We start from the raw sequence: 56,658 nt of genomic DNA on the forward strand, positions 1-56,658 counted from the left end.
CATACCTAACCCAAACCATAAAAAAACGGCGCTCACGGGGCGCCGTTTTCTCCACATCCGCAACGAACACCCTCAGTAGTAGGCGTTTTCTTTCTGCGTATGGTCAGTCACATCCCGCACACCCTTGAGCTCCGGAACCCGCTCAAGCAGCGTACGCTCAATACCCTCACGCAAGGTCACGTCCGCCTGGCCACAGCCCTGGCAACCGCCACCAAACTTCAACACAGCAATACCATCATCCACCACGTCAATCAGGCTCACCTGACCACCATGGCTGGCCAGCCCGGGATTGATCTCGGTCTGCAGGTAATAGTTGATGCGCTCGTTAATCGGGCTATCCGCATTAACGTTCGGCACCTTGGCGTTCGGCGCCTTGATGGTCAGCTGGCCCCCCATACGATCAGTGGCGTAATCAACCACTGCATCGTCAAGGAACGCTTCACTGAACGCATCAATATACGCCGTGAAGCTTTTCAGCCCCAGCGCCGTATCTTCAGGTTTTTCTTCTCCCGGCTTGCAGTAGGCAATGCACGTCTCTGCGTACTGGGTGCCGGGCTGGGTGATAAAGACGCGGATCCCGATGCCCGGGGTGTTCTGCTTCGACAGCAGATCAGCCAGGTAATCGTGGGCGGCGTCGGTAATGGTAATAGCGGTCATGGAAACTCCTCGCAGGCTTGCCGGCAGTTTACGCCAAATTATTACCGAGGTACAAAGTCCTAGTATTTTTGTCGGGAAAGAACAAACCGTTCGTCGCCATCGAACCAGCCTTTAAGCCGACGATAGCTACCCTTTTCCAGCCAGTGATAGCTGGCCAGCGACCCCAGGGCGATCAGCACCAAGCACACGCCGAGCATCACGTAGGCATTCACCCCATAACGCTGGGCGACAAAACCGCCGGCTGACAGCACCAGCACGTGCATCAGATAGACCGAATAGGAACAGTCCCCCATCACCTTGAGCAGGCGGCTGCGCTCGAAATAGCGTTCCATCGAGATACAGGCCACCACCAGCACCGCACTCGGCAAGCCCCAGGTCAGGGCCCGCGGCGATGCCGGCCAGTGATAGATCGCCAGCAGCGCACCGGCAATACCCACCAGCGGCAGCCACAGGCCGGGGCGAATCCAGCCCTTGCGGTACAGCATGCCGATGCCAATCCCCAGCAAGAACTCATACACGATGTCGGAACGATAGAAATCGCTGATCCAACCAAACGACGTCCACGCCTGGCACACCGCGAACAGTAACGCGCCCACCACCAGCACCCGCCACTGCCGGCGAAACAGCAGCGCCCAGGCAAACAGCACGTAGAAGAGCATTTCGTAGTTCAGGGTCCAGCCGACATTCAGGGTCGGGTACACCCCATAACCACCGGGATTTTCGGAAGGTATAAACAGCAAGGACATCAACACATGGGCCGCATCGACGCTCTGGTCCGGCAACACCGGCCGGGCAAACACCACCAGCAGCGCCATCAACACCGTGTAGAACCAGTACGCCGGGACGATCCGCAGCAGGCGATACACCAGGAATCGCCAGGGCGGCAGCTGTTTGTTCTCGGTGGAAAGGAAGATCACCAGACCACTGATGACGAAAAACACATCCACGCCCGCCGCGCCCTTGTCGACAAACAGGTGGCCCAGCGCCGAATCAGCCTGGAAACCAAAGAAAATCTGCATGAAGTGATGACCCACCACGGTCCAGGCCGCCAGGGCGCGCAGTGCCTGTACTGAAATCAACATCGTCGACCCGCTCTCCCAACCCTCAACACCGGTTATTCCGGCGCCTATGGCTTGGGACAGCCGTCGACGGTCAAAGGTCGATCAAAGATTCTCGTAGCGGTTCATGTCCAGCACGCCCTCTTCCACCGGCGTGGTTTCGCGGATGTACTGCGACAGGTCGTGGAAGTACTGCCAGAACTGCGGATGGCTGCGGCGGATGCCCCAGCGGTCGACAATTTTCTCGAAGCGATTGGCGTCCTTGGCGTTCTCCATCGCGGCGACAAACTCCGGTACTTGCTCCGCCGGAATGTTGAACATGAAGTTCGGGTAGCTGCTCAGCACCCCCGGGTAGATGGTCACGGTGTCCAGGCCAGGCTGATAGCGATAAGCCTCACCGAGCATGAAGGCCACGTTGCTATGGGCGCGGTTGCGCAACAGGCTGTACATCTCACGTTTGCCGCTGCGGGTTTCGATGCGCAGCATGGTCGCTTCCGGCAACAGGTCGATCACCTTGAGCCCCGCCGCCGGGCGATTGGTCAGGCGGCTCAGGGCCTGTTCGGCATCCTGCAACGCAGGGTCAATGCCCGGACGCGAGCAATAGGCGCTGACGCAACGGTTGATCGGGTCCGGGCTGGCGTTCAGGTCGCCGTAACGGGCCAGCAACTGGTTGGCGAAGTCGCGCTTGGGGTCCTTTTCATCGAGCTTGAGGCCCGTGGGTTTGTCATCGTCGATGGCTTCATAGTCCAGCCACAGCTTGACCTTGCCGCTGTTCTGGTACCAGTCGTCGAGGAAATCATCCCGCGAGTCCGCCGGCATCAGGCGCAGGAAGTTCTGCTCGGCACCGTTGCGGATCAGGTCAAAATACAGGCGCGTCTGGGCCTGATGGGAAACGTTGCCGAACACATCGAAATTCACCGCCAACTGGTAGTAGGTGCGCTCCAGCAACGGATAGTCGAACAGCCACAGGGTTTGCGGCACTTCGCCAATCAAGCCCTTGGTCACCGAGGCGCTGTCGAAGTGACGGAAGATGCTCAACAAGGCGTTGTCGTTGCCCGCCCACAGACTCGACCAGCTCGGCGGCGGCAGGTTGGCATAGCTGTCCCGGCGCAACGCTTCGTACTCGTTGCGCTTGTCGCGGTATTTGAGCCAGAGGCTGAGTACGCTGCCCACATCATCAATCTGCCCGGGCATCGCCAGCAACGGCGTGGCCTGGCCGCGGTAGCGGGCATCGGTGATGTACAGGTCGTGGTCGGGGTCCTGGAACAGGGTCCAGAAGTTGTCGCGGATTACGTCCGTGGCGATTTGCCCACGGCATACCGGCCCGCGAATAAAGGTACGCACGAAGTATTCGGCGTTATCCAGCATGAACTGGTAGCGCGCCTTGGCCGGAATCGCCTCGAAGGTCTCGAACGGGTTGGCCCGCCGGCCCGGCCCGTAGCCCGGCAAGGCGTTCACCTGCCAGTCATGGGTGTAGAACAGCGACTTGATCCGGGCCATTTTCTCGGCGCTGAACGGATAGGTGATGTGGGTCTTGTGCACGATCACCCCCTGCACCGGCCACAAGCGGTAGTACACCTGGGTGCCCGGGTCGTCGTTGGGGCGGCGGGTGTTGATCAGGTCGATCGGCTGCCCGCTCGGGGTGCGCGAGCGTACCCACTGGAAGAAATGCCCCGGCTCGCCGCCTTCAAAGTAGATGTGGGCGAGGAACAGGTGCTCGAACAACCAGCGCGCCACCAGGCTTTCCCGGGCGCCGGGCTGGTTGAACAGGTTTTCCCATTGCTGCACTTGCAAGGCTTCCTGGGCACTGGGGGCCAGGCCTTGTTCGTCGATCGGTGCACCGGAGGCCAGCCAGCGTTGCAGGGTCTGGTACTGCTGGTCGGTCAGGCCGGTGACGGCCAGCGGCATGCCTTCCTTCGGGTGGTTACCTGCGTAGGCGTTGAATTCCCCCGGCATCGGGCAGGTATTTTCGCGGTTCAGGCCCAGCACGATGTCGTCGGGCAGTTTGGCGTTAGGCGCGAGCGGCGCGTTATGCCCCAGCTCCAGCATGCGCGCCATCAGTGCAGCCTGGCTGCCCTGGGCGTCGAGTACCGAGTAGAAATCCTTTTGCTGCCAGGCGGCCTTGCCGAAGGCGTCATAGAACAAACGGGTGGGCTGGCTGGCCTGGCTGCGTTCGCCGTCATACACCGGTACTTTGGTCGCGCCACGTGCGGCACCTTCGGCACTGCCCAGGTTGAGCTGGCAGGCCGAGTCATAGCAGGCGTGGCAGGCCACGCATTTCTCGGTGAAGATCGGCTGGATATCACGGGTATAAGAGATCGCCGGGGCGGGACCTTCTGCCTGTGCGGTGAGGGCGAACAGCGCAAACGCGGCGCTGACGATGAGGCGAAGTGACATGTTCCCGGTCCCGATTCAATGCGTGCAGTGAAAAAGCAGTCGATTCTACCGATGTAACACCCTCGCCAACATGAGCGATATTCATGTAAACCCGGCACATGCTCTAAAAGCGCACAGGTTTGTTATGATCTTCGCCCTCCGTAATACCTGACCAGAGTAGTCCCATGCCCGATCGTAGCGCTCGTCTGCAAGCCCTCCACCAAGCCCTCAAGGAACGCATCCTGATCCTCGACGGCGGCATGGGCACGATGATCCAGAGCTACAAGCTGGAAGAGCAAGACTACCGTGGCAAACGCTTCGCCGACTGGCCGAGCGACGTCAAGGGCAATAACGACCTGCTGGTGATCACCCGTCCGGACGTGATCGGCGGCATCGAAAAAGCCTACCTGGATGCCGGCGCCGACATCCTGGAAACCAATACCTTCAACGCCACGCGCATTTCCATGGCCGATTACGGCATGGAAGACCTGGCCTACGAATTAAACGTAGAAGGCGCGCGCCTGGCGCGCAAGATCGCCGACGCCAAGACCCTGGAAAACCCGGCCAAGCCGCGCTTCGTCGCCGGCGTGCTCGGCCCGACCAGCCGTACCTGCTCGCTGTCGCCCGATGTGAACAACCCCGGCTACCGCAACGTGACCTTCGATGAGCTGGTGGAAAACTACACCGAAGCCACCAAAGGCCTGATCGAGGGCGGCGCCGACCTGATCCTGATCGAGACCATTTTCGACACCCTCAACGCCAAGGCTGCGATCTTCGCCGTACAGGGCGTGTTCGAGGAACTGAACGTCGAACTGCCGATCATGATCTCCGGCACCATCACCGATGCCTCGGGCCGCACCCTGTCGGGCCAGACCACCGAAGCGTTCTGGAACTCGGTCAGCCACGCCAAGCCGCTGTCTGTGGGCCTGAACTGCGCACTGGGCGCGAGCGAGCTGCGTCCGTACCTGGAAGAGCTGTCGAACAAGGCCAACACCCACGTGTCGGCGCACCCGAACGCCGGCCTGCCCAACGAATTCGGCGAGTACGACGAACTGCCGTCGCAAACCGCGAAGGTCATCGAAGAATTCGCCCAGAGCGGCTTCCTGAACATCGTCGGCGGTTGCTGCGGCACCACGCCGGGCCACATCGAAGCCATCGCCAAGGCCGTGGCCGGTTACGCACCGCGCCCGATCCCGGACATTCCGAAGGCCTGCCGCCTGTCGGGCCTGGAACCGTTCACCATTGATCGCAGTTCGTTGTTCGTCAACGTCGGCGAGCGCACCAACATCACCGGTTCCGCCCGCTTCGCCCGTTTGATCCGTGAAGACAACTACACCGAAGCCCTGGAAGTCGCCCTGCAGCAGGTGGAAGCCGGTGCCCAGGTGATCGACATCAACATGGACGAAGGCATGCTGGATTCGAAGAAGGCCATGGTGACCTTCCTCAACCTGATTGCCGGCGAGCCGGACATCTCCCGCGTACCGATCATGATCGACTCCTCCAAGTGGGAAGTGATCGAGGCCGGCCTGAAATGCATCCAGGGCAAGGGCATCGTCAACTCCATCAGCATGAAGGAAGGCGTGGAGCAGTTCATTCACCACGCCAAGCTGTGCAAGCGCTACGGCGCGGCAGTGGTGGTGATGGCGTTCGACGAAGCCGGCCAGGCCGACACCGAAGCGCGCAAGAAAGAAATCTGCAAACGCTCCTACGACATCCTGGTAAATGAAGTCGGCTTCCCGCCGGAAGACATCATCTTCGACCCGAACATCTTCGCGGTCGCCACCGGTATCGAAGAGCACAACAACTACGCCGTCGACTTTATCAACGCCTGTGCCTATATCCGCGACGAGCTGCCGTACGCACTGACTTCCGGCGGCGTGTCCAACGTATCGTTCTCGTTCCGTGGCAACAACCCGGTGCGTGAAGCGATCCACTCGGTGTTCCTGCTGTACGCGATCCGCAACGGCCTGAGCATGGGTATCGTCAACGCCGGCCAGCTGGAGATCTACGACCAGATCCCGGCCGAGCTGCGTGACGCGGTGGAAGACGTAGTACTCAACCGCACCCCGGAAGGCACCGACGCCCTCCTCGCCATTGCCGACAAGTACAAGGGCGACGGCAGCGTCAAGGAAGCCGAGACTGAAGAGTGGCGCGGCTGGCCGGTGAACAAGCGCCTGGAACACGCGCTGGTCAAGGGCATCACCACCCACATCGTCGAAGACACCGAGGAATCCCGGCAGTCGTTCGCGCGCCCGATCGAGGTGATCGAAGGGCCGCTGATGTCCGGCATGAACATCGTCGGCGACCTGTTCGGCGCCGGCAAAATGTTCCTGCCCCAGGTGGTGAAATCCGCCCGGGTGATGAAGCAGGCCGTGGCCCACTTGATCCCGTTCATCGAGCTGGAAAAAGGCGACAAGCCGGAAGCCAAGGGCAAGATCCTGATGGCCACGGTGAAGGGCGACGTGCACGACATCGGCAAGAACATCGTTGGCGTGGTGCTGGGTTGCAACGGCTATGACATTGTCGACCTGGGCGTGATGGTCCCGGCCGAGAAAATCCTGCAAGTGGCCAAGGAACAGAAGTGCGACATCATCGGCCTGTCGGGGCTGATTACGCCGTCCCTGGACGAGATGGTGCACGTCGCCCGCGAGATGCAGCGCCAGGATTTCCACCTGCCGCTGATGATCGGTGGCGCCACCACCTCCAAGGCTCACACGGCGGTGAAGATCGAGCCCAAGTACAGCAATGACGCGGTGATCTACGTCACCGACGCCTCCCGCGCCGTGGGCGTGGCGACGCAATTGCTGTCCAAGGAATTGAAGCCGGCGTTCGTTGAAAAAACCCGCCTGGAATACATCGACGTGCGCGAGCGCACCTCCAACCGCAGCGCCCGCACGGAGCGCCTGAGCTACCCGGCCGCCATCGCCAAGAAGCCGCAGTTCGACTGGAGCAGCTACACGCCGGTCAAGCCGACATTTACCGGCTCGAAGGTGCTGGACAATATCGACCTCAACGTCCTGGCCGAGTACATCGACTGGACGCCGTTCTTCATCTCCTGGGACCTGGCCGGCAAGTTCCCGCGCATCCTCACCGATGAAGTGGTGGGTGAAGCGGCGACGGCGCTGTACGCCGACGCACAGGAAATGCTCAAGAAGCTGATCGATGAAAAACTCATCAGCGCCCGCGCGGTATTCGGTTTCTGGCCGACCAACCAGGTGCAGGACGATGACCTGGAAGTCTACGGCGACGATGGCCAGCCGATTGCCAAGCTGCACCATTTGCGCCAGCAGATCATCAAGACCGACGGCAAGCCGAACTTCTCCCTGGCCGACTTCGTCGCGCCCAAAGACAGCGGCGTGACCGACTACATCGGTGGCTTCATTACCACCGCCGGCATCGGTGCCGAGGAAGTCGCCAAGGCCTACCAGGACGCTGGCGACGACTACAACTCGATCATGGTTAAAGCGTTGGCCGACCGCCTGGCCGAAGCCTGCGCCGAGTGGCTGCACCAGCAAGTGCGTAAAGAACACTGGGGCTACGCCAAGGACGAAGTGCTGGATAACGACGCGCTGATCAAGGAGCAGTACAGCGGCATCCGCCCTGCCCCGGGCTACCCGGCGTGCCCGGATCACACCGAGAAGGCCCAGTTGTTCCAACTGCTGGACCCTGAAGCCCGCGAAATGCACGCCGGCCGCAGCGGTGTGTTCCTGACCGAGCACTACGCGATGTTCCCGGCCGCGGCCGTCAGCGGCTGGTACTTCGCTCACCCGCAGGCGCAGTACTTTGCCGTGGGTAAAGTCGACAAGGATCAGGTCACGAGCTACACCGCTCGCAAAGGCCAGGACCTGGCCGTGACCGAGCGGTGGCTGGCGCCGAACCTGGGTTACGACAACTGAGCCAGCCGCGTGCGTTCGCGCGCGGATAGCTCAATGGCCAGGGTCTGCTGCTCGTTGCGGTTTTGCGTATCCAGTGCCGCGATTTCCTTGAGGTACTGCGGGTTGATATCCGGATACTGGGTCTCCAGGGCGTCGACCTTGACCTGGTGCCGGGCGGTCAGCGCGGCGAACTCGTCCGGGTATTGGCGCTTGAGGTGGTCGACCCAGTATTTGCGATCCACCAGTTGCTCGTTGAACCCCGGCGTGGCCTCTTTTTCCAGAATTTGCGTATAGGCGGCGTCGATGTCAGCTTTAGTCACCTGAGCCAAATTGCGGTAGAGCATGGTCGATGGCTGGCGCGGCAGTTCCAGGCGCCGGGCCAGGCCAATCCGATAGGCCAGGCGAATCTCCGCCGGGTCGATATCCGGCCGGCGCGCAATCGCCGTGTTGGCCACGCCCTCCACGGCCTCGAGACGGATCATGCCGGTCGCCAGCTTCAACAAGCCGGCACCCTGCTGCTCCGGTGCCACCGCCTTGAGCGCCTTGAACTCATACACACTGACTTCCAGGTCGCTGAACAACAGGATCCAGCCGTCCCCGCACGTCACTCGCACCCGCATGGCCTGGGCCTTGCTGAACAACTCATCCTGCAGTGCCGGGTATTCGTGAGCGGCGTCCAGCACCTCCCAGACCCTGCGTGTCAACTCGGCCTTGTCGGAGCTGAAATCCTTGGCGTTGCGCAGTTGGGTGAGGATGTAGAAAAAGTCGTCACTGCCGTCCATTGCCTTGAGCGCATCCCATAGCACATGCCGCGTCGAGTCGGCGGGCACGCCGGTGAACCATTGGGCTTTCTGTTCGGCGGGGGTCAACAGCTCGGGATGCACATCGACCGGGTCGTCCTCGTCCGAACGTTCCTGGCCGTCGAGCCATTCATCCACATCGTCGGGGGAAAACCCCAAGTCGATGCCGGTGTCTGCGGTGTATTCGCGCAAGTTCCTGAGGGTCGTTTCCACCAACAGGTTGTCCGCCAGGTGGGTGCCGCGCATCAACGGCTGATACTGATCGGCAAACGCTTGTTCGGGAATGGATTCAATCTGGTTGTTGCTGAGGTCGAGGGCACGCAGATTCGGCGCCTCCAGCACGCCCACCGGCCAGCCCTCAAGGATATTGCCATGAAGGTTAAGGCTTTGCAGGTCGGGCATGGACTGGATACTCAGCATTTCAAGGGTGTTTTCGCTCAGGTCCAGCGATTCCAGTTGCACCAGTTGGTCCAGTTGCGCCTGCAGCGCCGGGCTGGTGCGCAAATCGTTGTGCGCCACCTCCAGATGCTTGAGGGCCGTCAGTTCACTTAATGCATGAGGCAGGCTGATAAGCCGGTTGTGATTGAGGTTCAGGCGGTGGGTCTGGGTGAAACCTCTCAGGAAGTCGTTGGAACCTTGCTCGGTGAGCTTAACGCCATTGAGGTTCAACTCCGTGACGTGCCGGAATTGCCCGGGCGGCATGGGCGGCAGGTCTCCCAGGCCCAACTCTCTGAAATCGAGGCGCTCGCGCCCATCGACAGCCGGCAGCAGCGGATCTGCGGTCAGGTTGTGCCGCCAGCTGTCGAGGATCCGATCCGCTGCACGACGCCGGTCAACGGCACTGATCCAACCACCGCCTTCGCGATAGGCGCGCACGTCAATCCATTCATTGAGGCGGGTTACCAGTTCATTGAATTGTTGGGTGCGCGCCCGCAGCCACGCCTCGACGTGCAACGCCAGGCCCTGACCTGCCAAGTGTTCGATGCGCCTGACCGCGTCCAGCTCGCTCAACGCCGGGTCCAGCCGGCGCAACCTGGCCGCCGGAGTCAGCCTCAACTCTGCGCCCAGTGGGTCCAGCGGCAAGGGCACCAACAGGTTCGGGGCCTGCGCCACTTCCAGCGGGAAATATTCCGGGTCACCGCCGGTGGTACCGTGGGCGAGGTGTTCACTCGGGATACCCAGGGGTTTTTCGGTGTAGGCGCTAAGGGCGCTCTGGGGTTGCGAATCCAGCAGGTAATGCAACGGGTTGTCGCGGTACAGACGCTGACTGAATACCAGCACATCGGCACACGCTTGGGCAGTCAGTGGGCAACCACGCAGGTTGGTGCGCAGCATCAGCAAGTCATGCCCGCCCAGTGCTTCGAGCGGCACCTGGGTCAGCGCGCTGTGGCTCAAATTCAACTCGCCGAGCAGGGGCAGTCGCAACACCCCGGCAGGCCATTCCTGCAAGGCGCTATGGCTCAAATCCAGGTGACGTAACTGGGTGAGCGCGCTGACATCCAGCCTGCCGATACGGTTGAAACGCATGCTCAGGCGTTCCAGCCGGGACAAGCTGCTCAGTTGCGCTTGAAGTGTGGCGTTGACGCTCAGCATGTTGTGCGACAGGTCCAGATATTGCAGGGCCGCCAGATCCTTCAGGCTCGCCGGCAGTTGCAGCATATTGTTGCCGCTGAGGTTCAGGCGGCGCACGTTGGGGCACGTGCTCAACAACGCGTCCAGTACCGGCAAGGCCAGCCGGGTACCGCTCAGGTTCAGGTGCCGCACATGGCCGAAGCCCTGCGCAGGCAGCGGCGGCAGATCACCCAGTACACCGCCCGACAGGTCCAGCGCCGTGCCGGCCGCGCCGGGACGTGTGGACGGCCCCGCCACTTCGCCGTCGGTGGCATAGCGCCCGTCCAGCCCCGCACGCCAGCATTGCAGGATATGTGCAGCGGCGCGCTCGCGGTAGAAAGGGTCCACCAACGTTCGATCCACCCACGACTCCCGTGCCTGCCAGCTGCCCAGCCCCTCGTTCAGCGCGCGAAATTCTTCGCGTAGCAGGTTGACCCGCTCCACCCTCTCCCGCCGGGACAACCCCTGGCGCTTGAATTCGGCCATGGTGTTGTGGACGAACGCGGAGTCTCCCACCTTGACTGCGCTCAAGCTGCCCTCGCAGTACCCGCGCACCAGTTGCTCCTCATCCACCAGGTGCGCGGTACTGCTCTGCACATGATCCAGCACCGCCATAAACGCCTGCGGTTCAAACAACGACCATTTCAGGTGCAGGCCGCGCCAGAGCCGTTCATGCCCCACCATGAGTGGCGACGCCAGGTAATTGATCTGCGTGCCGGACAGGCTCAATGCCTCCAGATGCTCAAGGCCAAACACCCCGACCGGCCACTGCGCCAGGCTGCCCGAGACAGTCAGTGTGCGCAGCCGGGCCAGGGCGCTGACGTCCAGGCTGTCCATTGCCCCCGTGAGGGTCAGGCGCTCAAGGCGCTGCAACCCATTGATGCGTTGCAACAGCGAAGCGGAATAGCTCAATTGGGGACCGTCAATGGCCAGTTCGGTGACGTCAGAGAGCGGTTCAAGGCTGTCGACGACATCACCCAACTGCACTTGCTCTATCTGCAGGTCCAGGCGTTTGACCTTGGGAAACTGGCGTAACAACGCCACGCCAGGCTCACCAACCAACGCTGCGCCACGTAATCTGAGGCTGCGCACATGGGAGAAATCGGCATTGAGCATCGGCAGGTCGGTGACGCTCGCCAGATCCAGGTAGGCATGGGGTTCTGCGCCCCGGTACAAGCCCTGTCGCCAGGTACTCACCAGCGCCGCGGCAACCTGCGGACTGTGCCCACCGCCTGCCACCCAGTGATTGAGCGTGGTTTGCAGCCCCTCAAGCTCACGCTGGCGATTGGCAATCATATGCCATATCTGTTGCGGTGTTTCACCGCTGAGCTGACGATCCTGTATGAAAATTGCCGCCTCGTTGTCGCTGATATTCGGGTAGATCGCACGCACCCGGGCAATCAGCGAGGCCTGTGGGCCAAGGCCTTCGCCACGACCGCTCAAGAGGTATCCCACACGCCCGGAGGCCAGGCGCAAGGAAGGCCTGGAGCGCGGCACACGTAATTTGAGAAACCCGAACAGCGCCTGGCGATGGGTGCTGGCATAGCCGGTCACGGCACGCTGCAACTCGGCGAACTGGCTCACCTGCGGCAGGCCCAGCGCCTGGCGGGCATGATCGGGCAAGGCATGCATGATGGATTCGAAGAAATTGCGCCCATGGGGCAAGGTGCTGTTGAGTGCTTCGCCCTGCTCGTCAAAGGCCTGGTACGTGTCGCCGGTCTTGACCAGGCATTTGCGCTCGGTGGCGTCCTGCGGGCCCAGGCTGTCGAGCAACCGCCCGGTGACACTGTCGCTGCGCACTTCCAGGCGCAACGCTTTGGGCCAGCCAGGCAGATGTTCCAGGCTGCGCAGGCCCAGGCGGTCGCTGTCGAACGAAGCCAGGGTCTGGCGATGCAAACCTGTGATGGCGCGGTTCAGGCGCTGCTGCTGGGCACGGGTGCGCGCCAGGTTATCCAGGCGCACCGCTACCCCTTTGCCGCCGGCGAGTTGGTCACGCTCGGCGGGGCTGGCCTGCTCCAGCACCTCGCGGATGGCGCTGCGGGACAAGGTTGGAAAACGCTTCTCAAGTGCCGTGGATACCGGCTGCCTGGGCTCGCCCGAGCGAAAGAGACTCTCTGCCAGGGCCGGTTTGCGCTTGAGCGCAAAGTCCGCCAGACGGCTACGCAGCAGTTGTTCGGTATCGACCCCGGCGGCCACTGCCTGGCTGCCGAGCAGCGTACCGCGCTCCCGCTCGCTCAACTCAGCGAGCAGCATCCGGGGCAGCTTGCCGAGCAATAATTCGCGCCGGGTGATCTTGATGGTCGCGGCCTGTGCCGACGTTGCCGGATCGCCGCCATAACGTTGCGACGTGCCCCACGGCTCCGGCCCTTCGAACAACTCCAGCACGCGGCCGACAGGCCAGCCTGGCATTTGCACCACCAGTGGCAAGGCGTATTCATAACGGCCGTCCAGGCCCACACCGCTGCGCAATTGCTCGATCACCTCACCGGCTTCGCGCTCGGCGCGAAAGTGCCGCAGGGTGTCGGACAACGCTGCCGGCACCGGCTGGCTGTCCATATGCACCCGGCGCAGCACGTCGTCCGGGACGTTGCTGATATCGCCAACCGTGACCAGGGTGGCATCGGAGAACCCCTCTGTTTCGTGACCCAAGCGACGCAAAAGGGTCAGGCGGTTCCATTCCAAGGGGTTTTCATGGGTATGGCGCCAGGCGCCAGTGTTGTTGTGCTCCAACAATGGCTGGTAGGCCTCGGAATTGAGCGGATGGGTAATGCGCCACTTGCCGGCACGCGTATCGAAGTACTGCTCGTACAGCTCCGAGCCGAGGCGTACATAGGTTTTGCCGGCGGTTTGGTATTGCCCCTGGGCATTCGGCCTGAGGGCCGGGTCGAGCACGACGTTGCTGCGGTAAGGCGTCAGGTCCGGCGCCCATAACCGCGCCTCGCCATTGGGCAGCTTGACCGGCACCATGCCGTCGACCCAGCGCGATACCTGAATCGCTGGCGCCCTGCCCGCCGCAACCCCGGTGCCGGCCAGCGTCGCCATAAAGGCCAGGTTAAGCGCCACCGACTCCAGGTGGCCCCAGGCGGCATCCGTGTCGCCCTGCTTCCAGGCCTCAATGCCGTGATAAACCTCCAGGCCCAACTGGATAGCCGCCACCACCAGCATCACCTCGCCCAGCCCCGGCACCACAAACGCGGCCACGTTCAGCAGGTTCAAGCCGATACTCAACCAGTGTTCGTGGCGTTCCTGGGCGGCCTTGCGGTCTGCCTCGGCGGTCGGCACCGCCAGGGCGCGGGCGTTGTCCTTCAGACGTTGCAGGTGCCGCTCATACAGGACGTCGAATAACGCCCCGTTGATCAATACCTCGCGGCGGTCGAGGTTGATCTGGTCGTCGTACACCTGCTGCATGAACCCCTGCGGGTTCCACTTGAAGGTAAACAACCTGGACTTGAGCCGTCTGAGAAAAGCCGGCGCCTGATCATGGGCAACGAAACCGGCAAACAACTGCTGATAGACGCCAGAGCGCAGGTTGACGGCCAGGTCGGCCTCGAAGGCGGCCAGCGACGCGTACTCCTTGAGCGGGTACAGCGGCGCTCCGGGCACCCAGGCAATCAGCCGCGCATCCGCAGCGCTCGACTGGATCAGCAGCACCTCGCCGAGTATGCAACCGAGGATCGATAACTGGCTGTAGCGTACCGAGCGGCCATCCAGTTCGGGACGCTCGGTGCCGGCAACCAGCGCCTTGATCAGGGTATGGGCCGAGGCGCTGATTTCACCTTTGATCGCAGCGATGTGCGCACTCAACTCCAGTTGATCCCGTTGCGCCGCGATCATCTGATCACGCACCTGTGCCTTTGTGGTCGGCGACTCAAACACCTCGCGCAGATGAGCCTGGTACTGCTCGCCCAGGTCCAGGGTACGGCACAGCGCGGCGAAGTCTGCCGGGGCAATGTTCAAGGTCTCGCTGTAGCGATAGGCGGCCCTGGGCATTGCAGCCATGGGCTCGGCGTAATCGGTGAGCAACGCACCTTTGGGCGCCAGGGCACTGGTCTGCCCGAGGGACAGATCGGTGAAGTCTTCATTGCCTTCAAAGTTGAGCAACGCCGCCTGCAACAGTGTGTGTTCCTGCACAGGCTGACGGTAGCGCAGGTAATACAGCACGTGGGCGTCCACATCCGGGGCGTGGCCGAAACGTTTGTTCAACGCCTGGACCAGCAACGGCCTGGCGAACTCGGTGATGCTCTTGAGCCCTTTGAGGGTACCGGCCAACGCCTGATGCGACGTGCGGCTGCGACGCTGCGTGTCGCCCAATGCCTGGCGCAAGGCGGGTGTCGCCGCCGCCAGCCAGGCCGGCGCCGGGCCATCCGTGGGCTGCAAGGCAAGCAAAGCCGGGCGCAGGCGACGGATGTCGGCGGGTGCGCTGTGGGCAACCCAGCCCGGCAGACGTTGCCTGATCAATGAGGTATGCAGACCCGAATCTGCCGACAAGGTTGAAACTGACATGCGAACTCCTGAGGACGTTTTTTAAGAAGCCTCAGTACAACGAGCGCAGCGCTTCAACGGGGGCTACATAGATGCCACGGGGGCTTTCCCGCGAACTTGACTATCCTTAAGGCTGATCCCCTGACCGGAGGCACCATGGACGAGTCCAACAACAAACCACCGACGTTCTGGCAAATGCTCCACAGCGTCATGGCTGCGGCGTTTGGCGTGCAGAGTGGCAAAAACCGCGCTCGGGACTTCACCCACGGCAAGCCCAGCCACTTTGTGGCGCTGGGCATTCTGTTCACGGTGATTTTTGCCTTGACCCTGTTTGGCATCGTCAAGCTGGTGTTGCTCCTGGCCGGGGTGTGAACCGGCTCAGTGCATCAGCAGTTGCAGGCTGAATGGGTAGCGATAGGAAACCGGCTTGCCCTGGGCCGACAAGGCGCGAAAGTCGACGCGGTAGTCCTGGCTCGCGTTGATCTGCAACAGGCGGGCAGCCGCCGCCGGGTCGATCAACTGGAACAGCACTTCCCTGCGCTCTCGCCCGCCATACCGGGTGATGTCCAGCCCCAGGGCATCGTCATGCAGCAACACCATCGCCCACCCGCCGACGGTAAAGTGCCCGGCCACCAGGGCACTGACGCGACCATCGAGCCGTGCCTGGAGGATTTCGGGCGAACTGTTGACCGCGCTGAACAGCACGTCCTTGCCCGGCGTGCGCCCGTCGTCTTGCAGCGCGTCCATCGCGCCCAGCGCCATCTCATCATTGGCTGACCACACCAGTGCCGTCTGCGGGTAGCGCTTGAACAGCTGTGTGGCCTGTTCGAACGCCCGCTGGCGGCTCCACTCGCCATACACCAACTGGCGCAGGCGCACCTGCGGGTAGTCGTTCAGTGCGCGGCGCAAGCCCTGTTCACGCAGCTGTGCCGCCGGGGTGGTCTTGACGCCGGAGAACGCCAGCAGGTCAAGGGTATGCCCCGGAGAAACCGGGCCGTGCAGGCGCACCAGTTCCTTGAGCATCAGATAGCCGGCCTCCTCGTCATTGGCCACCAGGCTGCCGATCCAGTTGGGGTATTTGCCCGCGTCCAACAGTTGAGTCTGGTCCGCGGTCAGCGCGTTGTTGACGATCAGCAGCTTGACCCCGCTGCCTTGGGACAGGCGCAGGATCTGCGGGGCGATGTACTGTTCGTTGACCAGCACCAGGTAGTCCGGACGCGCGCTGCCTTGCAGGGCTTCACGGGCCTGCAACAGCGTGGTCTCGGGGTTGCGCTCGGAATAGCGCACACGCAAATCCAGGCCGAGGTCCCTGGCGGCGGCCTGCATGAATTGCGCGTAGCTGACCCAGAAGGTCTCGGTCGAATTGCCAGGGTTGAGAAACACCACCGACGTCGCTTGGGCAACCGCCCAGAACGGCATGCTCAGCACCAGCAAGCACTTGCAGAGAACCTTCAACATCGTTGCCTGAGCCCTTCGGAATGACCGCCCATGATAATGACATCGGGCCGGTCAATCTCGGTTAATTGCCGATTGTCGGACAATTCAGCTCGGGTAACACCCTTTATTGATGGCTGACCCAGAACACGGCAGTGGAAACCACCAGGATAATCAAGAACAGAATGGCCCAGGCATCGACACTGCTGTCACTCTTGCGGGCTTTGGTCGGATTGCTCATAGCATCGCCTCTTGTCGGTTTTATAGGTGATTGCACAAAGACACGAGCACAGTAAAGATCATGATTGCCCGCATGACAAATGTGGGTATCACGATAACCGTTCTCATTAGGCGATTTGGTTATTTGCATATACTCAAACATCACTTTTGCGCATAAACGCAAACTGGTATCGTGCGCCGGCTCCGTTGGGAGTGCGCGGCCGTGCGCGCAGATTTGCCGAGAACAGGACCTATATGTACGTATACGACGAATACGATCAGCGCATCATCGAGGACCGCGTCAAGCAGTTCCGTGATCAGACCCGACGCTATCTGGCAGGCGAACTGAGCGAAGAAGAGTTCCGCCCTCTGCGCCTGCAAAATGGCCTTTATGTTCAGCGCTTTGCGCCGATGCTGCGGGTTGCCGTGCCTTATGGCCAACTGACTTCCCGTCAGACGCGCATGATGGCCAAGATTGCCCGCGATTTCGACAAGGGCTACGCCCACATCAGTACCCGCCAGAACGTGCAGTTCAACTGGCCGGCCCTGGAAGACGTGCCGGACATCCTGGCTGAATTGGCCACCGTGCAGATGCACGCCATTCAGACCAGCGGTAACTGCCTGCGCAACGTGACCACCGACCAATTCGCCGGCGTTGCCGCTGACGAGCTGATCGACCCGCGCCCGTGGTGTGAGATCGTCCGTCAATGGACCACCTTCCACCCGGAATTTGCCTACCTGCCGCGCAAGTTCAAGATCGCCATCAATGGCTCGACCTCGGACCGCGCCGCCATCGAAGTGCACGACATCGGCCTGGAGCCAGTGCATAACGCCGCGGGCGAGTTGGGCTTCCGTGTGCTCGTCGGCGGTGGCCTCGGCCGTACGCCGGTGGTGGGTGCCTTCATCAACGAATTCCTGCCGTGGCAGGACCTGTTGAGCTACCTCGACGCGATCCTGCGGGTCTACAACCGTTATGGCCGTCGTGACAACAAGTACAAGGCCCGGATCAAGATCCTGGTAAAAGCGCTGACCCCTGAGGTGTTTGCCCAGAAGGTCGACGCCGAGATGGAACACCTGCGCGGCGGCCAGACCACCCTGACCGAAGCCGAAGTGCACCGTGTTGCCAAACACTTCGTCGACCCGGACTACAAGGCCCTGAGCAATCAGGACGCCGAGTTGGCCGCGCTCGACCAGCAGCACCCGGGTTTCGCCCGCTGGCGCACCCGCAACACCCTGGCCCACAAAAAGCCGGGCTATGTGGCCGTGACCCTGTCGCTGAAACCTACCGGTGTTGCACCGGGTGACATCACCGACAAGCAACTGGACGGCGTCGCCGACCTGGCCGAGCGCTACAGCTTCGGCCAACTGCGCACCTCCCACGAGCAGAACATCATCCTCGCCGACGTCGAGCAGTCCCAACTGTTCACCCTGTGGGGCGAGCTGCGCGAGCAGGGTTTTGCCACGCCGAACATTGGCCTGCTGACCGACATCATCTGCTGCCCGGGCGGCGACTTCTGCTCCCTGGCCAACGCCAAGTCGATCCCGATTGCCGAATCGATCCAGCGCCGCTTCGACGACCTGGACTACCTGTTCGACATCGGCGAGCTGGACCTGAACATTTCCGGTTGCATGAACGCCTGTGGTCACCACCACGTCGGCCACATCGGCATCCTGGGCGTGGACAAGAAAGGCGAAGAATTCTACCAAGTGTCCCTGGGTGGCAGCGCCAGCCGCGATGCGAGCCTGGGCAAGATCCTCGGCCCGTCCTTCGCCCAGGAAGCCATGCCTGACGTGATCGGCAAGCTGATCGACGTGTACGTTGAACAGCGCACCGAAGATGAGCGTTTCATCGACACCTACCAGCGCATCGGCATTGACCTGTTCAAGGAGCGCGTCTATGCAGCGAATCATTAAGAACAACGAAGTCGTCGACGAAACCTGGCACCTGCTGCCCAAGGACGCGAGCTTCGATGGCATCTCCAACTGCGACGACCTGATCGTGCCGCTGGCCCTGTGGCGCGAACACGCTCACGCCCTCAAGGCCCGCGACGGCGGCCTGGGTGTGTGGCTGGACGCCGATGAAGAAGCCGAAGAGATCGGTGATGACGTGGAGCACTTCCAGGTCATCGCCCTGAACTTCCCGGCCTTCACCGACGGTCGCAATTACTCCAACGCCCGCCTGCTGCGTGACCGTTATGGTTACAAGGGCGAGCTGCGGGCGATTGGCGATGTGCTGCGCGACCAGTTGTTCTACCTGCGCCGCTGCGGGTTCGATGCCTTCGCCTTGCGCGCAGACAAAGACCCCTATGAAGCGCTGGAAAGCCTCAAGGATTTCTCGGTGACGTACCAGGCCGCGACGGATGAACCGTTGCCGTTGTTCCGCCGCCGGTAAGCCTCGCTGTCAATAAAAAGCCCCGACCCGTCGGGGCTTTTTGCATTCAGGCGGTGGGCTGCAATGCGAGTTGCACCGCGCCATCGACACTCAACCCGCTGATCAGCACCTGCGGCGCACAGGCCTCAGGCAACGTCTGCAACACCTCCTGCGCCTCATGCCGCACCCGGGCCAGCACCAGGCACTTGCCCTCCCCTTGCACTTGTACGAAAAACGCCTGCAATGCCTCGATGCTGGTGCCGTCCAGGTCGGGGGATTCTTCCAGGCTGAGCACCACCGTGTGCACCGGTAACGTAGCGTGCCGCATCAGGCTCAACACCGCCCCCAACACCCGCTCGGCATTCGCGAAGAACAGCGCCTCACTGGGCCGTACGATCAGCACACCGGGGATCCGTTCGGCGCTCGGGTGATGCAGCAAGTCGACAAAATCATGCCCACCGTCAATGCGCCCCAGCTCACGCACGTCCGCCGACGACATCTGGCGCAGCATCAACACCACGCTGATGCCGACCGCCACCAGCAGGCCGTCCAGCACGCCGAGCACCAACACCGCCGCCACCGCGCAAATCACTAGCAACCGGTCGCGCCGCCAGGAGAAATAGCGGCCCAAGGGCTGCAGGCTCAGGCCACGACCCAAGGCATAAATGACGATGGCGGCCAGTACCGGCTCCGGCGTCAATGCCACCAGGGGCAGCACTGTCAGTACGATCGCCAACACCACCAATGCCGCCACGGCGCCCGCCAGCCGGGAGTTGGCTCCCGCCGCCTCATTGGCCGACGTCGCGGAATAACCAGCGCCCGTGGGCATGCCCTGGAACAGCCCGGACAACAGGTTGGCCGCCCCCAGCGCCAGCAAGTCACGGTTGGATGACACGCGATCACCATGCTTGAGGGCGAACGAGCTGATGGAACCGTAGGACTCGGCGTAAAGAATCATCACCATGGCAAACGCCAATTCCCCCAGGCGCAACCAGTCGGCGAACGGCAACACCGGAAGGTGCGCAAACTCCAGGCGCAGGTCGATCACACCGATCAACGCCACGCCATGGGCCTGCAGATCCAGCCACTGGCCGGCGGCAATCCCGAGGATCACCACCAGTAACCCGCCCGGCAGACGCTTGACTCGCGCGCACAGCCAGAGCAGCAGCAACGCGACACCCGCTACGGCAGCGGCGGCCCAGTTCCAGCGCGGCAGTTGCTCCAGGAGTTGAGGCAGGAAGCGAATCAGGTTGTTATCGGTCAGGTGTACGCCCACCACGCTGGCCAACTGCTTGAGGATGATGGTCAGCGCCAGGCCAAAGGCAAAGCCACGCAACACGGGCTTGGCGATAAACGAAGTCAGCCCGCCCAGCTTGAGCAACCCGGCCAACAGGAAAAACGCCCCGGTCACCAATACCAGGCCCATTGCCAGGCTCAGCCTGAGTGCCGGATCGTTCCCGGCCAACGTCGCCGTGGCCGCCGCCAGCACCGCCGCCGAGGATGACGTGGCGGAGACAATCGCGAAGCGGCTGGTGCCGAACAGGCCGTAGCACAACAAGCCGGCGAACAAGGCGATCACCCCCGCCTGGGGCGGCAATGCGGCGATGCTGGAATAGGCCACGGCTTCGGGCAGCAACAAGCCGGCGATGGACAGCCCGGCCAATAAGTCCTGGATGCGGTTCTGTCGGGTCTCAGTTGTCAATCGGGCCTACCCATCCTGGCAAGTAACGGGCTTGCTGGCTGCGGGCCAGGGTCATGGCCTTGCCCATCAACTTGGGGCTCAGGTCGCCGATCAGGTCGCTGCCAATGCGGCTGCGGAAAAAGTCGGCCCAGAGAAACTCGCTGAAGGGCGCAGCGTCCTTGGCATAGCCACCGGCGGTACGCAGCAGGCCCGCGAGGCTGCGGTAGGGATCGTCCTGCAAGTCGGTAATCCTCCGGGGAATCGCGTCGTAGGCGCGGCGAATACCCCGCGCATCATAGGGATGTACCCATTGGTTGAAGGTCATGACGTTCCAGAACGTAGTGCGCTCGACAAACGACAGGTCCTTGAGCACCAGCAACGACACGCTCTTGACCTCTTCCTGCAACAACGCCAGGCCGAAGTGATGATGGTCGGTGATGTAGTAACGTTCGTCCGGCCCCAGCACACAGGGAAACCAGTGCTGGTCGAGTGCAGCCGCGCGCTCCTTGCGCTTGAGCTTTTTCCAGGCCTCGCGCTTGGTCGCGACCTCGGCGAGGCCCACCGTCAATTGGGTGGGGTGCAGTTTTTCCAGCTTGCCGGTGATCAACTGCGGGCGGGCGCGAGCCATGAACAACCTCCAGGTAAGAATTCGACGTGCCCTGTCAGACACCCGCGACAAGCTTAGCCGTGATTGCCCACCTGGCGTTGATACTTATCAGCCCCTGAGGGTTTGCAGGCACAAAAAAGGCCGACTCGCCTGATGGGCGAGTCGGCCTTGCTCACAACGACCTGCGTATCAGGCCATCAGCGAGTAAATCAACGCGGTGATCGCCACCAGGCCGACCGCCGTCACAAACACGTTGGACGCCTGGCCACGGTACTTGGCCATCGCCGGCACCTTGCGGATCGCGTACATCGGCATCAGGAACAGGATCGACGCAATGATCGGCCCGCCCAGGGTCTCGATCATGCCGAGGATGCTCGGGTTGAGGGTGGCGACGATCCAGCACACCACCAGCATGAACGCGGCTGTCATGCGGTCCAGGGTCTTGGCAGCCGGGCGACGGCCACTTTTGAGCACCAGGCCCTTGAGGCCTTCGCTGGCGCCGATATAGTGGCCCAGGAACGACTTGGCAATCGCCACAAACGCGATCAGCGGCGCGGCGAACGCGATGGTCGGGTTGCTGAAGTGGTTGGCCAGGTAGGACAGGATCGACAGGTTCTGCGCCTTGGCTTCGGCCAGTTGGGCCGGCGACAGGGTCAGGACGCAGCTGAACACGAAGAACAGCACCATCACCACCATCAGGATGTGCGCCCGGGACAGGATCTGCGAGCTGCGTTCCTCGGCGTGCTCGCCGTACTGGCGCTTCTGGTCCACCGCAAAGGCCGAGATGATCGGCGAGTGGTTGAACGAGAACACCATCACCGGAATCGCCAGCCACAGGGTGTGCAGCAGCGCCGACGGGGCTGGCACGGTACTGGCGGTGCTCAGGATGCCACCGTTCCAGTGCGGCACCAGGTACACGGCGAGGAACAGCAAGGCAACGATAAACGGATACACCATCAGGCTCATGGCCTTGACGATCACCTGCTCGCCGCAACGCACCACGGCCAGCAGGCCGAGGATCAGCACCAGCGACAGGATCGCCCGCGGCGGCGGCGCGATGTGCAGTTGATGCTCCATGAAGCTGCCGACGGTGTTGGTCAGCGCCACGCTGTAGATCAGCAGGATCGGGAAGATCGCGAAGAAGTACAGCAAGGTGATCGCGGCACCGGCCTTGAGGCCGAAGTGTTCCTCGACCACGTCGGTGATGTCCGAGCCTTCACGGCCCGAAAGTACAAAGCGGGTCAGGCCACGGTGAGCGAAAAACGTCATCGGGAACGCCAGCAGCGCGAGGATCACCAACGGCCAGAAACCGCCAAGGCCCGCGTTGATCGGCAGGAACAAGGTGCCGGCGCCGATGGCCGTACCGAACAGGCCGAGCATCCAGGTGGTGTCCTGGCGGCTCCAGCTTGTGAGGGTTGCAGGTGTCGTTGCGTAGCGTTCGTCGACGCTATTGGCCTGATCATTCATCCGTTCGGATCTCCGCATTCACTCAGTCGGGACGAGTCAGAAAAACCTGACAGGCAGCGCCACGACCGAAACAGGGGCGCGATTGTCCGGGATTCGCCTGAAGAAGCAAAGACTTAGCTGAGGAATGGTTGTGCGCAGCAGATGATTGGCGAGGTTTGATGAGCAGGTTTTTTTAGATTTCGTTAAAAATCTATTTTATAAATTCCGGCTGTCATGTATTTTCAATGCCACGCCCCTCACTGGAATCACCGCCATGCCCATCGTGCGCATCGACCTTCGGAAAAACCCCGACGTCACCTACGCCAAACGCGTCGGCGTACTGATCTACAACGCCATGCACACGGCCATCGGCGTGCCTGAACACGACAACTTCCAGATCCTCACCGAGCACGATGAACACCACTTCATCTATGACCCCGAGTACCTGGGCATCCAGCGCAGCGACAACCTGGTGATTATCCAGATCACCCTGAACGAAGGCCGCAGCACCGAGCAGAAAAAGCTGTTGTACAAGACCATCGCCGAGAGCTTGAACCGTGAACTGGCGGTGCGCCTGGAAGACGTGTTTATCAGCCTGGTGGAGGTCAAGAAGGAAAACTGGTCGTTCGGCAACGGGATTGCGCAGTACGCCAGCTAAACGTTTTATGATGCCACCCACCCCTGCCACCACCTGATCCAGAGAGCCCTCGATGCCACGCGTGTCCCGCAAACAAGCCGAACTCAATCGCGAAATCATCGTCGAGGCCGCCACGCGGCTGTTTCGTGAGCGGGGCATTCATGGCATCAGCGTGTCGGACGTGATGGCGGCTGCCGGGCTGACCCATGGCGGTTTCTACGGGCACTTCGAGTCCCGCGAGGCGCTGGCCACCGAAGCCTGCAACCGGGCGTTCGAACAATCGAGCCTGCGCTGGCAGGCCAGGGTCGAGCAAAGCCCTGATGCCGAGGCCGCGCGCCTGGCATTGATCGATCCCTACCTCACGGCAGCCAATCGTGATAACCCCGGAGACAGTTGCCCGGTGGCGGCCTTTGCCGGGGAAATGTGCCACGAAGCTGCCGACAGCGCGTTGCAGCGCACGTTCATCCGTGGTCTCGAAGCGTCGATGGGGATCCTGGCCGCTACCCAGGCCACCGGAACACCCGAAGGTGACCGGCAGGCTGCCATGGCCCAGTACGCAATGATGGTCGGTGCCATTACCCTGGCCCGTGCGACTAAAGGCAGTGGCCTGTCTGATGAATTCCTCGAAGCTGCCAGAAATCTGCTGATCCCGGAAAAAAACCTCGGCTGACGCGTTGACAGCCAAACGCCACCGCCAGCATGATCGACCCATGAACATTTTTCAGCTGGCCCTCACCCGCACCACCACCACGACCGCTCCCGGCGGGTCGTGTGGTAGCGGTGAGTGGCGCGCAAACTAAGCCACCCGGTTTTACCCAAGGCCCCGCCAGTAATGGACGGGGCCTTTTTATTGCTCCGCCCATTCGGCAACCACAAGGAGCAGTACCATGCCTGACATCAAGCGCCCCGCCCTGCTGGTCATCGACATGCAGACCGGTCTGTACGACGGCCCGGAAAAACCCTACGAACGCGAGCGCGTACTCGACAGCATCAACCAGTTGATTCAGCGCGCCAGGCACGCTGGCGTGCCGATTTTCGCTGCACGTCACACCGGCCCTGCGGGCTCGCCCATCGAGGTGGGCAGCCCGCTCTGGCAGCTATGGCCAGCGCTGGAGGTTGATGAGGCGCGCGACACGGTTTTCAACAAAACCCGGCCCAGCTGTTTTCTCGGCACCGAACTGGCGCAGCAACTGGCGGCGGCACAGGTGAATGAGCTGGTGATCGTCGGGATGAAAACCCAGTACTGCATCGACACAACCTGCCGGGTGGCCGTCGAACTGGGGTTCTCGGTGCTGCTGCCGGAGGATGCCCATACTTGCATGGACACTCCGGCGTTATCGGCCGCATCGATTATCGAGCACCACAACGCGACCTTGGCCGGGGCATTTGTGCGGCGCGTGAAGGCGGAAGATATCGGCTTTTAACCGCCCACTTGGAACGCCCGCCGTAGTACCAATGCCCGGCGGGCGTCGGATTTTTCTTCGCTTGACGCGGGATTCATTCGGAAAAAATGTCGCATACTGAAGCCATCAAACCCTTCAGGAAGAGCCCTCGCATGCCCGTCACCGTTCTGGTCCTGGTTGAAACCATCAACGACTACCTGCCGATCATCGAAGGCAATGGCTTTCACGTGATCCTTGCGCCGACCCCGGCCGAACGCACCAAGGCCATCAAGACCCATGGCGGGCAGATCCAGGCCGTGCTGACCCGTGGCCCGCTGGGCCTGTACGCCGAGGAAATCGCCGCGCTGCCGCTGCTGGAGATCATCTGCGTGATCGGCGCCGGGTATGAACACGTGGACCTGCAAGCCGCCAGCAACCGTGGAATCGTGGTCACCAATGGCGCCGGGGTGAATGCACCGTCGGTGGCGGACCATGCCATGGCCTTGCTGCTGTCCCTGGTGCGGGACATTCCCCGAGCCGACGCGGCAATACGGCGCAGCGAATGGCCCAAGATCATGCGCCCTTCCCTGGCCGGCAAACAGCTGGGCATTCTTGGCCTGGGGGCCGTCGGCCTGGAGATCGCCAAGCGCGCGGCCCTGGGTTTCGGCATGGAGGTGAGTTACCACAATCGCCAGCCCCGCGATGATGTGGACTACACCTACTGCGCCACCGCCGTGGAACTGGCGCGGGCCTCGGACTTCCTGATCCTGGCCACACCGGGCGGCGCCAGCACGCGGCATTTGATCGACCGCCAGGCCCTCGACGCGCTGGGCCCCAACGGTTTCCTGGTGAACATCGGCCGTGGCAGCGTGGTGGTCACCGCCGACCTGATTGCCGCCCTGGAACAACGGCGCATCGGCGGCGCGGCGCTGGATGTGTTCGACGATGAACCCAACGTGCCCGATGCGCTCAAGCGCCTCAGCAATACCGTACTCACGCCCCACGTTGCCGGCCTGTCGCCGGAAGCCGCCCATGACACCGTGCAGCGCGTGGCGGACAACCTGCTGGAATACTTCGCCGGTCGCCCGGTACTGACACCCGTGACATTGCCACCCAAAAAATAGTAGCCAATAGCCAGCAACCATCCAAATCCTGGCTACACTGCTTGCGGGGATGCTCAGGACGTCGGCACTGGACCGGCAAAGGAACGCAGGATGGTTTGCCACGGACTCGGCCCGGCCCGGCAACGCGGCGCAATAGGACTGATGGGCGCGATGACCCTCGGCATCGCCCTGCTGTTTATGTTGTTGGTAGTCGATAGCAGCCGGCTGTACCTGGAGAAGCGCAAGCTGCAACGGGTTGCCGACACCGCGGCACTGGAAGTGGTGACCCGCGGCGGCGCCTGCGTCTCCCCGAACACCAACGCCGCGCAATTCGCGATCCAAAGCGCGACCCGCAATGACTTCCCGATCGACGACAACCGCACCCTGGCTACCGCCTGCGGCACCCTGGTCACCGGGGCTGACTTCATACGCACCTTCAGCCCCAATCCCGCCAAGGCCGACGCGATCCAGGTCATCGCCACCCACCGCGTTGTCACCAGTATCGCCAACGGCCTGCTCATGCTGTTTTCCCCTGGCCCTTTCGAACCGACCATCCGGTTGCAGGCCGTGGCCGTGGCCGCCGTCCCCGCACCACCGGTGGCAACGCTGACCATTCGCAGCACGCTGTTGACCGTGGACAGCACCAAGTCCGCAGCGCTCAACGCGCTGATCGGCGGGCTGCTGGGGGGCAAGTTGCAACTCAACGCGGTGGGCTGGGAAGGACTGATCAACACCAACATCAGCCTGCTCAGTTATCTGGACGCCCTGGCCATCCGGCTGAATGTCAGCGCCGGCAATTACGACGAACTGCTCAAGACCGACGCCAGCGTCGGCGATTTGATCCAGGCCGCGATTGACGTACTCAAGCTGGGGAGCGATGCGGTCAAAGTAGTGATCAACAACCTGGAGGCGATCAAGCTGATTGCACCCGGCACCAAGATCCTGCACCTGGGGGACCTGTTGACCATCCAGAACGGCACCGACAAGAGCGCCCTCGACGTCAAGCTGCAACTGTTCAACCTGATCCAGGGGTTTGTGCAACTGTCGAACAAGTACAACGCCGTGGCGGTGGAACTGCCGGTGGATGTGCTGGGATTACTGAACATCACGGTCAAGACCCAGGTCATTGAACCGGCGCAGATATCCGCCATCGGCAACCCGAAGCTGATCGCCACCCAGCCGATCTACGTCAGGACCGCACAAGTCAGGACCCTGATCTCCGTGAACTTGCCCGTGGTCGGCGTGCTGAACGATGTGGTGGGCGGGGTGACAGGCCTGCTGGGGTTGTTGCTCGGCAGCTCCCTGGACGCGAAAATCGGCACCCAACTCGACGTGGCCCTGGAAGCGGCCAGTGGCAGTAGCGAGGTGACCGGCTTTCGCTGCAATGGGCCGGCGGACAAATCGTTATCGGTGGTGGGCACCACCTCGGCCGTGCGCTTGATGGTCGGCCAGATCGATCCGAAAAACCTGTTTTCCTCCACTGCCCCGTTGAGCGTCGACGAGTTCCCATTGCTCGACCTGGGCGTACAAACCTGCAGCAAGGGCGCCTGCGACCCTCGGCAAGCCTATGCCGTCGGTGGCATCAGCCTGCGAGTCGACAGCAGCGTGGCCAAGACCACCAGGAACCACACCTATGTGTCGCCGCCCGAGGTGAAGCAGCCCCCCGACTACTTCAGCTTCAGTTCCAGTAACGTGGTAGGCAGCTTGAGCAACACCCTCAGTGGCATCCAGTTGATCAACCATCCACCCACACAAGGCGGGCTCTTGGGGTTGGTGCTGAATCTGGTGGTCGGCCTGGTGACGGGTGTTCTCAATCTCCTCACCAGCATTATCTCAGGCGTGCTCAGCCCGCTCCTCGACCCATTGGTCAACAACCTGCTGGCCGGCCTCGGCGTGGACCTGGCAAAAGTCGAAATCGGTGCCAACCTGTCCTGCAACCCCAGCGGGCGCGCAATTCTGGTGATCTGAGCACATCAAGCCCGCTGATCATCGGCCAACACGCTAACCTATTAAGCCGCCCCAACCTTGTGGCTGGGCGGCCGCGCGCATTAGATTAGCCAATAGTCCAAGGCCTTAAGAATAAGCAGAAGGGATAAGCATGGCGCTTAATGACCAATCGACCCAGATTCGCCCCGGCGAAGAACTTGATGCCAGCCTCATCGATCCCTACCTCAAGGCCCATATCCCGGGCTTGAGCGGCAGCGTCAAAATCAGCCAGTTCCCGGGTGGCGCCTCGAACCTGACGTACCTGCTGGAATACCCCGGCCAGGAATTCGTGCTGCGTCGCCCGCCCTTTGGCCACAAGGCCAAGTCTGCCCACGACATGGGCCGCGAATACCGGATTCTCAACCAGCTCAAGGACGGTTTCCCGTATTGCCCCAAGGCCTACGTGCACTGCACCGACGAGTCGGTGATCGGCGCCGAGTTCTACGTGATGGAGCGGGTCAACGGGATCATCCTGCGCTCGGACCTGCCGCCGGAACTGGGCCTGGATGCGACGAAAACCGAAGCCTTGTGCAAAAGCTTTATCGACAAGTTCGTCGAGCTGCACCAGGTCGACTACAGCGCCTGCGGCCTGGCCGACCTGGGCAAGCCTGAAGGTTACGTGGAGCGGCAGATTCGCGGCTGGAGCGACCGCTACGAAAAGGCCCTGACCCCCGATGCACCGCGTTGGGAGGCCGTGCGTGCCTGGCTCAACGACAAGATGCCGGCTGACCACCCCACCTCCAGCATCGTCCACAACGACTACCGCTTCGATAACGTGATCCTCGACCCGCATAACCCGATGCAGATCATCGGCGTGCTGGACTGGGAACTGACCACCCTCGGCGACCCGCTGATGGACCTGGGCAACACCCTCGCCTACTGGATCGAAGCCGCCGACCCGGCGCCAGTGCAACTGATGCGCCGCCAGCCAAGCAACGCACCCGGCATGCTCACCCGGCGCCAGTTCGTCGACTACTACGCCGAACGCTCCGGGATCCAGATCGACAATTTCGACTTCTACTACACCTACGGCCTGTTCCGCCTGGCCGGCATCGTGCAGCAGATCTACTACCGCTTCTTCCATGGCCAGACCCAGGACAAACGCTTTGCGCAGTTCATTCACATGAACAAGCTGCTGGAGCAGATGAGCCTGAACGTCATCAAACAGTCTTCCCTCTGACCCTCTTCAAGGAAAAACCATGTCCAAGACTCAACTGTTCGACCTCGACGGCAAGATCGCTTTCGTTTCCGGCGCCAGCCGCGGTATCGGTGAGGCCATCGCCAAGTTGCTGGCCCAGCAAGGCGCCCACGTGATCGTGTCGAGCCGCAAGATCGACGGCTGCCAGCACGTGGCCGACGCGATCATCGCCGACGGCGGCAAGGCCACGGCGATGGCCTGCCATATCGGCGAAATGGAACAGATCACCCACGTGTTTGCCGCGATCCGCGAACAGTTCGGTCGCCTGGACATCCTGGTCAACAACGCCGCCACCAACCCGCAGTTCTGCAACGTGCTGGACACCGACCTGGGCGCGTTCCAGAAGACCGTCGACGTGAACATTCGCGGCTACTTCTTCATGTCCGTGGAAGCCGGCAAGCTGATGCGCGAGAACGGCGGTGGCAGCATCATCAACGTGGCGTCGATCAACGGGATTTCGCCGGGCGTGTTCCAGGGCATCTACTCGGTGACCAAGGCCGCCGTGATCAACATGACCAAAGTCTTCGCCAAGGAATGCGCGCCGTTCGGCATTCGCTGCAACGCACTGCTGCCGGGCTTGACCGACACCAAGTTCGCCTCGGCGCTGGTGAAAAACGACTCGATCCTGAAAATGGCCCTGGCGCAGATCCCCCTCAAGCGCGTGGCCGACCCGAGCGAAATGGCCGGCGCGGTGCTGTACCTGGCCAGCGATGCGTCGAGCTACACCACCGGCGTTTCGTTGAACGTGGACGGTGGTTTCCTGTCCTGATTCGGCTGGCGGGTGACTTGCGGTAATCTTGCGGGTGATTGCTTGCCTCTGGATGAAACATGGAACTGCACGTCGTTATCAAGGGCCGCAAGGACCTGGCCGAACAGCTGTACCAGCAACTGCGCACGGCCATTGAGTCGGGACAACTGGTGGCCGGGTCGCAATTGCCGCCCAGCCGCTTGCTGGCCCTGCAACTGGGCGTGTCACGCAAGACAGTCTCAGACACCTACGCGGCGCTGACCTACGAAGGGTTGTTGGTCGGCGAGATCGGCCGTGGCACGTTCGTCAACGCCTGGGCCACGCGCCGCGAACACCTGCAAAGTGCCGCCGACCTCGCCTGCGCCGCCAACCTCGCCAAATGGCAGGCCCTTCCCGCGCCCATGGGCCACCCCCACCGTGAAACCCGCCCGAGCCGGGACTTTATCGGCGGCGCGACGGCCCGCAGCCAGTTCCCCCAGGATGAATGGCGGCGCTGCACCCTCGACGCCTTGCGCCGTATCTCGCAGGACAGCGGCTTCTACAGCCGGCCGGAAGGCTTGCCGGCCCTGCGCAGTGCAATCGCCGGGCATATCGCGTTTTCCCGTGGGGTCAGGTGCAGTGAAGACGACATCGTGGTCACCAACGGCGCCCAGCAGGCGCTCGACCTGATCGCCCGCGTGGTGCTGGAACCGGGCACCGTCGTCGCCATGGAAGACCCCGGCTACCCCCCGGTGCGACTGATGTTCGACGCCATGGGGGCGACCGTGGTGGGCGTGCCGGTGGACGAGCACGGCCTGCGGGTCGACTTGATTCCCGACGGCACGCGGCTGATCTACGTGACCCCGTCCCATCAGTTCCCCCTGGGCATGCCCATGAGCGTGCCGCGCCGTGAAGCGTTGCTGGCACGTGCGCTGGCGCTGGGCGCCATCGTGATCGAGGATGACTACGACAGCGAATTCCGCTACGAGGGCCGCCCCACCGACTCCCTGCAAAGCATGGACACCCGCGGCATAGTCGCCTACGTCGGGACCTTCTCGAAAACCCTGCTGCCGGAGTTGCGCCTGGGCTACACGGTGTTGCCGCCGGCGATTTTTGGCGCGGTGCTCAAGGCCAAGCAACTCACCGACCAGCACAGCTCCACCCTGCCGCAATGGGCCCTGGCCAAGTTCATCAGCGAAGGCTACCTGCTCAAGCACATTCGGCGCTGCCATGGGGTGTATGCCGGACGCCGGGAACGGATTCTGCAGCGCCTGGCGGGGGACCTCTCGCCGTGGTTCGACGTGGTCCCCACCGTGGCCGGGTTCCATCTGGCCGCACTGTGCAAGGTGCCGGTGAATATTCCACAGCTGATCCAACGGGCACGGGAGGCTGACGTGGGGCTCTATCCGCTGAGCGTGTTTTTCCACGACACACCGGTACGCGAGGGGCTGAAGATCGGGTTTGGCGCGGTCGAAACCCTGGACATTGACCCGGCGCTGGACGTGGTGCGGGATATCCTGCAACAGATTGGCTGAGGGAATTTCCGCCGGATTGGCTATTGGTCAAATCCGGATCGGGGCCTAGGGTGAACGGGTCTCGACTCACTCGGAGCCTCACCATGAGAGTACTGCTCGGCACCACCCTGCTGCTGGCCTCGTTAAGCGCCTTTGCCCACGACCCGGTGTACAACCAGGAAAAGATCAACGTGTTGCAGGAACACGCCCTGACCAACGTCCCCGGCAAGAAAACCGTCATGCTCACCGTGGACTACGCCCCGGGCCAGGCCACCGTGCCCCACAGCCACACCGGCACTGCCGTGGCCTACGTGCTGGAAGGAGCAATCACCTCGCGGGTCAACGATGAGAAGGCGATCACCTACAAGGTCGGCCAATCGTTCTATGAACCCGCCGGCTCGCGGCACTTTGAATCGAGCAATGCCAGCCAGACCCAACCGGCGAAACTGCTGGTGGTGATGGTGATGGACGACAAGGCCGACGTACTCACGCCGCTGCCACACTAACCCGCGCCACCGCCCTCTCCTGTGGGAGCTGGCTTGCCTGCGATAGCGGTGTATCAGACACAGTCAGTGGCTCAGGGTCGTTTGAAGTGGTGGCGCAGGTGTTCGATTCGAGGCCGGCAGGCACAGCCTTCAAGGTGGTCGTTGACCATACCCATCGCCTGCATGAACGCATACAGGGTGGTCGGCCCCACGTAGCTCCAGCCGCGCTTTTTCAGGGCCTTGGACAAGCGCGTTGAAGCGGCCGAGGTCGGGTTGGCCGTCCAGTACGCCAGGTCGACCTGCGCCGGGCGCTCATCGGCGGAGGGTTCAAACGACCACAGCCACGCCGCCAGCGAGCCGGTTTCATCCACCAGCTCACAGGCCCGCCGGGCGTTGTTGATGGTGGAGACGATCTTGGCGCGATTGCGCACGATGCCCGGGTCGGCCATCAACCGCTCGATGTCCTGCTCGGTGTACTGCGCCACCCGGCGAAAATCAAAGCCCTCGAACGCCCGGCGAAACGCCTCGCGCTTGCGCAGGATGGTGATCCACGCCATGCCCGCCTGAAAACCTTCCAGGCAAATCTTCTCGTACAGCGCAATGTCATCGGCCACCGGCACGCCCCATTCGTGGTCGTGGTAATCGGGGTATTCCACTGCGGCCGTGCGCCATGTGCAGCGCGTCAGGCCATTCTCATCCGTCGTCAGTCCCGGAATATCCATAGCTCACCTGTTTGCCCAAGCGGCGGATGATAAGCGAAAAAAAATTCCCACCGCCAACCGCTCAAGCACAGACCTTACATACCCACTGGTCAGACCGGGACCCACCATCCACGTAATATTTACTTGCGACTTGAAAAAACCCGAGCGTAGACTGGCCCCGCGCTGGACATACCGGTAAGACCACAACAATTAAGCCCTGGACCCACCAGGGCACCGAATAGAGATCCCTCCCATGCTCAGATGGTGCTCGCGTTCGATTTTCCTGCAAGTCGTGATTGGCCTGGTGATCGGCATAATCTGCGGCCTCGCCCTCCCCGAATTCTCCTCGCAACTCAAACCCCTGGGTGACGGCTTTATCAAGCTGATCAAAATGCTGATTGGCCTGATCGTCTTCTGCGTGGTGGTCAGCGGTATTTCCGGTGCCGGCGACTTGAAGAAAGTCGGACGCATCGGCCTCAAGTCGGTGATCTACTTCGAAGCACTGACCACCGTGGCCCTGGTGATCGGCCTGATCATGGCCTTCAGCACCGGGATCGGCACTGGCGCCAATATCCACCTGGAACAACTGTCGTCCGCCGGCCTGAATGAACTGGCCGACAAAGGCCAGCACATCAAGGGCACCAGCCAATTCCTGATGGACCTGATTCCCAACTCGGTAATCGGCGCCTTCGCGGATAACAACGTGCTGCAAGTGCTGTTGTTCTCGGTGTTGTTCGGCAGCGCACTGAACCTGGTGGGCGAAGCCGCTTCCGGGATCTCGCGGTTGATCAACGAGCTGAGCCACGTGATCTTCCGCATCATGGGCATGATCGTGCGCCTGGCGCCCATCGGCGTGTTCGGCGCCATCGCCTTCACCACCAGCACCTATGGCCTGGATTCCCTGCAACACCTGGGCAGCCTGGTGGGCCTGTTCTACCTCACCTGCTTCCTGTTCGTCGCGGTGATTCTCGGCCTGGTGATGCGCTTGTCGGGGCTGCGGATGCTGCCGCTGCTCAAGTACCTGCGGGAAGAACTGCTGATCGTGATGGGCACCGCCTCCTCCGACGCGGTGTTGCCCCAGATCATGCGTAAACTGGAGCACCTCGGGATTGGCAGCTCCACCGTGGGCCTGGTGATTCCCACCGGGTACTCGTTCAACCTCGACGGTTTCTCGATCTACCTGACCCTGGCCATCGTGTTTATCGCCAACGCCACCGGCACGCCGCTGTCGATGACCGACCTAATGACCATCCTGCTGGTGTCGCTGATCACCTCCAAGGGCGCCCACGGTATACCGGGCTCGGCACTGGTGATTCTGGCGGCGACACTGACCGCCATCCCGGCCATTCCCGTCGTGGGCCTGGTGCTGGTGCTGGCGGTGGACTGGTTCATGGGCATTGGCCGGGCGCTGACCAACCTGATCGGCAACTGCGTCGCCACCGTGGCCATCGCCCGCTGGGAGAAAGACATCGACATCCAGCGCGCCAACAAGGTGCTGGACGGGCAACAAGGGTATGCCTTCCAGGCCAAGAAGCCGGTACTGCCTGCCCACCAAGAGTTCTGATGAGACGGACTCATCCCCTGTGGCGAGGGAGCTTGCTCCCGCTGGGGCGCGCAGCGGCCCCAAAAAATGGGCCTGCTGCGCAGTCCAGCGGGAGCAAGCTCCCTCGCCACACAAAGCAGGCAGTCCAATTTTAAGGGAGCCACACGTGATCACCTCGTCAACCGTCGTCAATTCAGTGGTAGAAAAACTGCGCGCCGCCCTGGCGAGGGGTCAGTGGCGGCGCGGCGAGATGCTGCCCGGCCAGCGTGAACTGGCCGAGCAAATGGGCATCAGCCGCCCAAGCCTGCGCGAAGCGGTGATCGTGCTGGAAACCCTCGGCCTGGTGCGTTCCATGCCCGGCAAGGGCGTGGTGGTGCTGGAAACCACCCTCAGCGAATCCCAGGCCCAGGACAGCGGCGTGGCCGACGCCAGCCTCGAAGACATCCTGCAACTGCGCTACACCCTCGAGCCCTTTATCGTCGGCCTGGTGGCGCAATCCATCAGCAGCAAGGAAGTCGGGCAACTGCGCCTGACCCTGATGGACATGCGCGAAGCCCTCGACGCCGGCGACAGCGAAGCCGGGATGAACGCCTACATCGCGTTCCACGAAGAACTGTTCGCCCTGACCTCCAACCCGATCTTCCAGAACGTGGTGCAACAGACCAGCAATGCCCTCAAGCAAAGCGCCCAGGTGCTGCGCAACTCCCCCGAACACCTGGCGGAACGCTTGCAGGAGAACGATGCCGTGGTGCGCGCGATCCGCAACAAAAACAGCGCCCTGGCCAGCGCCGAAATGCGCCGGCATATCCTGCAGGAAGGCTTGCGCATGGGCATTCGCTTGAACATCCCGGATGACCATCTGGGTAGCTGACTTCCAGGAGACCGCGCATGACCGCTCACGCCCTGCACACCCCTTTCCCCTTTACGCCGTTGCGCCTGGTGGGCAAGCCGAAACTCTCGGTGGACGACATCTACCCGGCACTGTTCGACGCCATTCTCGAGCAACGCATCGCCCCCGCCAGCCGTTTTACCGAGGAGAGCCTCGGGCAAAGTTTTGGCGTCAGCCGCAGCGTGATTCGCCGAGTGCTGGCGCGGCTGTCGCACCAGCAAGTGATCATCCTGCGGCCCAACCATCGGGCCCAGGTGGCGGCACCGGATGCACAACAGACCCAGCAGATTCTTGAGGCACGGCGCCTGACGGAAATCACCGTGGTGCAGTTGGCCTGCACCCAGGCGAAACCGGAACATATCCGCCAACTGCGGGAGTTGATCGCACGGGAGCGCGACTGCATCGAGCGTGACGAGCGTGGCCCGGCGATTCGCCTTTCCGGGGAATTTCACCTGCAACTGGCGGCAATTGCGGGCAACGCGCCGCTGGCACAATTTCTCAACAGCCTGGTGCCGCTGACCTCGTTGGTGATTGCGCAGTTTGAGGCGAAAGCCTGCACGTATTGCGCGTGGCAGGAGCATAGGGCGATTGTGGATGCGGTGGAGCAAGGCGATGCCGGCAAAGCCGTAGCCTTGATGACTCAACATCTGGACCATCTGGAAGCCAAGCTACTACGCAGCAATTGATCACACTGCTTTAACCTGTGGCGAGGGAGTTTGCTCCCGCTGGGCTGCGCAGCAGTCCCGTTTTTGGGGCCGCTGCGCGCCCCAGCGGGAGCAAGCTCCCTCGCCACAGGTTGAGAGAACACCCCGATAATCAAACACAAAAAAGCCCGATATCTTTCGATACCGGGCTTTTTGTTTTAGCGCTCAGTCAGAGCAGTTACAGCACCGACTGACCGCTCATCGCCAGGTCCAGCAACTCACGGTTGGCTACCGCGTACATGGCGTAGTCCGTACCAACCGCAGCACGAATCTCCACCATCATCGCGCGCCAGCGCTCCACCATGCTCGCGTTCTGCTCAAGCCATAGCGCCACGCGGGCTTCCATGTCTTCTGGCGCATCGGCCATTTGCAGAACCTTGATGGTGATCGCCCGTTGCTGCCAGTCCACGTCGTCGCGGAAGGCTTCGCGGGCCTGGGCCTGCCAGTTGTTGCCCACCGGCAGATCGCTGATCTGCTGCAGGTACCACGGCAGGTCCAGGGCGCTGCCCACGGCGAAGTACGCCTTGGCCACGTCCGCCGCGCTCTGACCGGTCACGTCAGCGGCTTCGATGATCGGCAGCAAGGTGTACAGGTGGGTAGTGCCTGCCACCATGCGCGCCAACAGCTCCGGCACACCGGCTTCGACATAGGCCTGGTAACGGTTCTGCCAGCCTTCGCGGGTCGGACCTTCCAGCAGTTCGTCGAGCTTGAGGCCCAACGCCGCCAGGTGCGGACCGAAGTGCGCGACGTCACGGGCAGCATCCTGCTCGTTGCGACGGCTGCGCAGGAACCAGCGTGTGGCACGGCGGCCCAGGCGCATCAGTTCGTCCATCAACGCCAGTTGCACTTCAGCCGAAACCTGGTGGTCCAGGGCTTCGATCTGACGGAACCAGTGCGGGAGGTGGAAGATGTCGCGCACGATCACGTAGGCACCGGCCACGTTCGCCGGGCTCATGCCGGTGGACTCTTTGAGTCGCTGAACGAAAGTGATGCCCATGTGGTTGACCAGGTCGTTGGCGATCTGGGTGCTGACGATCTCGCGCTTCAGACGATGGCGACGCATGGCTTCGGAGAACTTCGCCACCAGGCTCGGCGGGAACGCGGTCTCCATGTCGCGGGTCAGGTAGTCGTCATCCGGCACCAGGGACTTGAGCAACGCTTCCTTGAGGTCGATCTTGCTGTAGGAGATCAGCACCGACAGCTCCGGACGGGTCAGGCCCTTGCCGGTGGCGGCACGCTCGGTCAGTTGATCTTCCGAAGGCAGGTACTCGATGGCGCGGTCCAGCTTGCCACGGCTTTCCAGGTCGCTCATCAGGCGCTTGTACTCGGCCGCTCGCTCGAAGGCTTTGCGGGCAGCCAGGGACAGGGCCTGGGTTTGCTTGTAGTTGTTGCCCAACACCAGGCTGCCGACTTCGTCGGTCATGCTCGCCAGCAACTGGTTGCGCTGCTTGTCGGTCATGTCACCGGCCTGCACCACTTCGTTGAGCAGGATCTTGATGTTCACTTCGTGGTCGGAGCAATCCACACCACCGGCGTTGTCGATGAAGTCGGTGTTGGAACCGCCGCCATTGAGGCCGAATTCCACACGACCCAATTGGGTCATGCCGAGGTTACCGCCCTCGCCCACCACCTTGCAGCGCAACTCGTTGCCGTTGACGCGCAGGGCGTCGTTGGCCTTGTCGCCCACATCGGCATGGCTTTCGGTGCTGGCCTTGACGTAAGTACCGATGCCGCCGTTCCACAACAGGTCCACCGGCGCCTTGAGCAAGGCGTTCAGCAGTTCGGTCGGGGTCAGCTTGTCGGCCTGGATGTCGAAGCGTTCTTTCATCTGCGGCGAGATGGCAATGCTCTTCGCGCTGCGCGAGAAGATACCGCCACCTTCCGACATGATGCTGGTGTCGTAGTCGGTCCAGGCCGAGCGCGGCAGGTCGAACAGGCGCTGACGTTCAGCGAAACTGTTGGCCGGGTTCGGGTTTGGATCGATGAAGATGTGCAGGTGGTTGAAGGCCGCAACCAGTTGCAGCTTGTCGGACATCAACAGGCCGTTGCCGAACACGTCGCCGGCCATGTCGCCCACGCCCACCACGGTGATGCTGTCTTGCTGGACGTTGATGCCGCGCTCACGGAAGTGACGCTGCACGCCCACCCAGGCACCCTTGGCGGTGATGCCCATTTTCTTGTGGTCGTAACCGGCAGAACCGCCGGAAGCGAACGCGTCACCCAGCCAGAAGCCGTAGTCGATGGCGATGCCGTTGGCGATGTCGGAGAAGGTCGCAGTGCCCTTGTCCGCGGCTACTACCAGGTACGGGTCATCGTTGTCGTGGCGCACCACATTCAACGGTGGCACCAGGGCGCCGTCTTTCAGGTTGTCGGTGATGTCCAACAGGCCGGAAATGAAGATGCGGTAGCAGGCGATGCCCTCGGCCGCGATCTCGTCCCGGCTGCCGCCCAATGGCAGGCGACGCGGCAGGAAGCCGCCCTTGGCGCCCACCGGCACGATCACCGAGTTCTTCACTTGCTGGGCTTTTACCAGGCCCAACACTTCGGTGCGGAAGTCTTCTTCACGGTCAGACCAGCGCAGGCCGCCGCGAGCCACGTTACCAAAGCGCAGGTGCACGCCTTCAACCCGTGGCGAGTAAACGAAGATTTCAAACTTCGGCACCGGCTTCGGCAATTCTGGAATGGCGTGCGGGTTGAACTTGAAGCTGAAGTACGACTTGTTCTGACCGTTGGCATCCGCCTGGTAGAAGTTGGTCCGCAGGGTAGCCTTGATCAGGTCCAGGTAGCGACGCAGGATACGGTCTTCGTTGAGCACCTGGACGTCGTCCAGGGCCGTGAGGATCGCTTGCTCCAGACGTTGCTGCTTGTCTTCCAGGTCTTCGGCCGTCAGCTTGCGCGCCAGGTAGAAGCGGGTCTTGAACAACCGGGTCAACTCGCGGGCGATGTCGGTGTGGTTGTTCAGGGTGCTGGCGATGTAACCCAGGTCGAAGCCCAGGCGAATCTGCTTCAGGTAACGGGCGTAGGCACGCAGCAGCGCCACATCGCGCCAAGGCAGGCCGGCAGTCAGCACCAGGCGGTTGAACGCATCGTTCTCGGCATCGCCGTTGACGATGTGCACGAACGCGTCCTGCAGGGTGTCGTTGAGCTGCTGGATGTCGAGGTTCAGGCCTTCGGCGGCGGTGAACGCGAAATCGTGGATCCAGAACTCGCGGCCATTGGCGTGACGCAGGCGGTATGGGAATTCACCCAGTACACGCAGGCCGAGGTTTTCCAGGATTGGCAGCACGTCGGACAAGGCCAGCGGGGTATCGGCGTGATACAGCTTGCAGTGCAACTCGCGCTGACCGGAAACCTGGCCCAATGGCTGGTAGAAGCTCATTACCAGCGGGTTGGCTTCGGTGAGGCTGAGCAAGTGCTGCATGTCGACCACGGCCGAATGCGCCGCGAAACGCTCGCGGTAGCCGGCGGGGAAGCCTTTCGGGAAATCCGCCAGCACGTTGGTGCCGTGGGCTTCGCCGAAGCTTTCCACCACCAGGCTGGAGTAGTCGTCCTGCCAGCTGCGGCAGGCCTGCACCACTTCTTTTTCCAGTTGCAGCGGGTCGATGTCCAGGCGGTTCTTCGGGTCTACCCGCAGGATCAGCTGTACACGAGCCAGTACGGACTCGGAGAAGAAGGTCCAGAACTCGCAGTCCGAGGCTTTCAGGCGATCCATCAGGACTTGCTGGATCTTCTGGCGCACTTCGGTGGAATAGATGTCGCGCGGCACGTAGGCCAGGCAGTAGCAGAAGCGACCGTACGGGTCTTTGCGCAGGAACACGCGGATCTTGTTGCGCTCCTGGATCTGCACGATGGACATCACGGTGCTGAACAGCTCGTCCACCGGGGTCTGGAACAGATCATCACGGGGCAGCACCTCGACCACCTGGGCCAGTTCCTTGCCCAAGTGCGCCTTGGCCTGGAAGCCCGAACGACGTTCGATTTCCGCAACCTTGCGACGGATGTAAGGAATCACTCGCACGCTTTCGCCGTACACCGAGGAGGTGTAGAGGCCCATGAAGCGGCATTCCTTGACGACCTTGCCGTCGGCATCGATCTGGCGGATCGACACGTAGTCCGGGTAGGCCGGGCGGTGTACGCGGCTTGGGTGAGCCGCCTTGGCGAACGACAGCACAGCCGGCTCACGCAGGTAGTTCACTGCATAGTCTTCGATGCGCAGGTCATCGGCCGTCAGGCCCGGGCGCAGCAGCTTGGTCAGACCGAGGAACGAGTTAGTGTCATATTCGATATGACCGCCATCCGCCTCGTCACGTACCACAAACTCTTCATAGCCGAGGAAGGTGAAGTGGTTGCCCACCAGCCACTCCAGGAAGCTCTTGATCTCGGCTTTTTCTTCGCCGTCGATCACGTAGGAGCTGGCGTCGATGCCGGCCAGCAGCTCCTGGACCTTGGCTTTCATCGGTTCGAAATCGGCGACGGCAACGCGCACTTCGCCCAGTACCTGCTCAAGTTCCTTGCTCAGGACACTCAGCTCGGCGGCGTTGGCGCAACGGTCGATTTCCAGGTACATCAGCGATTCTTGCTGAACGTCTTCGCCCTGGGTGCCTTTCGGCAGGATTTCCAGCAACTCGCCCTTCTTGCCACGACGCACGCTGAGCACGGTGGTTTGCAGGGTGTGGATGCTGTAGCCACGGCGGTTCAGCTCGGTACGTACCGAGTCCACCAGGAATGGCAGGTCGTGGTGCAGCACTTCGACCGCGGTGTGGGTCGATTGCCAGCCATGACGTTCGTAATCGGGGTTGTAGACCCGCACTTGCGGTTGGTTGTGATCAAAGCGCTCAAGCAGGCGCCAGGCAGACAGGGTGCAACCGGCCAGGTCGGACAAGCGACGCTGGGTCAGTTCATCCAGGGAAATGATGCCGAAAAATTGTTCAGCGAACAGCGCCACTTGTGGCAGTGCCTGTTCACTGATGTGCTGCGCCAGTGCCGCTTGCAGTTGGTGCTGGAAGTCGGCTTTGCTGGCTGCGGTGAAGAACGCCATCTGTGGTACTCCGCTTGGGCTTGTTATTGATGGAAGCGTCGCGTGTTATCCCCTTGCGGGGAGACCGTCAGCTCTGTTCGCGGTCTACAGTAACGAATTCAGAGTGACAGGTGGGTGAAGCTGGACAAGACAATGAGGTCACATTCAACTTCCATAAGATGTGCCGCCCACCAGGTGACGGTACGACGGGCAGGTCAGACTCCCGGCAGGGCACATCCGTTGCGCAGCTTAACGAGTGTAGGAAGCAGGCTGCTTGCGACGCTGCGACATATTCGGTCATCGGCACGCTGCTGGCGGGTTGCGACTTGGGCAACCGGGTGTTTTTCAGAGAAATCCCGGAGCGCCGAGTATCGGAAATGACTGATGTAGCCCGCCAGGTCATACCAAAAGGTCTGACACACGATGCAGCACAAAATTCGCCGCAATGGCACAATTGCCCTGCTTCGCCCTCCCCCAGACAGGATTAACCATGCCATTGCAACTCACCACCGCCCACCTGATCGTCAACCCGTGCGATGACGAAGAAGACAACATGGCCATGCTCTGCTGCCACGGCGACAAGGGCGAGATGTTCATGGTGACCCGTTATCCGGATGAGGACGAGGTGGAGATCACCTGGGATTACGAGCCGTCGACCCTGGACGGGCTGAAGATCACCCTGAGTGCCACGACGTTGCTCGTGGAGATTGGCGCATCGGACGCCGATGCGTTGGGCGGCAGCGATCATCTGGAAATCACCCACGGCACCGCCGAGTCGGACCTGGCCGAAGTGGAAGAAACCTTGCAGAACATTCTCAAGGGCACCGGGACCTATATCCGGGCCTAGCTGCCAAACCCGCACAATGTGGCGAGGGAGCTTGCTCCCGCTGGGCTGCGAAGCGGCCCTGAACCAGCCTGCTGCGTTCTGCCTGGAAAAACGCGACAGCCTTATTGGGGCTGCTGCGCCGCCCAGCGGGAGCAAGCTCCCTCGCCACAAAGGCAGGCGCCTATCGGAAAAAACCTCAGAAATTTCCCACATTTCCCAAAAAATACCCCCCGCGCCGTTAGTCGCCACCCCCTCCGATGCATTAAAGTAACGCACCCAGGCCTGGCATTTTTCGCAATGCCCAGTCTCACCCCTCCAGGAACCGTCATCGATGGAACATCGTGAAGCGCTGCTTGCGCTGCGAACCTTTCTTTCAACGCAGATTCTCGGCCAGGAAAAACTCATCGAGCGCTTGCTCATTGCCCTGCTCGCCGATGGCCATATGCTGGTTGAAGGCGCTCCCGGCCTGGCCAAGACCAAGGCCATCAAGGAGCTTGCCGAAGGGATCGAGGCACAGTTCCATCGCATCCAGTTCACCCCCGACCTGCTGCCCGCCGACATCACTGGCACCGAGATCTATCGTCCGGAAACCGGCAGTTTCGTGTTCCAGCAAGGCCCGATCTTCCACAACCTGGTGCTGGCGGACGAAATCAACCGGGCCCCGGCCAAGGTGCAATCGGCTTTGCTCGAAGCCATGGCCGAGCGCCAGGTCAGCGTGGGGCGCAGCACTTACGACCTGTCACCGCTGTTTTTGGTGATGGCCACGCAAAACCCGATCGAGCAGGAAGGCACCTACCCGCTGCCTGAAGCCCAGCTCGACCGGTTCCTGATGCACGTGAAAATCGGCTTCCCGGACGCCGCTGTCGAGCGCCGCATCCTGCAGCAAGCCCGTGGCGAGGCGCTCAATGGCGAAACCAAGCCCGAGCGCCGGGTCAGCCAGCAGGCGATTTTCGCCGCGCGCAAGGAAATCCTCGGCCTGTACATGGCCGACGCGGTGGAGGAATACCTGGTGCAACTGGTGATGGCCACGCGTACCCCGGCCAAGTTCGACCCGGAAATGGCCGAGTGGATTGCCTATGGCGCCAGCCCCCGCGGCTCGATTGCCCTGGACCGCTGCGCCCGGGCCCACGCCTGGCTGGCCGGTCGCGATTTCGTCAGCCCGGAAGACATCCAGGCGGTGCTGTTCGACGTACTGCGTCACCGCATCATCCTGTCGTTCGAAGCTGAAGCGGCCGGTATCGACCAGGACCGCGTGGTGCAACGCATTCTCGACGTCGTTGCCGTCGCTTGACGCCCATGAACGCTGGCGATGGAACCCGTGTCACCCTGAGCGAATTGATCGAGATGCGCCATCGCGTGCGGGAAGTGCAACTGTTTTCAACGCCGAGCCAGCGCAGCCCGCTGATCGGCCTGCACCACTCGAAACTGCGCGGGCGCGGGGTCGACTTCGATCAGGTGCGGGTGTATCAGGCCGGCGACGACGTACGCACCATCGACTGGCGCGTCACCGCACGCACCCAGGAGCCCCACACCAAGCTGTTCCATGAAGAGCGCGAACGGCCGATCTTCATCATGGTGGAGCAAAGCTGCCGGCTGTTTTTCGGCTCGGGGCAGATGTTCAAGTCGGTGCTGGCGGCCCAGGCGGCGAGCCTGATCGGCTGGGCGGCACTGGGCCACAACGACCGGGTCGGCGGGCTGGTGTTCGGTGACAGCGAGCACTACGAAATCAAACCACGACGCAGCAAGCAAAGCCTGCTGCAACTGCTCAACCGTCTGGTACGGGTCAACCAGAGCCTCAACACCGAGCGCCGCCCGGAAGCCGACGCCCTCGGCATGGCCTTGCGCCGGGCCCGGGAAGTATTGCGCCCGGGCAGCCTGGTGATTGTGATCTGCGACGAGCGCGCCCTGACGGAAGGCGCCGAGCAACAGCTGAGCCTGTTGTCGCGGCATTGCGACCTGCTGCTGTTGCCGGTGTCCGACCCGCTGGACCACGCCCTGCCCGCCGCCGGGCTGCTGCGCTTCGCCGAGCGCGGCGCACAACTGGAACTGGACACTCTGAACTTCGACCTGCGCCAGGCCTACAAAGCCCAGGCCGAAGCCCGCAGCGCACGCTGGGAATTGCTCGCGCAAAAGCTGCGAGTGCTGTTGATGCCCTTGAGTACCCAAGGTGAAATGGTCGAGCAACTGCGCGAATACCTGAACCCGCAACGCCCGGTTAAAAAGCAATGAGCAGCCTCGACCAACTGCAACCCCTGATCGCCCCGCCCGTGATCGGCTTCTGGCCGCCGGCGCCGGGCTGGTGGCTGTTGCTGCTGATCATCCCGTTGGCGGGTTGGGGCCTGTGGTGGCTGCGCCGCTTCCTGCCGGCCAAGCGCCCGCTGGCCCGTGCCGAGCAACCCCTGGACCCGCTGCGCATCGCCGCCCTCGCCGAGCTGGCGCTGATGCCCAAACCCTATGACGGCGCGCCAGCCGGTGCCTGGCTGCAACAACTCAACGGCCTGCTCAAACGCCTGTGCCGCAATGACTACCCCTACAGCCAGAGCCACACCCTCAACGGCCGCAAGTGGCTGGCGTTCCTCGACAACCGTTGCCCGGCTGCCGGCTTGACCCGCTGGATGGTGCTGGTGGAAGGCGCCTACAAGCCCGAATGCAAACTCGACGACAAGGCCATCGCCGGCCTGACCCAAGCCGTCGATACCTGGATTCGCAAACATGTTTGAGTTCGCCTGGCCGTGGATCTTTGCCCTGTTGCCATTGCCGTGGTTGCTGCGGCTCATCCTGCCGGTGGCCGACAGCGGCGAGCCGGCGTTGAAAGTCAGCTTCCTCAGCGACCTCGAAGGCCTGGCCCGTCGCCGTGCGCGGGTCAACTTGCCGGGCTGGCGCCAGCAAGCGCCGTTCGTGTTCCTGTGGCTGCTGCTGTTGACCGCCGCCGCGCGCCCGGAATGGCTCGGCGAGCCCTTGCCGATTGCAGCCAGCGGCCGCGACTTGCTGGTGGCGGTGGACGTCTCCGGTTCGATGGACTTCCCCGACATGCAGTGGCAGGACGAAGACGTCAGCCGCCTGAGCCTGGTCAAGCACCTGCTGGGGGATTTCCTGGAAGGCCGCGAAGGTGACCGCGTGGGATTGATCCTGTTCGGCAGCCAGGCTTATCTGCAAGCACCGCTGACCTTTGACCGGCGCACCGTGCGCACCTGGCTGGATGAAGCACGGATTGGCATCGCCGGTAAAAACACCGCGATTGGCGACGCCATCGGCCTGGCCCTCAAGCGCCTGCGCCAGCGTCCAGCCCAAAGCCGGGTGCTGATCCTGGTCACCGACGGCGCCAACAATGCCGGCGAAATCGACCCGCTGACCGCCGCCCGCCTGGCCGCTGAAGAAGGCGTGAAAATCTACCCGATCGGCATCGGCGCAGACCCCGAGCAAACCGGCTCCCTGGGCATCCTCGGCGTCAACCCGAGCCTCGACCTGGACGAACCGGCCCTCAAAGCCATTGCCGAGGCCACCGGCGGGCGCTACTTCCGCGCCCGCGACGGCAATGAACTGCTGAAGATCAAGGAAACCCTCGACCAGCTCGAACCCGTGGCCCAGCAACCCACCCAGGCGCGCCCCGCCCAGGCGCTGTACAGCGCGCCGCTGGCGTTGGCGCTGATTCTCAGCATGCTGCTGGTGATCCAGGAACGCTGGCCGGATAACGCCCTGCAACGGTTATTCAATAAACTCTCGAGCAAGGGCCGTTTCCTGCAACCCAATCCTGAATGGCGCGAACGCCTCAAACGCCTGCGTTTGCGGAGGCGTCGATGATCGCCCTGTGGCCGCACTGGTTCCGCCCCTGGTGGCTGTTGCTGTTGCCGCTGCTCGGCTGGTTGCTGTGGCAGTTATGGCACCGCCAGAAACGCGCCGGGCGCTGGCAGATGATTCTGCCGCCGGCGTTCCATGCCGCGTTGCTGAGCGGCGGCAGTGGCCGCGAAAGCAAATCACCGTGGGTGGTGCTCGGCATCGCCTGGCTGCTGGCCGTGCTGGCGTTGCTCGGCCCGAGCTGGGAGCGCGTCGAGCAGCCCAGTCAGAAACCCTCCGACCCGCTGGTGGTGTTGCTGGAACTGACCCCGGAAATGCTCGCCACCGACAGCCCGCCCAGCCGCCTCGAACAGGCGCGACGCAAGCTGTTCGACTTGCTCCAGGCCCGCAGCGATGCGCAGACTGCCATCGTGGTCTACGCCGGCAGCGCCCACACCCTGGTGCCGCTCTCCGACGATCTGGCCACCAGCCATAACCTGCTGGAAGCCCTGCGCCCCTCGATCATGCCCGAGCCCGGCCACCGCGCCGATCTGGCGGTGGAAAAAGCCCTGAGCCTGCTCAAGCATGGCGGCCTCGGTCAGGGCCGACTGCTGCTGATCGGCTCCTCGCTGTCCAAGCAAGAGCGCCAGGGCATCCGCCTGCAGTTGCAAGGCAACCAGGCGCCAAGCTTGTCGATCCTCGGCATCGGCAGCCGTGAAGGCACCCCGGTGACCCAGGAAAGCGGCGAATTCCTCAAGGACGCCCAGGGCGCTATCCTCGTGCCGCGCCTCGACAGCCCGACCCTCAAGGCCTTCGCCAGCGAAATGGGCGGCCGCTACCGCCAGGCACGCCTGGACGACAAGGACCTGCGCCACCTCGGCCTGCTGGACGGCCCACAAAGCCTGCGCAATGACGGGCAACTGCTGCACCTCGACACCTGGGCCGACCAGGGTTACTGGCTGCTCTTGCCGCTGTTGCTGCTGGCCGCCTGCGCCGGGCGCCGTGGCTGGCTGTTCTTCTTGCCGCTGCTGCTGTTGGGCGCGCCGCAGCCCAGCTATGCCTTCGACTTCCAGGACCTGTGGTTGCGCCCCGACCAACAGGGCCAACTGCTGCTGAAGAAAAAACGCCCAGCCGAAGCGGCCGAACATTTCGAAGACCCGCAATGGCAAGGCGTCGCACTGTATGAAGCAGGCAACTACGCCGAAGCCGCCAAGCGGTTTGCCGAGGGCAGCGACGCCTATTCCCACTACAATCGAGGCAATGCCCTGGCCAAGAGCGGCGAGCTGGAAGCGGCAATCGACGCCTACGAACAAGCCCTCGAAGCCCAGCCTGACTTGCAGCCGGCGCTGAAGAACAAAGCCCTGGTGGAGAGCCTGATGCAACAGGAGCCGGAAAAAACCGAACCGGCCAAACCGGCAAAAAACGAGGATGACGAAACCACCCAACCCGGCCAGACTGCGCAACCGGGCGCCAACAGCCAGACCGCCACCGGTGGCGAGCAGACGTCCCAAGGCCAGGGCCAGCCCGGTGCGACCGACACACAAACCGGGGCCACGCCCCACGCCGGCAGCAACGAGGTACCCGGCAGCGAGTTGGGTGATGAGCAAACCACCATCCCGCCGCTGCGCCCCGCAAACGGCCCCCTTGAAGGCGAGCAGCGCCAAGCCCTGGAACAATGGCTGCGGCAGATCCCGGACAACCCCGGCGAGCTGCTGCGACGCAAATTCTGGTACGAACAGCAACAACATCAGGACAAGACTCGATGAACCGCTGCACCGCCCTTCTTCTCACCCTCGCGTTGTGGGCCAGCCAGGCCCAGGCAGCCGGCCTGGTGGCCAGTGTCGACCGCAGCCGCATCAATTCCGGGGAGACGGTGGAACTGACGGTGGAGTCCAACGATGTCACGCTGTTCGGCAAACCGGACCTGGCACCCCTGGACCCGCTGTTTGAAGTCAGCGGCACCCGCCAGATCAACCAGCTCACCACTTTGGCCGGCGACAACCACGCCACCACCCGCTGGATCATCACCCTGCTGCCCAAAGAGAACGGCACCGTGGTGATTCCACCGTTGCAGATCGGCGAACTCAAGACCCAGCCGATCACCCTGCAAGTGGTGGAAACCGTCAGCCAGAACACCGAGACCCAACTGGCCCCGGTGTTCATCGAAACCAACCTCGATCAGGACAGCGTCTACGTCCAGGCCCAGGCGTTGCTGACCGTGCGCGTCTACCACTCGGTGTCGCTGTACGACGACAGCAGCCTCACGCCGTTGCAGGTGGCCGATACGCGCATCGAGCAGTTGGGCGAGTCCCGCACCTACGAGAAAGTCATCAACGGCATCCGCCACGGCGTGATCGAAACCCGCTATGCCATCTACCCGCAGCACAGCGGCACGTTGACCATTCCGGCGCAGACGTTCAGCGCGACCCTGGTGGAGCCACGTCCCGCCCAGGACAACAACCCCCAAGGCTCCAAACCCGGCAAACTGATCCACGTCAGCTCGCCGGAGCTGTCACTGACCGTCAAGGCCAAGCCGGCAATGTACCCGGCCGATGCTCCCTGGCTGCCGGCACGCAGCCTGACGTTGACGGAAAGCTGGAACCCTGAGCCCGATCACGTACAGGTCGGCGACTCCCTGACCCGCAGCCTGACCTTGAAAGCCGAAGGCCTGGCCGGCGCGCAACTGCCGCCGCTGGCGCTGAGCGACATCCCCGGCCTGCGCCGCTACCCGGACCAGCCGGTGCTGAGCAACCAGAACAACGACCGTGGCCTGATCGGCAGCCGTGAAGACCGCGAAGCTCTGGTGCCCAACCGTGTCGGCGCACTGGAACTGCCGGCTGTGGAAGTGGTGTGGTGGAACACCCACGAAGACCACTTGGAACGCACCAGCCTGCCGGCCCGCACCCTGCAGGTGGCGACCAATCCGAGCCTGATCGTCGACACGCCGGCCAGCCCGACGGTGATCACCGCGCCGGACAATGACAGCCTGTGGATCTGGCAACTGACCAGCCTGATCCTGGCCTGCACCACCCTGCTGGGCTTCGGTTTGTGGTGGCGTGCACGCTGGCAGCCGGCAATCCTGCGAGCCGCGCAAACCGGCCCGAGCCCACGGACATTGCTGGATGACCTCAAGCGGGCGAGCCAGGCCAATGACCCGCAGGCCACGCGCCAGGCACTGGATGCCTGGGCGCGGCAGCAGCCGGAAACCCTGGCGGACATGGCCGCGCGGTTTGTGCCGCTGTCGGATGCGCTGGATGGGTTGAACGGCGCGCTGTACAGCGAGAGTGGCCAGTATTGGCAGGGTGAGGAGTTGTGGCGGGCAGTGAAGGCGATTCCGATGGCGGAGCGCGAGCAGGACCCTGCGGGGGACAGCACCAGCTTGCCGCCGCTGTATCCCAAGTAGCCCCCCTTTTCAGAAACACCACAAAGCAACTGTGGGAGCTGGCTCCCACCGTTGATCTTCATTGGTTTTTGAGAGGTGGGCTCAGTTCAGGACCGGCGTTGCCCCCATCGGTACTTTACGACCCGGCGCCGCCATCTCAAACAACTGCTCCACCCGCGCACTCTCCTCCGCGCTCGGCTTGATCGCCCATGCACACGCCACAAAAATCCCCGCATTGACCACCAGCCCAACGATCCCGCTGGTCAACGACCCCAGCCCGGGAATGTCGTCCGGGTACATCGTCGTCAGCACGATCGCCACCACAATCCCCGCCAGCATCCCGGCAATCGCGCCTTCCTTGTTGCCGCGGCGGCTGAAGATGCCGAAGAACAGCGGCACCGCCAATTGGATAATCCCTTGGTAGGAAATCTGCGCCAGCAACTGCAACCGCGCGTAATCAAAGGTCAGGTACGCCAGCACCGAGGCGGCGACGATAAATACCACCATCCCGGACTTGGCCAACAGCGTCAGTTGCCGGTCGGTACGCGGGGTGTTCCAGGTGGCCAGGTCGTTGGCGAACTGGGTGCCGCAGACCTGCACGCAGCCGTCGACGTGGCCGATGCTCGCCGCCAGTACGATGACGATCGCCAGCGCCAGCATCCACGGCCCGCCGATGTCGAACAGCGACAGGAACCAACCTTGTTGCGGGTGCGCGATGACGTTCGGGTCCTGGCTGATGGCCGCGGCAAACAGCATCAGAATCCCGTAGAAACCACCCACCAGCAGAATCGTGTACAGCGTGCCTTTCTTCACTGCCTTGACGCCACTGGCGGTGTAGATGCGCTGGAAGCTCATGGGCCAGCACATCGAGCCGATCACCCCGGTGAAGATCAGGCTGAACATATACAGCGGGCCATAGCCGGTGCCGCTGGCGCCGGGAATCAGCAGCATTTTCGCCGGCAGATGCGCCAGGTTTGAGAACGACGCCTGGTCGCCGAACAGCAGGAACACACACAGCGCCGCACACACGACATAGGCGATCAGGCCCTGGAACATGTCGGTCATGATCAGCCCGCGCATGCCCATGCTCACGGTCCAGTACTGGCGCACCAGCACCACCACTACGCCGGCGATCAGGCTGGTGGTGACGCCCCAGCGGCCGAAGCTGGCGAACTGGAACAGCATCGCCAAGGCCTGGATGCCCATCACCACCCACGGGAACACCGAGATGATGCCGATGATCGAGGCCACACGCTTGACCACCGGGCTGTTGAAACGCATGCCGAGCAAGTCCGGCTGGGTGCGCAGGTTGAAACGCTGGCCCCAGGTCCAGGCGCGGCGGGCCATCAGGTACATCGCCGTCACGCCAAGGGTGGCATAGACCATGCCGTAAAAGCCCAGGGCACCGCCGATGGTCAGGGCGAAAAACGCGGTAAAGGTCGAGCCCGGCCACCAGGAGTTGGTGTAACACATGGCGATGTACCACGGCCCATAGGAGCGCCCGCCTACGGCGTAATCGGAAAAGCTCGTGCTCTCGCGGTTGGTGGCGTACAGCACGGCGATCATCCCGGCCAGAAACAAGCCGATGACGCCGAAGGTGATAAAGAGGTTGGCATCGCTGGTGGTGCTGATCATTGCGCATCCCCCTCTTCGGGAATTTCGCCGGCCTTCAGCTCGGCGACGTACAACGCCCACAGGCCAAGGCCAGCGAGGACTGCAATGGCGATCCAGTAGAAGATCGGCAACGGAATGCCCAGTACCAACGCGGTACTGCCGCTCACGCTCAAATAGAACGGGGGGAATAAGGCAAGCATCAGCAACAGGAAAAAGTACACACCAAAAATTTGGCTTTTCAGGCGTCCGGGTGGCGCGTTATCGGATTTCATGAGTCGGGTGCTCCTTGAATTTGTGGATCGTTTTTTTGTGTGATCAAACAAAAATCAAGCAGTGAAAACGCAGGCACCAATCAGCGCCCAAGTGACTTCATTCAATGCATTATTGTTGTACGGCGCAGGCTCAAGCCTGTCTTAGCCAGGTTTCCCATTGCGAATCGTTGATGATGCTGCGGGCACGCATGTGCTTCCAGGTGCCGTATTTGTAGAAGTCGAAATCCAGCTGCGACACCGCGTGCTGCACCATCGCCCAGGTCGACCATTTGATATCCGCCAGGGCCTTGTGCAACTTGATGCGCGCCAGGTTCTGCGCAGTGACCTGGCCGAAGTAGTCTTCGATCAAGGCCAGTTCCATCTCGTCGGTGAAAAACATTTCGCCGAACCACAGCGCCAGTTCGTAATGCCGGTCGTTGTTGGAGGCGTATTCGAAGTCCACCAGGCGAATCTGCCGACGGTCGTTGAGCATGAAATTACCCGCCAGGGTGTCGTTCATGCACGGCGCCAAATCCATGCCGGAGGCTTGCAGCACGCCCCGGGCGCGGTCGCATTGGCGGCGCAGCCAGGCGTCGTCGGCGGGTTTGCAGCCGTTGAGTTGCTCCACCTGGCGCTGGTGCTCGGCGATCATGTCGAACACGGTTTTGGTCTGCACCAACGGCGGCTGGTCGTTGAAGGCCTTGAGGGCGTGCAGCGCGTTATGACGCACGTCGCGGTCGAGAAAGTCGTGGTTGGACGAGGCGCGCCAGCCTTCCATGAACTCGAAGACTTCCACGCCGAACTCTTCAAGGAAGGCAAACACCGGCGCGCCATAGCCGGTTTGCGCAGCCTTGAGGCTGGCGTCGTGGGCAGTGCGACGGTCGATAAACATCTCGGTGCCCACCCCCGGCACCTTGAAGAAATACGCGGTGTCGATCCCGGCCACTTCCACCCGCCAGTTGGTGTTGGATATCCCACCGCTGACCGGTTCATAACGAATCCCGCTGCCGCCCCAACTGGCAACCCCGCGCACCGCCGCTTCCAGTTGACACTCTTGTGGCGTACACGCCTCACCTAACGCTTTCATGCCTGCCCCTCCTGTACCTGACGTAGCCAACCTTCAAACCGTGGGTCTTGCAGACTCTGGCGGCAACGCAACAGCGTCCATTGCCCAACCTTGAAGAACTCCAACGGCCGCGCTGAGGTGGCGCCGACCCAGAGGCCCCACAGGGTCCAGTACCAATCGTTGATCAAGGCGTACAAGCGGCAGCGCGCGTAGTCGCTTTCGCGGCAGTGGCCGGCCCAGGCAACAATGCCTTCGCGCCAATCGCTCTCAAAGACATACAGCTCGTTGAGGCTGATGGCCACGTCGTACCAGGGATCGCCGCAGCCAGCGTAGTCGAAGTCGATCAGTTGCAAGGCGCCATCGGGGCCGATCATCACGTTGCTCGCCACGCCGTCGCCGTGCAGCGGTACCGAGTCGCTGGCGCTCAATTGCAGGGAGGTCCAGGCCAGGTCAATGCAGGTGCTGATCCAGGCGTGGTCAATAGGCAGGGCCACGCTGTAGCGCACGCACAGCTCGCGCAGGTGCAGGATATCTTGCAGCGGCGAGCGGGTGAAGCCCGGCGAGGTGCCGGCGTGCAGTTGTTTCTTCAAGGCCCAGAGCGCTTGCAGGCGCTGGGGCTGCATCAATTCGTCGAGGCGGGCCCAGCGCCATTCGTTGGCGGGTAAGGCGTCCAGAAGTAACACGCCAGCCGCCGCATCCACCAGGCGCACGCCGGGCGTCACGTCGCAATCCGCCGCCAGTTGAGTCGCGCGGGCGGTGCGTTCGATGTCGATCAACGCACGCATGTCGTCATGCAAGACCTTCGCGTAACACCGCCCCCATGGCGCGCTGACGGTATAGCCGGTCCACTCGGTGGCCAGCCTCACCGGCGAGGCAATCCCGGCGGTGCCCTCTTCGATCACCACATGGGCGGACAAGCCGGCGGCCTCCAGGGCGCCCAGCAGCCGTGACTTTGCTTGCAAACGACTCGACATGGCAGACCTCAGCGGTAGGCGTTGGGGGTGGAACAGGCGCGGTGCAACAACGCGGTCAGCATGTGCAAACCGTTGCGCATGTCCTGCTCGTTGGTGAACTCCGCTTCGTTATGGGACACGCCATTGCTGCTTGGGATAAACAGCAGGCACACCGGGTAATGCCGGCTCAGGCTGATGGCGTCGTGGCCTGAGACGGTGACGCTGTTGCCGATGGGCAAGCCCAGTTGCTGGCCAACACTGTAGGCCAGTTCGGAAAAGCCGTGGTGCAGGTGGGTCGGTTCACGCAGGGCGCGGCTTTCGATGCTGTAGTCCGTCGACGTGGCGCTGGCGGTGGCCTTGAGGCTGGCGTCCAGGCGCTCACCGGCGGCGGCCAGCAACTCGGTGTCTGGTGAGCGGTATTCCACGTGCAGCGTCACACGGGAGGGCACCACGTTGGGGGAATTGGGGTAAATCTCCAGGCGCCCCACCGAGCTGTGCAGTTGCGCCCCGTGCAGGTCGGCTTCAGCCCGCACAGCGGTGATCGCGTGGGCGGCGGCCAGCAAGGCATCCTTGCGCGCGGTCATGGGCGTAGGGCCAGTGTGGTTCTGTTCGCCGATAAAACGAATCCGTTGCTTGAGGGCCGCCCAGGTGTCGCGGACCACACCGATGGCCAGGCCGTCGCGCTCAAGGCCGTCGCCTTGTTCGACGTGGATCTCCACGTAACCGGCAACGTCCAGTTCCACCCGGCCCTCCCCCAGGTAACCGATCTGTTGCAACGCATGCTTGAGGCTGATGCCGTCGCCATCGCGGCAGGCCCAGGCGTCTTGCAGGGCCAGGTCGCCGGTGAACACGCTGCTGCCGATCAGGCTGGGCTGGAAGCGCGCGCCCTCCTCGTTGGTCCAGTTCACCACCGCCAGGTTGCACGCCGGCACTTCGCCGCGCTCGCGCAACTGTCGGGCCACGCTGGCCACCGCGACCGCACCGGCCAACACGCCATACACACCATCAAAACGCCCGGCGCTCGGCTGGCTGTCCAGGTGCGAGCCACACAGCACGTAGGGCGCGTCTGGGTTAAAGGTAATCAAACCGAACAGGTTACCCACTGCATCCACGCGCACTTCAAAGCCGCGTTCGGCCAGCCAGGCCGCGAACAAGTCGCGCACGGCGCCGTCTTCGGCCGAGGCCGCCAGGCGATGCAGCCCACCGGCCTGGGTCGCACCGATGGCTGAGGTCTCGCGGAACAGCGCCTCGAAGGTGGCAAGGTCCTGTTCACTGGGCGACAGCAACTCAGGGGTAAAGGACGTCGACATGGGCTTGCTCCAGGCGGGTCGCAAAATCGCCGGACGGCGCACGATTGGTGACCAGGGTCGTGATCGCGCTGAACGGCAGCGTATTGATAAAGGTGCGGTGGCCGAACTTGGCGTCGTCGGCCAGGATCACGCTGCGCAGGCTGTGCTTGGTCAGCTCCCGGCGCAGCAGCGCCTCGGGCTCCTGGTAGTCCATGAACCCCAGCTCCAGGTCGACGGCGCCGATGCCCATGAAGGCAATGTCGTAGTGGAACTGCCGGACGAATTCCAGGGTGTGGGCGCCAATCAGCGCGTTGTCGTTGCGGCGCACATCGCCGGGCACCACCAGCACCTGGTTGGCGCTTTGTTCGGTGATCAGGCGGGCGATGTCCAGGGAATTGGTGACGATGCGCAACTGGCTGAACCCAATCAGTTGCTGGGCCAGGGCCAGGGTCGAGGTGCCGGTGTCGAGAAACAGCACCATGCCTTCGCTCACCAACTTCGCCGCACACACTGCGATGCGCGTCTTGGCCTGGGGCTTGATGCGGCTGCGCACTTGCAGCGGTTGCTCTTCGTTGAGCCGCGGCAGGATCGCGCCACCGTGAATGCGCCGCAGCTTGCCGGCTTCTTCCAGGTACTTGAAGTCGCGGCGGATGGTTTCTTCGGAGACGAACAGCGTCTGCGCCAGGTCCGACGCCTTGACGCGATGGTGTTGGGTGAGCAGGAGCATGATTTCGTCGAGACGTGGCTGGTTGAGCATAAAAGAGATATTCCAGGGCAGGTTCAGGCGGGCGGTATTGCGCGACCCACGGCGAGACGCGGCGCAAACCGGTCCAGCAGGGAGCATAGAGCGTAATACGGCCATGGACAGGGTCACGGGGTACCTCTCACTCATCAGGGTGTGAAAGGGCAGGACAACACAAAGCGTTTATCACGGGCGGGCTTCTGTTGAGCTCACTCCGGCTGCAATCAATCAGGGATTCAGCATCGGGGGAAGGTGCTGATCCCACGGGGCGATGGCTTCCACGGCTGCGCAGAATTGCAGCACCTGGGCATCGGCAAAACGCCGGCCGATCACCTGCAAGCCAATCGGCAAACCGCACGGGCTAAAGCCACAGGGCAGGCTGGCGGCAGGGTTGCCGGTGATATTGAACGGGTAGGTAAACGGCGTCCAGCGTGCCCAAGGCACTGCGCCCTCCTCCCCTGGCCAGCCCTCGGGGGCAACCCGGTCGGCGGCGAACGGCAGGATCGGCATCGTCGGCATCAGCAGCACGTCGTAGTCGTTAAACAGGGCGTGTACCTGATTGGCGAACAATGCACGTTGCTGCACGGCCTTGAGGTAGGCCGCCAGATCGTAATCGGCGGAGCGTTTGATCAGTGCGGCGAAGCCCGGGTCCAGTTGGTCGAGACGATCAGCCAGGGATTTGCCGTAGGCAATCCCGCGCCCGCCCACCCACAGGGTTTCGAAGGTGGCCAGCGGGTCTTGCCAGTCCAGGGTCAGGGTGGTGACCGTAACCGGCAGCTCGTCGGCGAGGTAATGCACCGCCGCTTCCACGGTGGCGGCAATCACCGGGTCCACGGGCGTCTCGAACAAGGTCGGGCAGTACGCCACGCGCAAGGGGCCCAGCGGCTGGTCGCAGCGCGCCAGGTAGGACTCGGTGGGCGCGGGCAAAGCCTGGTGATCCAATGGATCGGGGCCGGAGAGGATGTCGAAGAGCAACGCGCTGTCGCGCACCGTGCGGGTGATCGGGCCGGCGTGGCTGAGCATTTCAGTGGCGGACCAGGGCCAGGTGGGGATGCGCCCGAGAGAGCCTTTAAGGGCGAATGCACCGCAGAAGGCACCGGGGATACGCACCGAACCGCCGCCATCGGAGCCCAGCGTGGCCGGTACCATGCGCGCCGCCACCGCGATGGCCGAGCCGGAACTGGAGCCGCCACTGGTGAGCTGGGGGTTCCAGGGGTTGCGGCCACTGCCGAAGACCCGGGAGGTGCTGGCGCCGGTCCAGCCGAATTCGGTGGTGGCGGTCTTGCCGAGGATGATCGCGCCGGCCTCCTTGAGGCGGCGGATGATCGGCGCGTCCTGAGTGGGGACATTGTCCAGGCCGGTCAGCGAACCGCGGGTGGTGCGCAGGTTGGCGGTGGAGAACAGGTCTTTGATGCCGAAGGGGATGCCGTGAAGGGGGCCGCGAAACTGGTTGGCCTGTGCTTCGGCAGTCAGGATTTCAGCCTGCTCCAGCGCGGATTCGGTGTAGACGTCGCCGAAGGCATTCAGTGTGGGATTGTGGGTTTTGATGGCTTCGAGGCTTTGCTCGACCAATTGCACGGGGGTGAGTGTGCCTTGGCGGATGCTTTCGGCTGCGTACAGGACGCTGGGCATATTGGTCAGTGAGGTATCAGTCTTCATTGAGCATCCTGGGACATCTGCGAAATGATCCAGCGGGTACGTCAATAGACGCCAAGGGAATGGAGGCTGTCAAGTTGGATTTGTTGTGTATGTGGGTTTTGTGGGTTTTATTTTTATCTGAGATTTGGCTTACGAAAACGGGCCGGTTTAGCCGAGGATTTGGCGAAGCGTCCTATCAGTAGCACTAGATAGCTCTGACTTCTTTCTCTTACAAACCTCTGCAAAGTCCCTCGCCTGATCACACAGTGCGAGGGAACGCCGATGTCATTTTCGATTAACACCCGGCCCGACGGGGCGGCCTCTTGAATCCCGCCATAGGCTTTCTGGTCGTGGCGGCGATGGACCCGAAGACACGCGACGTAGACGGGGTTCTCAACGACTTCACACACTGCCTGAACACCTACGACGCCTGGGCCGAGCGCTTCTGGAGCTTTTCGGCGCTGGATGTCGAGCAGGTGTTCAAGGTCGGCGACGAGGTTTCGCTGGTCGCCCCCATCACCCGTTCCCTGTATCCCGCCAGCACCGTCGCAACCTGCAAGGCCAACGCGCCATTGACCCTGGTGCATATGTTCCAGAGCACGCGGTTCGTGCCCATCGGT

41 protein-coding genes are annotated in these 56,658 nt (G+C 62.5%); 24 read left to right on the top strand and 17 right to left on the bottom strand.

The window, feature by feature from the left end:
* Window positions 1-72: 72 nt before the first annotated feature.
* The 3 genes from nfuA to LIY45_RS26525 form a co-directional block, all read right to left on the bottom strand.
* Entirely contained in the window at window positions 73-657 is a 585-nt protein-coding gene (nfuA, locus tag LIY45_RS26515; protein ID WP_003210817.1) for a Fe-S biogenesis protein NfuA, read from the bottom strand.
* A gap of 59 nt (window positions 658-716) precedes the next feature.
* The gene (locus LIY45_RS26520; RefSeq protein ID WP_226478135.1) at window positions 717-1,739 is read right to left on the bottom strand and encodes an acyltransferase; all 1,023 of its coding nucleotides are present in this window, start codon (window positions 1,737-1,739) and stop codon (window positions 717-719) included.
* An 81-nt stretch (window positions 1,740-1,820) separates the two neighbouring features.
* Window positions 1,821-4,112, bottom strand: a complete 2,292-nt coding sequence (locus LIY45_RS26525; RefSeq protein WP_226478136.1) for a fatty acid cis/trans isomerase — start codon at window positions 4,110-4,112, stop codon at window positions 1,821-1,823.
* A gap of 164 nt (window positions 4,113-4,276) precedes the next feature.
* Between LIY45_RS26525 and metH the strand changes: the two genes are divergently transcribed.
* Window positions 4,277-7,987 (top strand): methionine synthase, encoded by a 3,711-nt coding sequence (metH, locus tag LIY45_RS26530; protein WP_226478137.1) that lies wholly within the window; start codon window positions 4,277-4,279, stop codon window positions 7,985-7,987.
* On the opposite strand, the gene LIY45_RS26535 is transcribed toward metH, so the two are convergent.
* Window positions 7,975-14,880, bottom strand: coding sequence for an NEL-type E3 ubiquitin ligase domain-containing protein (locus tag LIY45_RS26535; RefSeq protein ID WP_226478138.1), 6,906 nt, complete (start codon window positions 14,878-14,880; stop codon window positions 7,975-7,977). The genes metH and LIY45_RS26535 overlap by 13 nt on opposite strands.
* 135 nt (window positions 14,881-15,015) lie before the next feature.
* On the opposite strand from LIY45_RS26535, the gene LIY45_RS26540 reads away from it, so the two are divergent.
* Window positions 15,016-15,231 carry a DUF2970 domain-containing protein gene (locus LIY45_RS26540; RefSeq protein WP_226478139.1) on the top strand — a complete coding sequence of 72 codons (216 nt, stop codon included), beginning with the start codon at window positions 15,016-15,018 and terminating at the stop codon, window positions 15,229-15,231.
* 6 nt (window positions 15,232-15,237) lie between these two features.
* Here the strand turns inward: LIY45_RS26540 and LIY45_RS26545 are convergent, their stop codons facing one another.
* A complete protein-coding gene (locus tag LIY45_RS26545; protein ID WP_226478140.1) occupies window positions 15,238-16,317 on the bottom strand; it encodes an ABC transporter substrate-binding protein in 1,080 nt (359 codons plus the stop codon).
* A 450-nt stretch (window positions 16,318-16,767) separates the two neighbouring features.
* Here LIY45_RS26545 and LIY45_RS26550 point away from each other — a divergent pair, with 450 nt between their 5' ends.
* Both LIY45_RS26550 and LIY45_RS26555 read left to right on the top strand, forming a co-directional pair.
* Complete coding sequence (locus LIY45_RS26550; RefSeq protein WP_017479944.1) at window positions 16,768-18,426, top strand: nitrite/sulfite reductase; 1,659 nt, start codon at window positions 16,768-16,770, stop codon at window positions 18,424-18,426.
* Window positions 18,410-18,904, top strand: coding sequence for a DUF934 domain-containing protein (locus LIY45_RS26555; protein ID WP_017479943.1), 495 nt, complete (start codon window positions 18,410-18,412; stop codon window positions 18,902-18,904). The genes LIY45_RS26550 and LIY45_RS26555 overlap by 17 nt, the downstream gene beginning before the upstream one ends.
* Before the next feature lie 46 nt (window positions 18,905-18,950).
* Here LIY45_RS26555 and LIY45_RS26560 read toward each other — a convergent pair whose 3' ends face one another.
* The 3 genes from LIY45_RS26560 to LIY45_RS26570 all read right to left on the bottom strand — a co-directional run bounded on the left by LIY45_RS26560 (window position 18,951) and on the right by LIY45_RS26570 (window position 22,638).
* Window positions 18,951-20,585, bottom strand: coding sequence for a SulP family inorganic anion transporter (locus tag LIY45_RS26560; RefSeq protein ID WP_226478141.1), 1,635 nt, complete (start codon window positions 20,583-20,585; stop codon window positions 18,951-18,953).
* Window positions 20,575-21,192 (bottom strand): ParB-like protein, encoded by a 618-nt coding sequence (locus LIY45_RS26565; protein WP_226478142.1) that lies wholly within the window; start codon window positions 21,190-21,192, stop codon window positions 20,575-20,577. Before LIY45_RS26565 ends, LIY45_RS26560 begins: the two co-directional genes overlap by 11 nt.
* 168 nt (window positions 21,193-21,360) lie before the next feature.
* On the bottom strand, window positions 21,361-22,638 hold the full coding sequence (locus LIY45_RS26570; RefSeq protein WP_017479940.1) for a serine/threonine transporter: 1,278 nt from the start codon (window positions 22,636-22,638) through the stop codon (window positions 21,361-21,363).
* Between the two features lie 253 nt (window positions 22,639-22,891).
* Between LIY45_RS26570 and LIY45_RS26575 the strand changes: the two genes are divergently transcribed.
* The 9 genes from LIY45_RS26575 (at window position 22,892) to LIY45_RS26615 (ending at window position 31,670) form a co-directional block, all read left to right on the top strand.
* Window positions 22,892-23,275 (top strand): tautomerase family protein, encoded by a 384-nt coding sequence (locus LIY45_RS26575; RefSeq protein WP_063029436.1) that lies wholly within the window; start codon window positions 22,892-22,894, stop codon window positions 23,273-23,275.
* 52 nt (window positions 23,276-23,327) lie between these two features.
* Window positions 23,328-23,924, top strand: a complete 597-nt coding sequence (locus LIY45_RS26580; RefSeq protein WP_017479938.1) for a TetR/AcrR family transcriptional regulator — start codon at window positions 23,328-23,330, stop codon at window positions 23,922-23,924.
* A gap of 217 nt (window positions 23,925-24,141) precedes the next feature.
* Window positions 24,142-24,678, top strand: a complete 537-nt coding sequence (locus tag LIY45_RS26585; RefSeq protein WP_226478143.1) for a cysteine hydrolase family protein — start codon at window positions 24,142-24,144, stop codon at window positions 24,676-24,678.
* 131 nt (window positions 24,679-24,809) lie between these two features.
* Window positions 24,810-25,760, top strand: coding sequence for a 2-hydroxyacid dehydrogenase (locus LIY45_RS26590; protein WP_226478144.1), 951 nt, complete (start codon window positions 24,810-24,812; stop codon window positions 25,758-25,760).
* A 90-nt stretch (window positions 25,761-25,850) separates the two neighbouring features.
* The gene (locus LIY45_RS26595; RefSeq protein WP_226478145.1) at window positions 25,851-27,707 is read left to right on the top strand and encodes a pilus assembly protein TadG-related protein; all 1,857 of its coding nucleotides are present in this window, start codon (window positions 25,851-25,853) and stop codon (window positions 27,705-27,707) included.
* Window positions 27,708-27,837: 130 nt separating this feature from the next.
* Window positions 27,838-28,905: a phosphotransferase family protein gene (locus LIY45_RS26600; protein ID WP_226478146.1), complete on the top strand. Its 1,068-nt coding sequence runs from the start codon at window positions 27,838-27,840 to the stop codon at window positions 28,903-28,905.
* Between the two features lie 19 nt (window positions 28,906-28,924).
* Window positions 28,925-29,692, top strand: coding sequence for an SDR family oxidoreductase (locus LIY45_RS26605; RefSeq protein WP_017479933.1), 768 nt, complete (start codon window positions 28,925-28,927; stop codon window positions 29,690-29,692).
* A gap of 59 nt (window positions 29,693-29,751) precedes the next feature.
* On the top strand, window positions 29,752-31,185 hold the full coding sequence (locus LIY45_RS26610; RefSeq protein WP_226478147.1) for a PLP-dependent aminotransferase family protein: 1,434 nt from the start codon (window positions 29,752-29,754) through the stop codon (window positions 31,183-31,185).
* Window positions 31,186-31,268: 83 nt separating this feature from the next.
* Window positions 31,269-31,670, top strand: a complete 402-nt coding sequence (locus tag LIY45_RS26615; RefSeq protein WP_226478148.1) for a cupin domain-containing protein — start codon at window positions 31,269-31,271, stop codon at window positions 31,668-31,670.
* 71 nt (window positions 31,671-31,741) lie between these two features.
* On the opposite strand, the gene LIY45_RS26620 is transcribed toward LIY45_RS26615, so the two are convergent.
* The gene (locus LIY45_RS26620; protein ID WP_226478149.1) at window positions 31,742-32,371 is read right to left on the bottom strand and encodes a DNA-3-methyladenine glycosylase I; all 630 of its coding nucleotides are present in this window, start codon (window positions 32,369-32,371) and stop codon (window positions 31,742-31,744) included.
* Window positions 32,372-32,588: 217 nt separating this feature from the next.
* Here LIY45_RS26620 and LIY45_RS26625 point away from each other — a divergent pair, with 217 nt between their 5' ends.
* The 3 genes from LIY45_RS26625 (at window position 32,589) to LIY45_RS26635 (ending at window position 35,468) form a co-directional block, all read left to right on the top strand.
* Entirely contained in the window at window positions 32,589-33,914 is a 1,326-nt protein-coding gene (locus LIY45_RS26625) for a C4-dicarboxylate transporter DctA (protein ID WP_177325548.1), read from the top strand.
* A 145-nt stretch (window positions 33,915-34,059) separates the two neighbouring features.
* Window positions 34,060-34,764 (top strand): FadR/GntR family transcriptional regulator, encoded by a 705-nt coding sequence (locus LIY45_RS26630; protein WP_003212959.1) that lies wholly within the window; start codon window positions 34,060-34,062, stop codon window positions 34,762-34,764.
* A 17-nt stretch (window positions 34,765-34,781) separates the two neighbouring features.
* Window positions 34,782-35,468, top strand: coding sequence for a GntR family transcriptional regulator (locus tag LIY45_RS26635; RefSeq protein ID WP_226478150.1), 687 nt, complete (start codon window positions 34,782-34,784; stop codon window positions 35,466-35,468).
* A 196-nt stretch (window positions 35,469-35,664) separates the two neighbouring features.
* On the opposite strand, the gene LIY45_RS26640 is transcribed toward LIY45_RS26635, so the two are convergent.
* Window positions 35,665-40,524 (bottom strand): NAD-glutamate dehydrogenase, encoded by a 4,860-nt coding sequence (locus LIY45_RS26640; protein ID WP_226478151.1) that lies wholly within the window; start codon window positions 40,522-40,524, stop codon window positions 35,665-35,667.
* A gap of 469 nt (window positions 40,525-40,993) precedes the next feature.
* Between LIY45_RS26640 and LIY45_RS26645 the strand changes: the two genes are divergently transcribed.
* The 7 genes from LIY45_RS26645 (at window position 40,994) to LIY45_RS26675 (ending at window position 48,506) form a co-directional block, all read left to right on the top strand.
* Complete coding sequence (locus LIY45_RS26645) at window positions 40,994-41,350, top strand: hypothetical protein (RefSeq protein WP_226478152.1); 357 nt, start codon at window positions 40,994-40,996, stop codon at window positions 41,348-41,350.
* A 310-nt stretch (window positions 41,351-41,660) separates the two neighbouring features.
* The gene (locus LIY45_RS26650) at window positions 41,661-42,620 is read left to right on the top strand and encodes a MoxR family ATPase (protein ID WP_017479925.1); all 960 of its coding nucleotides are present in this window, start codon (window positions 41,661-41,663) and stop codon (window positions 42,618-42,620) included.
* Window positions 42,621-42,625: 5 nt separating this feature from the next.
* Window positions 42,626-43,558: a DUF58 domain-containing protein gene (locus tag LIY45_RS26655; protein ID WP_003218540.1), complete on the top strand. Its 933-nt coding sequence runs from the start codon at window positions 42,626-42,628 to the stop codon at window positions 43,556-43,558.
* Window positions 43,555-44,049: a DUF4381 domain-containing protein gene (locus tag LIY45_RS26660; RefSeq protein WP_003218539.1), complete on the top strand. Its 495-nt coding sequence runs from the start codon at window positions 43,555-43,557 to the stop codon at window positions 44,047-44,049. Before LIY45_RS26655 ends, LIY45_RS26660 begins: the two co-directional genes overlap by 4 nt.
* Window positions 44,042-45,130 carry a VWA domain-containing protein gene (locus LIY45_RS26665; RefSeq protein WP_003218538.1) on the top strand — a complete coding sequence of 363 codons (1,089 nt, stop codon included), beginning with the start codon at window positions 44,042-44,044 and terminating at the stop codon, window positions 45,128-45,130. Before LIY45_RS26660 ends, LIY45_RS26665 begins: the two co-directional genes overlap by 8 nt.
* Window positions 45,127-46,869, top strand: coding sequence for a tetratricopeptide repeat protein (locus LIY45_RS26670; protein WP_226478153.1), 1,743 nt, complete (start codon window positions 45,127-45,129; stop codon window positions 46,867-46,869). Before LIY45_RS26665 ends, LIY45_RS26670 begins: the two co-directional genes overlap by 4 nt.
* Window positions 46,866-48,506: a BatD family protein gene (locus LIY45_RS26675; protein ID WP_226478154.1), complete on the top strand. Its 1,641-nt coding sequence runs from the start codon at window positions 46,866-46,868 to the stop codon at window positions 48,504-48,506. The genes LIY45_RS26670 and LIY45_RS26675 overlap by 4 nt, the downstream gene beginning before the upstream one ends.
* A gap of 81 nt (window positions 48,507-48,587) precedes the next feature.
* On the opposite strand, the gene LIY45_RS26680 is transcribed toward LIY45_RS26675, so the two are convergent.
* The 7 genes from LIY45_RS26680 to LIY45_RS26710 all read right to left on the bottom strand — a co-directional run bounded on the left by LIY45_RS26680 (window position 48,588) and on the right by LIY45_RS26710 (window position 56,032).
* Entirely contained in the window at window positions 48,588-50,120 is a 1,533-nt protein-coding gene (locus tag LIY45_RS26680; protein WP_226478155.1) for a sodium:solute symporter family protein, read from the bottom strand.
* Window positions 50,117-50,371 (bottom strand): hypothetical protein, encoded by a 255-nt coding sequence (locus tag LIY45_RS26685; protein WP_017479920.1) that lies wholly within the window; start codon window positions 50,369-50,371, stop codon window positions 50,117-50,119. Before LIY45_RS26685 ends, LIY45_RS26680 begins: the two co-directional genes overlap by 4 nt.
* Window positions 50,372-50,501: 130 nt before the next feature.
* A complete protein-coding gene (locus LIY45_RS26690) occupies window positions 50,502-51,437 on the bottom strand; it encodes a choline kinase family protein (RefSeq protein ID WP_017479919.1) in 936 nt (311 codons plus the stop codon).
* Window positions 51,434-52,390: an aminoglycoside phosphotransferase family protein gene (locus tag LIY45_RS26695; RefSeq protein WP_226478156.1), complete on the bottom strand. Its 957-nt coding sequence runs from the start codon at window positions 52,388-52,390 to the stop codon at window positions 51,434-51,436. Before LIY45_RS26695 ends, LIY45_RS26690 begins: the two co-directional genes overlap by 4 nt.
* An 8-nt stretch (window positions 52,391-52,398) precedes the next feature.
* Window positions 52,399-53,679, bottom strand: coding sequence for a M20 family metallo-hydrolase (locus LIY45_RS26700; RefSeq protein ID WP_226478157.1), 1,281 nt, complete (start codon window positions 53,677-53,679; stop codon window positions 52,399-52,401).
* Window positions 53,657-54,415, bottom strand: coding sequence for a DeoR/GlpR family DNA-binding transcription regulator (locus LIY45_RS26705; RefSeq protein WP_226478158.1), 759 nt, complete (start codon window positions 54,413-54,415; stop codon window positions 53,657-53,659). Before LIY45_RS26705 ends, LIY45_RS26700 begins: the two co-directional genes overlap by 23 nt.
* Before the next feature lie 213 nt (window positions 54,416-54,628).
* Window positions 54,629-56,032 (bottom strand): amidase family protein, encoded by a 1,404-nt coding sequence (locus tag LIY45_RS26710; RefSeq protein ID WP_226478159.1) that lies wholly within the window; start codon window positions 56,030-56,032, stop codon window positions 54,629-54,631.
* 365 nt (window positions 56,033-56,397) lie between these two features.
* Between LIY45_RS26710 and LIY45_RS26715 the strand changes: the two genes are divergently transcribed.
* Window positions 56,398-56,658 (top strand): hypothetical protein (locus LIY45_RS26715; RefSeq protein ID WP_226478160.1); only part of this gene is annotated, 261 nt, incomplete at its 3' end.

Source organism: Pseudomonas sp. MWU16-30323, from assembly GCF_020515595.1.
Lineage (GTDB): Bacteria > Pseudomonadota > Gammaproteobacteria > Pseudomonadales > Pseudomonadaceae > Aquipseudomonas > Aquipseudomonas yamanorum.

Excerpts from the sequence above, each read along its gene's own strand:
- nfuA (WP_003210817.1), bottom strand. The coding sequence starts at position 657 with ATGACCGCTATTACCATTACCGACGCCGCCCACGATTACCTGGCTGAT.
- LIY45_RS26520 (WP_226478135.1), bottom strand. The coding sequence starts at position 1,739 with ATGTTGATTTCAGTACAGGCACTGCGCGCCCTGGCGGCCTGGACCGTG.
- LIY45_RS26525 (WP_226478136.1), bottom strand. The coding sequence starts at position 4,112 with ATGTCACTTCGCCTCATCGTCAGCGCCGCGTTTGCGCTGTTCGCCCTC.
- metH (WP_226478137.1), top strand. The coding sequence starts at position 4,277 with ATGCCCGATCGTAGCGCTCGTCTGCAAGCCCTCCACCAAGCCCTCAAG.
- LIY45_RS26535 (WP_226478138.1), bottom strand. The coding sequence starts at position 14,880 with ATGTCAGTTTCAACCTTGTCGGCAGATTCGGGTCTGCATACCTCATTG.
- LIY45_RS26540 (WP_226478139.1), top strand. The coding sequence starts at position 15,016 with ATGGACGAGTCCAACAACAAACCACCGACGTTCTGGCAAATGCTCCAC.
- LIY45_RS26545 (WP_226478140.1), bottom strand. The coding sequence starts at position 16,317 with ATGTTGAAGGTTCTCTGCAAGTGCTTGCTGGTGCTGAGCATGCCGTTC.
- LIY45_RS26550 (WP_017479944.1), top strand. The coding sequence starts at position 16,768 with ATGTACGTATACGACGAATACGATCAGCGCATCATCGAGGACCGCGTC.
- LIY45_RS26555 (WP_017479943.1), top strand. The coding sequence starts at position 18,410 with ATGCAGCGAATCATTAAGAACAACGAAGTCGTCGACGAAACCTGGCAC.
- LIY45_RS26565 (WP_226478142.1), bottom strand. The coding sequence starts at position 21,192 with ATGGCTCGCGCCCGCCCGCAGTTGATCACCGGCAAGCTGGAAAAACTG.
- LIY45_RS26570 (WP_017479940.1), bottom strand. The coding sequence starts at position 22,638 with ATGAATGATCAGGCCAATAGCGTCGACGAACGCTACGCAACGACACCT.
- LIY45_RS26575 (WP_063029436.1), top strand. The coding sequence starts at position 22,892 with ATGCCCATCGTGCGCATCGACCTTCGGAAAAACCCCGACGTCACCTAC.
- LIY45_RS26580 (WP_017479938.1), top strand. The coding sequence starts at position 23,328 with ATGCCACGCGTGTCCCGCAAACAAGCCGAACTCAATCGCGAAATCATC.
- LIY45_RS26585 (WP_226478143.1), top strand. The coding sequence starts at position 24,142 with ATGCCTGACATCAAGCGCCCCGCCCTGCTGGTCATCGACATGCAGACC.
- LIY45_RS26590 (WP_226478144.1), top strand. The coding sequence starts at position 24,810 with ATGCCCGTCACCGTTCTGGTCCTGGTTGAAACCATCAACGACTACCTG.
- LIY45_RS26595 (WP_226478145.1), top strand. The coding sequence starts at position 25,851 with ATGGTTTGCCACGGACTCGGCCCGGCCCGGCAACGCGGCGCAATAGGA.
- LIY45_RS26600 (WP_226478146.1), top strand. The coding sequence starts at position 27,838 with ATGGCGCTTAATGACCAATCGACCCAGATTCGCCCCGGCGAAGAACTT.
- LIY45_RS26605 (WP_017479933.1), top strand. The coding sequence starts at position 28,925 with ATGTCCAAGACTCAACTGTTCGACCTCGACGGCAAGATCGCTTTCGTT.
- LIY45_RS26610 (WP_226478147.1), top strand. The coding sequence starts at position 29,752 with ATGGAACTGCACGTCGTTATCAAGGGCCGCAAGGACCTGGCCGAACAG.
- LIY45_RS26615 (WP_226478148.1), top strand. The coding sequence starts at position 31,269 with ATGAGAGTACTGCTCGGCACCACCCTGCTGCTGGCCTCGTTAAGCGCC.
- LIY45_RS26620 (WP_226478149.1), bottom strand. The coding sequence starts at position 32,371 with ATGGATATTCCGGGACTGACGACGGATGAGAATGGCCTGACGCGCTGC.
- LIY45_RS26635 (WP_226478150.1), top strand. The coding sequence starts at position 34,782 with ATGACCGCTCACGCCCTGCACACCCCTTTCCCCTTTACGCCGTTGCGC.
- LIY45_RS26640 (WP_226478151.1), bottom strand. The coding sequence starts at position 40,524 with ATGGCGTTCTTCACCGCAGCCAGCAAAGCCGACTTCCAGCACCAACTG.
- LIY45_RS26645 (WP_226478152.1), top strand. The coding sequence starts at position 40,994 with ATGCCATTGCAACTCACCACCGCCCACCTGATCGTCAACCCGTGCGAT.
- LIY45_RS26650 (WP_017479925.1), top strand. The coding sequence starts at position 41,661 with ATGGAACATCGTGAAGCGCTGCTTGCGCTGCGAACCTTTCTTTCAACG.
- LIY45_RS26655 (WP_003218540.1), top strand. The coding sequence starts at position 42,626 with ATGAACGCTGGCGATGGAACCCGTGTCACCCTGAGCGAATTGATCGAG.
- LIY45_RS26660 (WP_003218539.1), top strand. The coding sequence starts at position 43,555 with ATGAGCAGCCTCGACCAACTGCAACCCCTGATCGCCCCGCCCGTGATC.
- LIY45_RS26665 (WP_003218538.1), top strand. The coding sequence starts at position 44,042 with ATGTTTGAGTTCGCCTGGCCGTGGATCTTTGCCCTGTTGCCATTGCCG.
- LIY45_RS26670 (WP_226478153.1), top strand. The coding sequence starts at position 45,127 with ATGATCGCCCTGTGGCCGCACTGGTTCCGCCCCTGGTGGCTGTTGCTG.
- LIY45_RS26675 (WP_226478154.1), top strand. The coding sequence starts at position 46,866 with ATGAACCGCTGCACCGCCCTTCTTCTCACCCTCGCGTTGTGGGCCAGC.
- LIY45_RS26680 (WP_226478155.1), bottom strand. The coding sequence starts at position 50,120 with ATGATCAGCACCACCAGCGATGCCAACCTCTTTATCACCTTCGGCGTC.
- LIY45_RS26685 (WP_017479920.1), bottom strand. The coding sequence starts at position 50,371 with ATGAAATCCGATAACGCGCCACCCGGACGCCTGAAAAGCCAAATTTTT.
- LIY45_RS26690 (WP_017479919.1), bottom strand. The coding sequence starts at position 51,437 with ATGAAAGCGTTAGGTGAGGCGTGTACGCCACAAGAGTGTCAACTGGAA.
- LIY45_RS26695 (WP_226478156.1), bottom strand. The coding sequence starts at position 52,390 with ATGTCGAGTCGTTTGCAAGCAAAGTCACGGCTGCTGGGCGCCCTGGAG.
- LIY45_RS26700 (WP_226478157.1), bottom strand. The coding sequence starts at position 53,679 with ATGTCGACGTCCTTTACCCCTGAGTTGCTGTCGCCCAGTGAACAGGAC.
- LIY45_RS26705 (WP_226478158.1), bottom strand. The coding sequence starts at position 54,415 with ATGCTCAACCAGCCACGTCTCGACGAAATCATGCTCCTGCTCACCCAA.
- LIY45_RS26710 (WP_226478159.1), bottom strand. The coding sequence starts at position 56,032 with ATGCCCAGCGTCCTGTACGCAGCCGAAAGCATCCGCCAAGGCACACTC.